Consider the following 55,755-nt stretch of genomic DNA (forward strand, 5'->3'; position numbering starts at 1 on the left):
GAACACGGTAGTTAAGCCCACCAGAGCCGATGGTACTGCACCGGAAGCGGTGTGGGAGAGTAGGTCGCTGCCGCATTTTTTTCTTGGCCCGCTGGCGCAATTCGCGCCGGCGGGCTTTTTTCTTTTGCGGGCTCCGTCGCCGAGGCCGGCGGGTCCGGAGCTCAGGCTCACGGCGCTGCTTTCGGCCGCTCGGCCGCGCGCGCGCAACGCCCGCGCGCGCCTGCAGCGCCGGATCGGCGCGAGGAGCGCCGCACGCCTCTCACGGCGCGGTCGGCCGTGAGGGCTGCGAGGTGCGCAGCACCTCCGCCACCCGGGCCAGGTCCTCGACGAACCGCCTCATCTCCTCCCGCCGCGTTTCGTCGTCCGGGGCCCTCAGGATCGACGAGGGGTGCACGGTGGCGACCACGATGGGCGCGAATCCCGTCGAGAGCAGCTCCCCGCGCCGCTGCGTCACCCGGAAGTCGCTGCCGAGGAGCGCCTGCGCCGCGGTCGCGCCCAGCAGGACGACGGCCCGGGGCTGGACGGCCCGGAGCTCGGCGTCGAGCCAGGGCCGGCACGCGCGGACCTCGCCGACGTTCGGCTTCTGGTGGATGCGACGCTTTCCTCGCGCCTCCCACTTGAAGTGCTTCACCGCGTTCGTCACGTAGACGGAGGCGCGGTCGAGCCCCGCGGCCTCGAGCGCCCGGTCGAGCAGGCGGCCGGCCGGGCCGACGAAGGGCCGGCCCGCGAGGTCCTCGTCGTTGCCCGGCTGCTCGCCGACGAGGAGCACCGCGGCTTGCCGCGGGCCCTCGCCGAAGACGGTCTGCGTCCCGCGCTCCCAGAGCGGACACGCGCGGCACGTCCGCGCCGCTTGCCGGAGCGCAGCGAGGTCGGTCGTCCTCGGCACGGGTGCCGGCCGGAGGTCGCCTGATCGCTTGGGCGGGTCGCGGAGCGAGGGTGCGCGAGCGGGTGGGCGGGCGCGGGCGGAGCGGGGCGGGCTGTCGGAGCGATGTGGCACTTCTTCATGGTTATCCACGGGAGACCCCCGGAGACCACGGGACACGGCCACCGCGGCGGGGGGCCGGCCGCGCGGCGGGCGGGCGGGGAGGCGAAACGAGGTGGTGGTGCCGAACGCTCGACCGAACGGTGCGGGGGCGAGGGGGGCGCGGACGGGTTCCGCCGACCTCCCGCTCCACGGCGGGCGCGTGCCCCCGTGGCTCTTCCACCGCATGGCGCGCCTCGGGCGCGTGCTCTCCGAGGCGATCGTCCTCGAGTACGGGCGCGCGGAGCTCCTGCGGCGGCTGTCCCATCCGTTCTGGTTCCAGTCGCTCGGCAGCCTGATGGGGATGGACTGGCACTCCTCCGGGATCACGACGAGCGTCCTCGGCGCGCTGCAGCGGGGGCTCGCGCCGCTGGAGCGCGAGCTCGGCCTGCGCGTGTGCGGCGGCCGCGGGCGCCACTCGCGCCGCACTCCGGACGAGCTGGTCGGCTTCGGCGAGCGAACGGGCCTCGACGGCGAGGCGCTGGCGCGGACGAGCCGGCTCGTGGCGAAGGTGGACGGCGCGGCCGTGCAGGACGGCCACGCGCTGTACCTCCACGCCTTCATCGTGGCCGAGGACGGCGCCTGGGTCGTCGTCCAGCAGGGGATGGACCCGGTGCGGCGGCGCGCGCGCCGCTATCACTGGCTGTCCGAGGGGCTCACGAGCTTCGTCGACGCACCGCACGCGGCGATCGACGGGGTGCCGGGCGGCGCCATCGTGAACCTGACCGATCGGCGCGCGGCGCCGTCGCGGGCCGCGCAGCTGGCGCTGGTTCGCGAGGGGCCCGAGCGGGCGGTCGCGAGCATCCGGAGCGCGCTCGGGCGAGTCCCCCACCTCGATCTCCCCGGCCACCACGCCGTCACCGCGTCGGACGTGGTGCTCCGCCGCCTGCACGGAACGATCGCCGCCGCGACCGAGCGCGGGCCGGTCGACTTCGCGGAGCTGCTCCTCACGCCGGGGCTCGGGGCGCGGACGGTGCTCGCGCTCGCGGCGGCCGCTGAGGTGATCCACGGCGCTCCCTGCCGCTTCAGCGATCCGGCGAGGTTCTCGCTCGCGCACGGCGGGAAGGACGGCCACCCCTTTCCCGTCCCGCTCCGCGTCTACGACGAGACGCTCGGCGTCCTGCGCCGCGCGGTGGAGCGCGCGAAGCTCGGGAACGACGACCGCATGGCGGCCATCCGGCGCCTGGAGGACGAGGCGCGACGGCTCGAGGCCGGGGCGGAGGGCCCGTCCCTCGAGGCGTTCGTCGAGGGGGAGCGCGCGGCGAGCCGCGCCTACGGCGGCCGAAGCGTGCTCGACGGAGCGGGCACGGGGAACGTCGCGCCTCGCCGGACGAGCTCAGCGACGCGGGCTCGGGGCGCTGCCGCAGGGCGAGAGGCCCGAGGAGCCGGGCAGGCGCGAGACGCGAGCTCCCCGGAGGCGCAGCGTGACGCCGCGGGCGCGGCCGACACGGCACGCCCATCCGCACCCGCCCAGCTCTCCCTGTTGCCGCGGTGACCCGTGCGCCGTCCGGTGCGGACGGTGCGGCGAGAGGCGAGAGGCGGGGCCCTTCGCCCTTAGGGCGGTTCGGGTCACACGTTGCTCGCTCGGGTCGAGCCCGTCGCGAGGCGCACGATGGCGTCGCCGCAGGCAGCCAGCGCGTGCCGCAGCAGGGATCGGCCCGGGCGGCAGCGCGAGTCAGTGGCCGGGCGCGGTGAGCGCGATGCGTGCGAGCTCGCGCACGTTCGCCGGACACTCGACGGCCCCGAGCTCGTGAGCGCCCACCCAGCGCGCGCCGTCCCACTCGTCGCAGGCGGCGAGGGTTCGCGACGCGACGTCCGCCACGAACGCGAAGTTCATGTGCAGGCCCTTCGAGCCGGCGGGATGCTCCTCGTAGCCGACGAGCCCCGGCGGCGTGCCGTCCACCCCGAGGCCGGAGGGGAACGTTCCCTCGAGGCCGGTCTCCTCACGGAGCTCCCGGCGGGCGGCCTCGAGCGGTGTCTCCCCGGGCTCGATCTCGCCGCCGACGGGGAGCCAGGTCCCGATCCGGCGGTGACGGACGAGGAGGATCGCGCCGCCGTGGCGGCAGAAGACGGAGACGGAGAAGGCGCGGCGGGTGGCGGAAGAGGTCATCGGCGTTCCTGGCTCTGGCGGGCCGCGCGCTCTCGTCGAGGGAGCTGCACGCGCCTCCATCGCGGAGGCGGGGAGGGGAGCATGGGACGGTGAAGGAGGCCAGCACATACGCCGCGGAGAGTCTCGCGGCCCCCCGGGCGCGAGCTCACCGCGCCGGCGGTCGAGAGACCTCGAAACGGTGCCGCGCGATGCCTCACCGCGAGCTCGCTGGACAGGACGGCCGGCGCTCCGTTCCGGCGCCTCGAGGCGACACCGGTCGGGCCGCGGGGAAGCGCGCCGCGCGTCCGCGACGCCTCCTGTGGCGCCGCGGAGCGCGACCACGGGCGCCTGCCGGGCCTCCTCCGGGAGGCGGCGCACCGCACGGGCCCGCGCCGGCTCGCTCGCGATGGGTGCGGCGCGATGCGTGCCCGCGGAGGCGCGACGTGCCTCGACGCGCAGGCCCAAGCGGGAATGCGCAGCCTGCTTGCCACCCCGTGCCGAGGAGCGTCTTCTCGATGACACGGGGGCTCGTCGTGCGGAACCCGGCGCGAAGCGGCGGTGAACGCGAGACGCTCGAGCGGCTGCGAGGGGACGAGGCGGCGCTGGAGAGCGAGCTCGCCTCCGTGCGTTCGGAGGCGGCCGTCGCCCTCGAGAGCGCGCGGCGCGAGGCGGAGCGGATCGTCGCCGCCGGACGGCGCGAGGTCGAGCGGGTGCGCGACGCGCTCCGCGCGGACGAGGCGGCGGCGCTCGACGCGGAGGCGCAGCGAGCGCGCGAGGCGGTCGTGGCGGAGGTGGCGGCCGTGGCGGCCCGCGCCGAGCGGAACCGCGCGCGCGCGCTGGAGGGGGTCCTCGCGGTGGTCCTCGGGAGGCGGCCGTGATCCTGCCGATGGCGCGCGTCCAGCTGATCGGCCCGCGGGATCGGCTCGAGGGCGCGCTCGCGTTCCTGCAGGCGCAGGGCGTCCTGGAGCTCCGCCGGCCGACGCCGGTGCGCCCCGGAGAGCGCGCGCTCGTCGAGCGGTGCGCGCCCGTCCCGTCGGTGGCGGCGCGCGCCGCGCGCGCACAGGAGGCGCTCGTCCGCCTCGAGTCGCTCCGTGCACGGCTCGCCGGCGGGCGCGGCGAGGGCGAGGGACCGCTGCCGGAGCCGGGCTCCGAGGCGCTGCTCGCGCGGCTCGCGGAGATCGACGCGGCGCTCACGGCGCTCGAGGCGCGGCGCGCCGCGCTGGCCGAGGAGGGGGACGCGATCGCACGGTTCTCCCGGCTCGTGGTGGCGCTGGCGCCGTTCTCCCACGGCCTCGAGCCGCGCCAGGAGCCGGAGCTCCACGGCCTCGAGCTGCGCACGGACCCCGAGGCCATCGCGCTCCTTCGCGGAGAGCTGCGCCGCATCACCGGCGGCGCCTTCGACCTCACCGCCCGGCCGATCGACGCGGAGCGAACCGGAGTCCTCATCGTCGTGCCGCGCGCCTGCGGGCGCGCCGTGGCGGCGCTCCTCTTCGAGCGCGGCGTGGACGAGGTGAAGCTCCCCTCCGCTTGCTCCGGGAAGGCGCTCATCGACGTGCTCCTGCACCTCACCGCGCGCGCCCGGACGATCCCCGCCGAGCAGGCGGAGGTCGAGGCGGCCTGGTCTCGCCTCGCGGACGGGCTCGCCGCCGCGCTCGCCGCGAGCGCCGCCGCGACGCGCGCCTTCCTCGAGCGGGTGCACGCCGAGGACGCCTGCGGCGCGACGCGCTTCGCGTTCGTCGTCTCGGGGTACATGCCCGCGGAGCGGGTGCCGGCCTTCCAGGCTTCGGCGGCAAGTGAGCTCGGCGAGCGGGTGACGGTGCTGGCGTGCACGCCGGAGCGGGACGCCTGGCCGGAGGTCCCGGTGGTGCTCCGGAACGGGCGGCACGTCCGGCCCTTCGAGCGGCTCCTCGCGCTCGTGCCGCTGCCGCGCTACGGCTCGACGGATCCCACCCCCTGGCTCGCCGTCTTCTTCCCGCTCTTCTTCGGGCTCGTGCTCGGCGACGTCGTCTGCGGCACGGCGGGGATCGTGGTGGCGCTCGTGCTGCGCGTGCGAGGGGTGGGGGGCGCGCTCGGGCGGGACCTGACCTGGATCGCGCTCGCGTGCGCGCTCTCCGCGGTCACCTTCGGGATCCTCTTCGGGGAGGCCCTGGGCGAGGTGGGGTCCCACCTCGGGATGCGCCCCGTGCTCCTCGACCGGCGGCGCGCGTTCATGGCGTTCCTCGGGGTCGCCATCGCCTTCGGCGCCGTCCACGTGGGCATCGGCATGGCGCTCGGGATCGCGGGCGCGCTGCGCGCGGGGCATCGCCGCGCCGCGCTGGCACGCGCCGCGAAGCTCGGGCTCCTCTGCGCCGCCGCGGTCGCCGGCGCGACTGCCGTGCACCTGCTGCCCGCAGCGGCGCTCCCGCCGGCGCTCTGGGCGGGCGGGGCGCTGCTCGCCGTGGCGGTGGGTGCGGAGGGGCCGATGGCGGCCCTCGAGCTCGTGCTCGGCCTCGGCAACGTCCTGTCCTACGCCCGCCTCATGGCGCTCGGGCTCGCCTCGGTGATGCTCGCCGAGGTCGCGAACCTCGTCGCGACGACCCTCCGGCCGGTGGCCGCGGGGCTCGCCATCGGCGTGCTGCTGCACGTCGTGAACTTCACGCTCGGGCTCATCAGCCCGACCGTGGCCGCGCTCCGGCTCCACTACGTCGAGTTCTTCGAGAAGTTCTACGACGAGGGCGGTGCGCCCTACCGCCCCTTCGCGCTGTCCCGCTAGGAGGATGACATGGACAAGGTGCTGCTCGCCGTCTCGGCCGCGATCGCGGTGGGGGTGTCCGCAATCGCGACCGCGTGGGTGCAGTCCCGGATCGGCGCCGCCGGCGCCGGGGCGCTCGCGGAGAAGCCGGAGGTCCGCGGCGCCATCATCGTGATGCTCGCCATCCCCGAGACGCTGGTGATCCTCGGGTTCGTCGTGGCGGTGCTGATCCTCACGGGGGGGTAGGCCGTGGGCTACCCGGAGCTCCTGCGCGTCCTCGGGGAGGAGGCGGCGCGAGAGGCGCGGGAGGTGCGCGCCGCGGCGGAGCGCGAGGGCGCGCGCATCGTGGAGGAGGCGCGCGCCGCGGCCGCCTCGGCGCGGGACTCGGTGCTCGCGCGCGAGCGGGTCGAGGGGGCGGCGCGGCGGCGCGCTGCCCACGAGGCGGTCGCGGTCGAGCGGGAGCGCGCGCTCCTCGTCGAGCGAAGGAGGCTGCTCGAGGGGCTGCACGACGAGGCCCGCGCGCGGCTCGTCGCGGAGGGAGGCGCCGCGCTCGACGCCGCGCTCCTCGCGGAGATCCTGCCGGAGGCCGGGGACGGGCCCCTCGAGCTCGTCGTGGATCCGGGCGCCGAGGAGGAGGCGCGCCGGGCACTCGCCGCGCTGGACGCGGGCGCGGCCGCGCGGGCGGTCGTCCGTGCGGCGCCGGAGGCTCGCGGGGGCGTGGAGCTCGTGGCGGGGCGGCGCGTCCTGGACGACACGCTGCCCTCACGGCTCGAGCGAGCGTGGCCCGCCCTCGAGGCCGAGCTCGCGGAGCTGCTCTTCGCGGAGGGCTGACGTGGCGCGCCTCGACTTCGCGAACTCCCGGATCGGCGCGCGGCGGGCGCGGCTCCTCGGCGATCGCGCGCTGCGCGAGCTGCTCGCGCGCGGCGGCCTCGAGGCGCGGCTCGAGCTGCTGCGGTCGAGCGCCGCGGGCGCCGGGATCCCTGCCGCGGTGACGGGCGCGCCCGACCCGCTCGCCGCGGTCGAGCTCGCGCTGCGCGAGGCGGTCCACCGCGAGGAGGCGCGCCTCCTGCGGGACACGGAGGGCGCGCGGCAGCGGGCGCTCCTCTCCGCCTTCCTCGCGCTCGAGGAGGCCGCCGCCGTGAAGGCGATCGCGCGCGGGGTGGCCGCGGGCGCGCCGGTGGATCGGACCCTCGCGGCGGCCCCTCCCGTCCCGGGTCTCGCGGACGCTGGACGCCGCGCCGCGGCCGTCGCGCCGGACGTCGCCGCGGCGCTGGAGGTGCTCGCCGGCGCGGGGAGCGAGGTGGCCGCGGCGGCCCGAGGCGCGGTGGGCGCGCCGGGGGAGCACGGTCTCCTCGCGCTCGAGATCGCCGCGGACCGCGCCGCCTTCGCGCGCGCGAGAGCGGCGTGCCGCCGCGGCGGAGAGGACGCGGCGATCCTCGCGCGGCACCTCGGCGATCGCGTCGACGCCCGCAACGCGGCCACGCTGCTCGCCCTCGCGGGCGCGCCGCCGGCGGCGGACGCCCTGCTGGACGGGGGGCGGCTCCTCTCGGGCGAGGCGCTCCGGCGCGTCGCGGCCCTGCGCGAGGGCGCGGCCGTGCGGGATGCGCTCGCGCAGCGCTCGGGGTCGCGGCGTCGGACCTCGCCACGCCCTGGGGCGCGGAGCGCGCGCTCGAGCGGCGGATGGTCGTCGCGCTGCGGCGCGAGGCGCGCAGCCGACCGCTCTCGCTCGCGGTGCCGCTCGCCTGGCTCGCCGCGCGGCGCGCCGAGGTCCGGCGCACGGCGCTGGTGCTCCGCGGCGCGGCGCTGGGCCTGCCCGCGGGCGAGATCCTCGATCTCGCGGAGGAGGGCCCGTGACCCACGCCGCCCGAGCGGGGCAGGCTGCCGGTGGGCCGCTGCGGCTCGTGGTCGTGGTCCGCCCGGGGGACGCGCTCGGGTTCCGCCTCGCCGGCGCCACCGTGGAGGAGGCCGGGCGCGGCGAGGAGGCCGCGACGCTCCGGCGGCTCGCGGGCGCAGCGGACGCAGGCGTGCTCGCCGTCGAGGAGGAGGTCCTCGCGGCGGCGGGACCCCGCCCGCTGCGGCGCGCGCGGGAGCGCGGCCTCCCCGTGGTGCTGCCCTTCGCGCTGCCGCGCCGCTGGGGCGAGGAGGGGCGCGGCCGCGCCTACGTCGCGGCGCTGATCCGCCGCGCCGTCGGGTACGGCGTCAAGCTCGGCGCGGCCGGGGAGGGACCATGACGGGCAGGCTCGTCCGGATCGCAGGGCCGACCGTCGTCGCGGACGGGCTCGCCGGGTCCGGGCTGAACGAGGTCGTGTGGGTCGGAGAGGAGCGCCTCCTCGGCGAGGTGATCCGGCTCGAGCGCGACCTCGCGACGATCCAGGTGTACGAGGAGACGGAGGGGCTCGCGCTGGGCGAGCCCGCGGAGCCGACGGGCGCGCCGCTCGCGGTGGAGCTCGGGCCCGGGCTCCTCGGCTCGGTCTTCGACGGCGTCCAGCGCCCCCTCGACGCCCTCGCCGCGCGCCAGGGCGACTTCCTCGGACGCGGCGCCCGCCTGCCGGCGCTCGATCGGGCGCGGCGCTGGGAGCTCGAGCCGAGCGTCCGCGCGGGCGACGAGCTCCTCCCCGGCGCCTGCCTCGGGATCGCGCGCTCCGGTCCCGACGCGCACCCGGTGCTCGCGCCGCCGGGCGCGGGCGGGAGGATCGCCGAGGTCCGCGGGGGCGCCGTGACCGTGGACGAGCCGGTCGTCCGGCTCGAGGGCGGCACGGAGCTCGCGCTCGCCCATCGCTGGCCGGTTCGCCGGCCGCGCCCCATCCGCCGCCGGCTCGCGCCCGACGTGCCGTTCCTCACCGGCCAGCGCGTGCTCGACTGCTTCTTCCCGGTCTCGTCGGGCGGCACGGCGATGGTGCCGGGCGGCTTCGGGACGGGCAAGACCGTGCTCGAGCAGAGCCTCGCCAAGCACGCCGCCGCGGACGTGGTCGTCTACGTGGGCTGCGGCGAGCGCGGCAACGAGATGGCCGAGGTGCTCGACGAGCTGCCCAAGCTCGACGACCCCCGCACCGGCGGGCCGCTCCTCGGTCGCACCGTCCTCGTCGTGAACACCTCGAACATGCCGGTCGCCGCGCGCGAGGCCTCGATCTACACGGGCTGCACGATCGCCGAGTACTTCCGCGACATGGGCCGCTCGGTCGCGCTCATGATCGACTCCACCTCCCGCTGGGCCGAGGCGCTGCGCGAGATCTCGGCGCGCCTCGAGGAGATGCCGGGCGAGGAGGGCTACCCGACCTACCTCGCGTCGCGGCTCGCGCGGTTCTACGAGCGCGCCGGGCGCGTCGAGACGCTGGGGTGCGGCGAGGGCTCGGTCACCGTGGTGGGCGCGGTGTCGCCGCCCGGCGGCGATCTCTCGGAGCCCGTCACGCAGTGCTCGCTGCGCGCGACGGGCGTGCTGTGGGCGCTGTCGGCCGACCTCGCGCACCGCCGCCACTACCCGGCGCTGGACTGGGGCGTTTCCTTCTCGCTCGAGGCGGAGCGGCTCCGGGGCTGGTTCGAGCGAGAGGCCGGGGAGGGGTTCGGGGCGCTGCGCGAGGAGGCGATGCACCTCCTGCAGCGGGAGCGCGAGCTCGTCGAGGTGGCGGAGCTCGTGGGCACCGAGTCGCTCCAGGACGCCGAGCGGCTGGTGCTGGAGTCGGCGCGGCTGCTGCGCGAGGGGTTCCTCCGGCAGAGCGCCTACGATCCCGCGGACGCGAGCTGCCCGCCCCGCAAGGCGCTCGAGATGCTGCGGCTCCACCTCGAGCTCCACGGCCGTGCGGCCAACGCCGTCGCGGCGGGCGTGCCGCTCCGCTCCATCCTCGAGGCCGGGCTTTCGGCCCGCCTCCTCCGCCTCGGCTCCGTTCCGGCGGAGGCCATCGCGAGCGGCGCCGGAGCGCTCCGCGCCGAGATCGCGGAGGCCATCGCGCGCCTCGAGGCGGAGTGAGCCATGGACCTCGTGACGCGGCGGGTGCGTGGAGCGGAGGGGATCGCGGGGCCGCTCCTGTTCCTCGAGGGAGTCCCGCGCGCGCGGCTCGGCGAGATCGTCCGCATCCGCGCCGGGGGTGAGGAGCGCCGGGGGCAGATCATCGAGCTCACCGGCGCCCGCGTCGCGATCCAGGTGCTCGAGGAGACGCGCGGCCTCTCGCCGGCGCGCGCGGAGGTGACGCTCACCGGCGAGGTCGCGGCCCTCGGCGTCTCGCGCGGCATGCTCGGCCGCGTGCTCGATGGGCTCGGCCGCCCCGTGGACGGGCTGCCGCCGCCCATCGCCGAGGCGCGCCTGCCCATCCACGGCGCGGCGCTGAACGTCACGCGGCGCGAGAAGCCCGCCGACTTCATCGAGACCGGCATCTCCGCGATCGACGGGATGAACACCCTCGTCCGCGGGCAGAAGCTCCCGGTGTTCTCCTGCGCCGGCCTGCCCGCGGGGCGGCTCGCCGCGCAGCTCGTGTGCCAGGCGCGCGTCCGCGGCGGCGAGCGCTTCGCGGTGGTGTTCGCCGCCATGGGCGCGCCGTTCCGCGAGTACGACGCCTACCTGGAGGCGTTCCGGCGCGCGGGCGTGCTCGATCGGACGGCGGTGTTCCTGAACCGCGCGGAGGACCCGCCCATCGAGCGGCTGATGACACCGCGCTGCGCGCTCACCTGCGCCGAGCACCTCGCCTTCGGACACGGCCTGCACGTCCTCGTCGTGCTCACCGACATGACGAGCTACTGCGAGGCGCTGCGCGAGGTCGCGCTGGCGCGCGAGGAGGTGCCCGGCAGGCGCGGCTACCCCGGCTACATGTACACGGACCTCGCGACCCTCTACGAGCGCGCCGGGCGGATCGCCGGCCGGCCCGGCTCGATCACGCAGGTCCCGGTGCTGACGATGCCGGACGACGACCTCACCCACCCCATCCCCGATCTCTCCGGGTACATCACGGAGGGACAGATCGTCCTCTCGCGCGAGCTCGACAGGCGGGGCATCTACCCGCCCATCGACGTGCTGCCCTCGCTCTCGCGGCTCATGGGGCTCGGGGTCGGCGCCGGCCGCACCCGCGCCGACCACCGGCCCGTCGCGGACCAGCTCTACGCGCTCTACGCGCGCGGGCGCGACGTGCGCCGCATGGCCGCGATCGTGGGCGCGGCGAACCTCGGCGAGGACGAGCGGCGGCTCCTCGACGTCGCGGATCGGTTCGAGCGCGAGCTCGTCGGCCAGGGGGACGCGTTCCGCTCGATCGAGGACACGCTCGAGCTCGGGTGGAAGCTCATGGCCCCGTTCCCGCCCGAGGCGCTCACCCGCCTCCCGGCGGCGGTGCTCGAGGCGCGCCGGAAGGAGGCCCCGTGAGCCGCACGCCCACGACGCGCATGGGCCTGCTGGAGGTGCGGGGGCGCGCCGAGATCGCGTCGAAGGGTGCGCGCCTGCTGCGCGCCAAGCGCGAGGTGCTCGCTGGGGAGCTCTGGAGGCTCATGCGCGAGGTCCTCGCCGGGCGCGCGCGCCTCGACGAGGTGCTGCGCGAGGCGGTGAAGGCGCTCGGGATCTCGCGCGCGCTCGACGGGGAGGAGGCGCTCAAGTCGCTCGCGCTGACCGCCGCGCGCGAGGTGCCGCTCCAGGTGAGCGTGCGGCGGGTGTGGGGCGTGCCGACGCCGTCGGTATCGGCGCCGCCGCTCGTGCGCGCGGCGGACGAGCGGGGCAGCGCGCCGACGAGCTGGGGGCTCGCGGGCGCCGAGGCGGCGCGGCGCCACGAGGAGGCGCTCGAGGTGCTGCTCCGGATCGCCTCGCGGGAGCTGCACCTCGCCCGGCTGGGCGAGGAGGTCCAGGCGACCTCCCGGCGCATCAACGCGCTCGAGCAGCTCGTGCTCCCCGCGCTCGCAGCCGAGGCGGGCCGCGTCGAGGCAGCGCTCGACGAGCGAGACCGCGAGGACGTCGTGCGGCTTAAGCGGTTCCGGGCTCGGGGCGCGCGCCATCGCGCCGGCGCCGCCGGCTCGTCAGCGCGCTGAGCGCTGAGCGCGCGCGCTCACGACGGGCGGCGCCACAGCGGCTCGAGCTCGAGCGGCAGCTCCTGCCCGACGAGCTCGGCGTCGGCCTCGGCCATCTGCGCGCGGAGCGCGGCGAACACGGCGCGGACCGCGGCCTCGACCTCCTGCGGATCGCGCTCGAGGTCCTCCGCCACGATGGCGTAGAAGTCGTCGGCCGAGCGGAGCGGGCGCGGCGGGCGCGCGGAGTGGCGCTCGCAGGCGGTGAGGCGGCTGCCGAAGGGCTCGGGCAGGTGCTCGCGGAGGTCGTCGAACTCCGGGCGCTGGATGCGCTGCGCGAGCGCGCACATGACCGCCTCGACCGCGCGCGCTGCCTCGGCGCGGCGAGGGAGCCCCTCGCGCGCGAGGGCGGTCACGAGGGCCTGGAAGTTCGCGTCCTGAAGCGGATCGTGATCGCCGGGGAGAGCCATGCCGCCAAGATCATCACGCGACCACGACACGGCAGCGCCCGCGCGGTCGGCGGTCCCCCTCACGGGGGCGGGTTCGCGCATCCCCAAACGGGCGAAGAACGGTGCCCCGGGGGCAGGCGTGGGGTGGTACGACCGCCACCCATCATGCGCCGATGGGATCCCAGCGGGGCGGCCAGGGGGCCGCGCGTGGCTCGGCTCGGTCCGCTGGCGTTCCTCGTCCTCGCGCTGGGGACGGTGGCCGTGGGCGCTGGCGCCTTCGGCATGCTGAGCCAGGCGGCCACACTCGACGCGGTCGTCTCCGCCGAGCTCGCGCCGATTCACGGCGAGCTGCGCTCGATCGCCCCGGCGCTCGCTCGCGCCCACGACGAGGCGCTCGAGGCCGCGCGAACGAAGCTCGCGGCCAGCATCCACAACGCCTCGCGCGCCCTGCTCGCCGCCGCCGCGGTGGCGCTCGCCCTCGCCGCTGGAGCCTTCGCCGTCGCCCGGCGCTCGGTCCGCGCGCTGGCCCGCAGCGAGGCGCGCTACCGCGCCGCCTTCGAGAACGCCGCGATCGGCATCGCCCACGTCGGGCTGGATGGGCGCTGGCTGCGGGTCAACCGCCGCTACGCCGAGATCCTCGGCTACACCGAGGACGAGCTGTGCGCGCTCCGCTTCCAGGACATGACGCACCCGGAGGACGTCGGGGAGAACGAGGCGCACGGCCGGCGGCTCGTCACGGGGGAGGACGAGACCTACACGGTGGAGAAGCGTTACCTCCGGCGAGACGGTCGGGCCACCTGGGTGAACCTCACAGTCGCGCTGGTGCGCGACGGCGCAGGCCGGCCGCGTTCCTTCATCTCCGTGGCCGAGCCGATCGACCGGCGAAAGGCCGTCGAGGACGAGCTCCGCGACGCGCTCCGAGCGCGGGACGAGTTCCTCGCGGTGGCCTCCCACGAGCTCAGGACGCCGCTCACGAGCCTGCGGCTGCAGCTCGAGGGGCTAAAGCTCGCCGCCGCGCGCGGCGCGGCCTCGCCCGAGCGGATCGCGGCGAGCTCCGGGGCGGCGCTGCGCCAGCAGGCGCGGCTCGCCCGGCTGGTGGACGAGCTGCTCGACGTGTCCCGCCTCGACCGGGGAGAGCTGCGGATCGCGCCGCGCGAGGCGGACCTCGCCGAGGTCGTGCGCGTCGCCGCCGAGCGGCTGGGCGACGCAGCCTCGCGCGCCGGGAGCACGGTGCGGCTCGAGCTGCCGGACGCGATGCCGGCGCGCATCGATCCGGACGAGGTCGAGCGCGCCGTGGGACACGTGCTCGCGAACGCCCTCAAGTACGGCGCGGGGAAGCCGGTGGACGTGGAGCTCGAGCGCCGCGGCGAGGCGGGGCTCCTCGTCGTCCGAGACCGCGGCATCGGCGTCGATCCCTCGGTGCGCGAGCGCATCTTCGACCGGTTCGAGCGCGCGGTCTCCCCGCGCAACTTCGGAGGCCTGGGGCTCGGCCTGTTCGTGGCGCGCCGGGTGATCGAGGCGCACGGAGGGCGCATCGCCGTGGAGGATTCGGCGGGGGAGGGCGCCACCTTCCGCATCGAGCTCCCGCTCGCAGGACCGGTGGCGCTCGAGGCCGACGCGCGGCGTAGCGCGTCGACCGGCTGAGCCTCAGGCGAGGTCGAACACCAGCACCTCGGCCGCCTCGACGCCCTCGAGCCGCACCTCGCGCTCGTCGCTCATGGCCGCGCCGTCGCCCGCCGCGAGCGTCTCGTCTCCGAGCCGCAGCGTCCCTCGCGCCACCTGGACCCAGGCATGCCGGCCGGCCTCGAGCGGGAGCACCGCCCGCTCTCCCGCCCCGAGGAGCGCCGCGTACACCCGCGCGTCCTGGTGGATCGTCACGCTGCCGTCGGCGCCGTCGCGGGAGGCGACGAGCCGCAGCCGCCCGCGCCGCTCCTCCTCCGGAAACTGCTTCTGCTCGTAGCCCGGGAGGAGGCCGCGGCGCTCGGGCAGGATCCAGATCTGCAGGAAGCGGACGGGCTCGGAGTCGGAGCCGTTGAACTCGCTGTGCAGGACCCCGGTCCCGGCCGTCATGCGCTGCACCTCGCCTGGCCCGATGGTCGAGCCGGTCCCCATCGAGTCGCGGTGGGCGAGGCGGCCCGACAGCACGTAGGACAGGATCTCCATGTCGCGGTGGCCATGGGTCCCGAACCCCTGGCCCGGCGCGACGCGGTCCTCGTTGATGACGCGGAGCGTGCGGAACCCCATGTGGCCGGGGTCGTGGTAGTCGGCGAACGAGAACGTGTGGCGGGTATCGAGCCAGCCGTGGTCGAAGTGACCGCGAGCCTCGGAGCGGCGGACGGTGATCATGTGCGGTACTTGGCGCCGGGGGGCATGCAGGTCAACGCCACCCCTGTGGCCCCGGGCTGCCGTCCGGCCGCTCGGGTGCGGCCGGCCTCGGAGCGACTTGGCTCCCTCTCGATCCCGTCACACCGAGAGACGACGTGGGAGGCTGGATGGTGAGTCGTCCCCCCGCGCCGGTCCGCGAGCCGCGCCGGCCCGACTCGCGACGGTCGCACAGCGACATCCCGCGGATCGCTCGCCACCGCCGCGTCCCGCCCGAAGTCACCGCGCCTCGTGACAGGCAGCGAACGCTGAAGGGAAATCAGACGTTCACTCGCGACGGGGTCCCTGCGAAGCAGGCCGGACGAAAGAAAAGGCAACGGCCCCGAGGATCGCTCCTGGGGCCGCTGCTTTCACTCGCGTCCTCTCGCGAAGTTCGCGAGGAGGAAGATGGCTCCCCAGGCATGACTCGAACATGCGACCCGGTGATTAACAGTCACCTGCTCTGCCAACTGAGCTACTGGGGAATGGCAGGGGCGCGAATCTAGAGAAGGACCGCGGGCGCGTCAAGAGGGTATGCGACCCGTTTCGGCAGGTCGCGTGCCGGCCAGGATCGCCGCTGCGGCTGCGCACGATCTTCGCGGCGAGGGCCCACGAACGGCCCGCCGCGCGAGTGAGTGGAGCGGGGTCGCGCCGCTGGCCCACCGGGCACGCGGGACGGCGGCTATACTCCGTTCAGTGACGACGCCTCTCGCCCCCTCAGGCCGGCTCGCCGGGGCGCCCGCCGGCCGGGCGATCGCCTCCGCCGCCGCGGTGGCGCCGTGACCGCCGGCGGCCTCGCGCGCGAGCGGTTCGCCGCGGTGATGGCGCGCGATCCCATCCCGCTCGATCTGGCGGCGCTCGCCATCGCGGCGGAGGAGTACCCACACCTCGACGAGGCGGCGTACCTCGCCCGGCTCGACGCGCTCGCGGCGCGGGTCGTCGCCCGCTCGCCGGCTCCCGCCCGCGCCGCATCGCTGCTCCGCGCGCTCCGCGAGGTGCTCGCGGGGGAAGAGGGGATGCACGGGGGGCCGGCGGATTACGACGACCCGCGCAGCTCGTTCCTGAACGAGGTGCTCGACCGCCGCGTCGGCCTGCCGATCACGCTGTCCGTCGTGTACATGGAGGTCGGGCGCCGCGCAGGGGTCTCGCTCGACGGCGTCGGGATGCCGGGCCACTTCCTCGTGCGCTACCTCTCGCCCTCGGGGGCCGAGATCTTCGTGGACGCCTTCCACGGCGGGGAGATGCTCTCCGCCGACGACTGCCTGTCCCGCTACCGCGAGCGCACCGGGCGCGACCTCGATCGGCGCCTGCTCGGTCCGTCCACGCCGGGCCAGATCGTGCTGCGCATGCTGGGGAACCTGCGCCGCCTCTACGCCGCCCGGAAGGACGACCTCCGCGCCTGGTGGGTGCTCGACCGGATCCTGCTCGCCGCGCCGAGCCAGCTCGCGGCGCTCCGGGATCGCGGCCTCGCCGCGGCCCGGCTCGGAGCGGGCCGCTCGGCGGCGCGCGACCTCGAGACGTACCTCGCGCGCGCCCCTGACGCCCAGGACTCCGACTCGGTCCGCGCGACGCTGGCTCAGCTCCACGACGGGCCGGAGCTCGCGAACTGAGCAGGCCGCCGGCTGCGGCTTCCGCTCAGCGCTCGCCGCCGCTCTTCGGATCACCCGGCGGTGCCGCGTCGGCGGCGCGCGCCGGAGGTCCGGCCTCGAGGCGCCGCAGCCGGAGCCGCTCGACCGGCTCGCCGCCCACGAGGTGGCGCTCGACGATCTCCGCGACGTCCGCGACCGAGACGTGGCCGTACCAGACGCCCTCCGGGTACACGACGATCGACGGGCCGAAGGCGCAGGCGTCGAGGCAGCCGGCGGCGTTCGCGCGGATCTGCTTGTCGAGCCCGCGGCGCTTGAGCTCCTCCTTCAGCGCCTGGCGGATCGCGGGCGAGCCCTTGCGCCCGCACGAGCCGCGCGGATCGTCCTCGGCCCGCACGTTCTCGCAAACGAAGACGTGGTGGCGGAAGCGCATGCGGTTTTCCTAGCGCCGCGGGCGCCCGCCCGCACGCGAGTCGCTACGGCTCGCGCGCGACGATCTGACCGCGCGGCACGACCAGCAGCGCGCCTCCCGAGACGCAGAGGTCGTCCCCCACGAGGTGCCCGGAGGCCTCGCTCGCGAGGTACAGGCACGCGTGCACGACGTCCGCGATCTCGCCGACGCGCCGGTTCGGGAGGGCGCCGGCGATCGCCGCGCCGACGTCCTTCAGCTCCGCCTCCGCCATGGGCGTACGCACCCAGCCCGGGGAGACCAGGTTCACCCGGGTGCGCGGCGCGAGCTCCACCGCGAGGCTCATCGCGAGCGACTGGAGCGCGCCCTTCGTCGCCGCGTAGTGGCCGTGGCGCGCCTCGCCACGCTGGCCGGCGGTGGAGCCGATGAACACGACGTTGCCGCGGCCGTTCCGCCCGAGGTACGGCGTCGCCTCGCGCACGAGGTAGAACGCGCTGAACACGTTGACGCGGAAGATCTCCTCGAGCTGCGGTCCGGCGATCCGGTCGATGGGGCCCTCGTTCCAGATCGCGGCCGAGTGCACGATCTGGTCGAGCCCGCCGAGCGCCTTCACCGTGGCGTCGACCAGGTGGACGCAGCCGGCCTCGGTGCCGAGCTCGGCCCCGATCGCCACCGCGCGCCCCGGGTAGCGGGCCGCGAGCGCCTCCGCGGCCGCGCGGTTCGAGCGGTAGTGGACGGCGACCTTCATGCCCTGCGCGAGGAACGCCTCGGCGACGCCGAGGCCGATGCCGGACGAGGCGCCCGTGACGAGCGCGCAGCGCCCTGCGAGATCCGAGTAGCTCACCTGCACGCTCAACGCCGCCTCCGCTTCGCGCCGCGCCGGGCCGCCGGCACGGTCGCCTCGGGCGCCGTCCAGCGCGCGCCGTCGAGGACGTCCAGGATCTGCACGAACGAGGCGATCGACAGCGGCCACCGCGGCGTGTCCACGTCGGCCACGTGGCGCCGCGTCACGGCCTTCGCCGAGATCACCGCGAGCCGCTCGCGGTACTCCTTCGAGATGTACGTGCCGTACTCGGCCCAGACCCCCACGGCGCCGCACGCCTGGGCGACCGGCATGTCCTTCTTCGGGTTGTCGCCGACGTAGAGCACCTCGGTCCCCTCGAGCCCGAAGTCGCCGAGGACCCGGCGCAGCCCCGCCGGGCTGGGCTTCTCCGCCGCGCGCGGCAGCTCCACGACCACGGTCTTCTTGGAGCGGTAGGCCCCGGCCGCGTCCTTGCGGCGGATCTCGGGGTCGACGTTCTCGGGCAGGTCATAGCCCTTGAGCGCGTAGACCGCGTCGAAGAGACCGTCCAGCTCGAGCATCTGGATGCGCAGCTCGAGCGCGTTCCGCGGCGCGTCGGAGAGGGCGATGACCTTGAGCCCCCGCGCGCGGATCTTCTCGAGCGTCTCGCGGACGTGAGGGTAGGGGTGCAGGTAGCGCCGGCGCGCCTCGGCGAACGCGCGCCGCGCGGGGCGGATGACGAGCGCGTCGAACGAGTCGAAGTCCGCCTCGTACGGCCGGAAGAGCGACGACTCCTGGATCGCGAACGGGTACTCGTTCGACTCGTGGCGGGTATAGACCGCCTTCAGGGACTGGACGATCTCGATGCGGGGGCGGCCCGTGGTCTGCTCGAGCGAGGCGACCATGGCCTCGAGGCTCGGGACGATGTAGTCGACCCATGGGTAGAGCGTGTTGTCGAGGTCGGTGACGACGGCCTTCATGCGCGGCACGCGCGCATCGTAGCCGGTGGGTCCGCCACCCGCCACGCCCGTGTGCCGACGTGGGCGTGGGTGCGCCGCGCGCTGCGGGCGGGCGCCGCGGGCGGGCAGGGTGTAGATTCGGCGGCGATGGCCCCGACCGATCGCTTCGAGATCATCGCGCCGCTGCCGTCCTCCTCCGGGTTCCGTCGCGCCCTCGCCGTGGACCGCTCAGGGCCGCCCCGCGCGGTCGTGCTCGCGTTTGCCCCGGCGCGCGTCGCCGACGATCCGGTCCGACTCGCGGCGCTCGCGCGCGACGCCGAGGCCGCGGCGCGCGTGCGGCACCCGAACGTCGTGCCGGTCGACGGCCTCGAGACGGTGGGGGGCGCCGTCGCGGTGGTCGAGCCGCACCGGCCCGGTCCTTCGCTCCGCGACCTCCTCGACGCCGCCGGGCGGCTCCCTCCGGACGTGGCCGCCCGCGTCGTCGCCGACGCCTGTGCCGGGCTCGCGCGCGTCCACGCGCTCGATCCCGGCGATGGTCGCCCCCTCGCGCACGGCGCGCTCTCCGCCGAGCGGCTCGTCGTCGCCGCGGACGGAGCGACGGTGCTCACCGGCCTCGGCGCCGGGCTCGGAGAGGAGACGGCCGCGGACGTGCGCGCGCTCGCCGCGATCCTGCACGAGTGCCTCGTCGGCGAGCCCCCGCAGGCGCCGCCGCGGCCGCTCGACGCTCCCGGCATCCCTCCCGCGCTGGCGGCAGTCGTCGATCTCGCGCTCGGCGCGACGGGGGGACAGCCGCTGCGCTCGGCGGGCGTGCTGGGCGAGGCGATCGCGGCCGCGCTGCCGCTCGCGCCCCGCGAGGCGGTGGCGGCCTACGCCGAGGCCATCCTCCCGGCGGACGAGGGCGAGCGCGCGGCGCTCGCGCGCCTCGTCGCGCGAGCCACGGGAGAGGACGCCGAGGCCGATCTCGCCGTCGAGCTGCTGGAGGACGGCGAGCCGGCCATGGTGGCGGCCACCCCGACCCCGACCCCGACCGCGACCGCGAACGCGAGCCCGAGCCCGAGCCCGACCGCGATGGCTACGGGCAACCCGGTCGGAACGGAGACCCCGGCCTCCTCGGTGAACCCGCTCCTGCCGGAGCAAACGGCTCCGCCGGTGCAGCCGGTCCCGACCTCGACCCCCGTCCCGGCAGGACCGCGCGAGGCGGCTCTTCCTGAATGGTTCGCTCCCGCCGCGGCCGAGGCGCGCGGTGGCTCGGTGCTCCCTGAGCCCGTCGTCATCCCCGCGCGCGTCGCGCCTCAGGCGCCCGCGCCCGCCGTCGCGCCGGCGCCGGTACAGGTCCCGCGTCCTGCGGATCCGTTCTCGCCGCAGCCGGTCGCCTCGGGCGGAGTGGCTGCTCCTTCGCCGGACACGGTGTCCACGTTCCCCGCGCCCGTCGCCGCAGCGCCGCGGCGCTCGCGGGCCCCGCTCGCGATCGCCGCGCTGTGCCTTCTCGTCGGCTTCGGCGGGGGCTTCGTCGCCACCCGCGGCAGGATCCTCCCCGACCTCGTCCGCGCGGACGTCGCCGGACGCGAGCCCGCCCAGGCAGCCGAGGCCCGCCCCGAAACGCCCGCAGCCGGCGGCGCGGCACCGGCGAGGCCCGCCTCCACGGCGCCCGCGGAGGACGCCGGAGCTCCGCCCAGGGCTGCCGCGGCGGAGCCTGCTGCGGCCGCGCCGGCGAAGCCGGCGAAGAAGGCGCCGCCCCGCCGCGTCGTCGCCGCTGCTCCGTCGGCAGGGAAGGGGTTCCTCGTCGTGACCGCGCCGGCGGAGGCCGAGGTCCTCGTCGACGGAAAGCGCGTCGGTATGGGCGACGTGCGGCGCGAGGTCGACGTCGGCGCCCACCGCGTCGAGGTCCGGCTCGGCGGCGCCAGCGTGGCCGAGCGGTTCTCGATCTCGCGGGGCGAGACCTGGACCTACGACGTGACGCCCACCGTCAAGTAGCCGCCGGCGCCCGGACGAGGCTCCGCCCCGCGACGGCGCCGGGGCCGTCGCGCGAGGGTGAGCGTGAGCGGCATCCGTCTCTAGTGGTCGTGCCCTTCCGGCCCGTGGGCGTGACCGTGCTCCCGCTCCTCTTCGGTCGCCTCGCGGACGTCACGGATCGTGATGTCGAAGTAGAGCGTCTTGCCGGCGAGCGGGTGGTTCAGGTCGATCAGGATCTTGTCGCCCCGGACCTCCCGGATCACGAACGGGACGGGCTCGCCGTCCTCGCCTTCCGCCGTGAGCTCCATCCCGGGCTGGGGCTGGAAATCCGGCGGGAAGGCGGTGCGGTCGACCTCCTGGACGCCGCGCGCGTCGTGCTCGCCGTAGCCGTCCTTGGGCGGCACGGTCACCTGCTTGCGATCGCCGGCGGACAGCCCCTCGAGCGCCGACTCGAGGCCGGGCACGATCTGCCCCTCGCCGTGGAGATAGGTGAGGGGCTCGGCAGGCTCGGAGGCGTCGATGATCTTCCCGTCGCCGAGGTGGAGCGAGTAGTCGATGCCGACGACGGTTCCGTTCGAGATCTTCATGGCTCGAAAGATAACGCGCCGGCCGTCCCCGCGAACGGGTACGGCCGGCGCGCAGTCCGGGATTCGCAGCCGTGCCTGCTGACCCGGGAGGCGACTGGTGCCGCATGTCGACCTTTGCAGTCGACGTGCCGGTGGCAACCCGCGTGTGCGGGAAACGGCGCAAGGCCTGGAAATCCGTGGGCTCGGCTGGGTGGCCTCGGCCGCGGACTCCCCCGGGGATCGCTCGGGGAGAGCGAAACGCCTGCGCTTCCGCGCTTCCGCCTCGAAAGCTTTGCGACCGCCCGCGCGGCTACCAGTAACCCCAGCGGCGCCGGAGGACCCACTCGACGGCGAGCACGCCCGCCAGGGCGGCGAGGTACCACCAGCGATCCCACACTGGCACCGACTTGCGCCGGCCGATCTCGACCACCTCGGGATCCGCGAGCTTCAGGTCGGGGAGGCGGCCGCCCGGGAGGGCCGAGAACGCGCCGCCCGTGGCCTCCGCGAGCGCCGAGAGCAGCTCCGGGCGCGGCGCCGCATCGGAGTCCTCCGGGCCGGAGCCGCGCACCGCCACCGCGCCGGTCGCGACCTCGCCGTCCCGGCCGTGCGCGACGATCTTGTAGGCGCCGGGGCCCGGCGCGACGAGCTCCACGCGCGCGACGCCGTCCTCCCCCGCCACCGCCTCGCCTCGCGCGACGCTCCGGCCGTCGTCGTCGACGAGCTCCGCCGCGACGCGGTCGCCGGCGGCGGGCCCGAAGTCCGGTCGCCGGGAGGTGACCGCGATCCCGACCGGCGCCCCGGGCTCGACGGCGGGTGCATCGGGCTCGACCTGCAGGGGCGCGAGGCCCGGATCGCGCACGAGCCAGCGCAGGGCCTGGTTCCAGAAGCGCAGGTACGCGCGGTTCCCCTGGCCCGACTCGGCGGCGAGGAACCCCCAGCGCCAGGTCGCGTCGGTCGCGACCGCGAGCGTGCGGCCCTCGCCGACCTCGCGCACCGCGACGAGCGGCGCGGGGCGGCCCTCGACGAGGACCGCGGGCGCCTCGAGCAGGACCGACGCGCCGGCGCCGGGCGCCAGCGCGTGCGTGAGGTTCACCGCGGTGACGGGCGGCAACCCGCGCCAGACCCCCTCGTTCGCGGCGTCGCCCGGGGCGAGGCTCGTCACGGGGTGGCGCTTCCCCTCCGAGGTGAGCCGGGGCGCGATCTCGCCCTCCGCCATCGACGAGCCGTCGATCGGCGCGACGGGGAGGATCTCGGCGAGCGCCGTCTCGCCGTAGCGCCCGTCGCCGAAGCTCTGCTCGCCGCCGACCATGGCGAGCGCGCCGCCCCCGCGCACGTACTCGCGGAGCGCGGGCAGGAAGCGCTCGATCTCGAGCCCGCGGTACGGGGCGTAGGCGAAGTTCACGAAGACCACCGCGTCGAACGTCCGGAGCTGCTCCCCGAAGATCTCCGCCACCGGAAACGGGATGAGCGACAGGTCCTGCTGCGGCCCCGCGTCGTCGGCGTTCGAGCGGAGGATGAAGAAGCTCACGAGATCGACGTTGGGATCCTGCTTGAGCAGGCCGCGCAGGAAGCGCACGTCCCAGCTCGGCCGCCCGGCGACGAGCAGCACGCGGACGCGGTCCCGGATGACGCGCAGCACGAAGGAGCGCGCGTTGTTCTCGACGACCGCCTCGCCCGGGAAGACCGGGGCCGCGACGGTGAAGACGAAGGTCCCCGTCGCGTCCGGCGCGAAGGAGAGCGGGACGGTGTAGCGGTCGCGGCCCCGCTCGAGGCGGACGGTGGCCGAGGCGACGACCGCCCCCTCGCGGCGCAGGACGAGCCGGACCTCCTCGTCGGAGAAGCCGCGCGCGCGGAGCGTCACGTCCACCGTGACGGTGTTCCGGACGAACGCGAACTCGTCGACCGCGACGCGCTCGATGGCGAGATCCTTGGGCGCCCCGCGCCCGACCGCGACGGCGTTCACCGGGATCCCGAGCGCGCGCGCCTTGGCGCGGGCCTCCGGGCCCACGCCCTCCGAGAGCGCGGCGTTGTCCGCTCCGTCCGACACCACGAGCAGGCCGGCGAGCCGCCGCGTCGAGCCGCTCGCGCCCGAGGCGACCGCGTCGAGCGCCCCGAGGAGGTCGGTCCGGCCCGCGCGCCCGGGGACGCCGCGCGCGGCCTCCGCCGGATCCACCGGCGCGACGTCCGCGCCGAACGTGTACCACTCGAGGTCCACGCGGTCCGAGAGCCGCTCGAGATCGGCGCGGTGCGCGGCGAGGAACGCCCCGGCCGCCGCCGCGCGGGGCTCGCCGTCCCGCTCCACCGGGAAGTTCATCGAGCGTGAAGCGTCGAGGAGGACGGCGAAGCGGTTGCGGACCCGCGCGGTCTGGAGGAGCTCGACGGCGGGCTCGAGCAGGAGGAACAGCGCGAGGACCGCCGCGAGGGCGCGGAGCGCGACGAGGGCTGCGCGCCGGGCGCGGCGCGCCTCGGAGCGCAGCCCCCGCAGCGCGAGGACCACGGCGCCGGCCGCGGCGAGCGCGGCCAGGGCGATCGCCCAGGTCGGCAGCGGCGTGAGCGCGGTGAGCCGCCAGGCGTTGTACCCGCCGTCCACGCTAGCTCCGCCTGCGGAGGATGAACGGGAGGTGCACGGCGTCGTCCTTGTAGTCCGTGCAGAGCGCGTACATCGCGAGGTTCACGCCGATGCGCAGCGCCGTCTCGCGCTGCGCCTCGCCGCCGGGCGTGCACGGATACTCCCAGTCGCCGAGCTCCGTGCGGGCCCATGCGCCGCCGAGATCGTTCTGCGAGTAGACCACCGCGAGGCGCCCGTCGAGCGTCTGCGCCTCGACCCAGGGCTTCACGAGCACGCGGCCGCCCTGGCGATCGAGGAGGTAGAACGTCTTGTTGAGGACGTGCTCGCGCGGCACGGGCGCGAGCGGGGAGGCGGGGAGCACCCGCGCGAGCTCACGGCGGACCGAGGCGTCGAACGGACCGGCCTCGGTGCCGTCGGCGGAGTCCACGACGAGGAATCCGCCGTACTGCAGGTGGCGGCGGAGGGCGGCGCGCTCGGCGTCGGTGAAGGGCGGGAGCGGCCCCGCCCCGGCGAGGTAGAGCCACGGCCAGCGGTGGAGCCCGGGATCGGAGAGCCGCACCGCGGCCGGTGCGCTCGCCGTCTCGATGGACGTCCGCCGCGCGAGCTCCCACCCGAGGCGGCGCAGCGCGGACGGTCGCGGGTTCCAGCTGCCGCCGTGCTGCACCTGGGCGAGGACGAGCTTCGAGGCGTCGGAGAACGCGCGAGCGCGCCGGGGGAGGGCGGCGAGGGTGGCGGCGGCCGCCGCCGCGGCGAGGAACGTGCGGCGTGGGATACGGGTCGGGCCGGGCATCGATCTCGCGCAGATCTTAGGCGGAAACCGGCGCGGGCGCCCGCGGAATCCCGGGCACGGGCGCCAGGTTGGCGCGCGCTCCACCCGCTGCTAGGGTGTGCGCCGTGTCGGTGCTCAAGAGCGTCCTCGACCTCGCAGCGCGCGCCGTCGCGGCCGCGGCCGACCTGGGCCGCCTCGCGGAGCTGCTGCGCGACCGAGGGTTCGCGGTCGCGCTCGCGGCGGGGCTCCTCGGTCTCGCGGCGCTCACGGTCGCGGCGCGGTTCCCGCGCGGGCTGGCCGCGGCGGGCGGGGCGGTCCTCGCCGCCCTCGCCGCGTACGCGCTCCGCGGCGCGATCGCGGCGCACCTCGGGATCTCGCTCGCCGTGGCCGCGCCCGTCCTCGCAGTCGTCGCGGGCGCCGCCTGCGCGCTGGTCCCGCTCGCGTTCCCCGCCGCCGTGGGCGCGCTGCCCGGGCTGCTGCTCGGCCTCCACGCGCCCATCGCCGGCCGCGCCGAGCTGGGCGCGGCGATCGGCGCGCTCGTCGCCGGGCTGGTCGGGCTGCTCTTCGCCCGGTTGGTGGCGGTCGGCTTCGCCTCCGCCGTGGGCGGCCTCCTGGTGGGCGCCGCCGCGGTCGCGCTCGGAGGAGCCCGCCCCCTCGCGCGAGAGCTCGTCACGCACCCGCTCGCGATCGTGGCCCTCGCCCTCGTGCTCGCCGTCGCGGGCGCCGCCTACCAGCTCGCCCACGGGGTCGCGCCGGCGCGCGCCCCGCGCCCGCCGCCAGCCGCCTGAGCGACGACGCTCGCGATCGCCTCCAAGGGCGGCGAGTCAGGCCCGGCCACGCGGGGCGTCCGGCTCAGGGCATCGCTCTCTCGGGCCGGGCGCCGGCCGCCGGCTCGAGGGGCGCGATCGCGGCCATCAGTCCTCGGGCGGGCCGAGCAGCTCGAAGTCCGGGATCTCCGCGCGCAGGTAGTCCCGCAGCCGGGCCGTGAGCTTCGCCTCGATCTGGCGCGCCCGCTCGCGGGTGAGCTTGAAGCGATCGCCGATCTCCTGGAGCGTCAGGGGCGGCTCTCCGTCGGGGGGCAGGAGGCGCCGGTCGAAGATGTAGCGCTCCTTCTCGTCCTTGATGGTCTGCGAGAACGACTGGAGCTTCTCGCGGAAGATCCGGCGGAGCTGCTCGTCGCCGATCTGCTCGTCGGGAGCGCTCGCGCCGTCGAGCGCCAGGCGATCGAGGCGGGTCTGGCGCGCGTCGTCCTCGTCGCTGCGGAGGGGGGCGTCGAGCGAGACGTCCTCGCTCGACATCCGCGCGGTCATCTCGAGGACGTCCTTCTCCTCGACGTCGAGGTTCTTCGCGAGGAGGCGGGGAGTGGGATCGATGCCGCGGGCGAGGAGCTTCTCGCGCTCCTTGGACAGGTTGAAGAAGAGCTTGCGCTGGGCCTGGGTGGTGCCGAGCTTCACCATCCGCCAGTTCTCCATGAGGAACCGGATGATGTACGCGCGGATCCACCACGCCGCGTAGGACGAGAGCTTCACGCCCTTCCACGGGTCGTACTTCTTGACGGCCTGCATGAGGCCCATGTTCCCCTCCTGGACGAGGTCCAGGACCTGGAACGCGGTGCGGCGGTACTCGTGCGCGATCTTCACGACCAGGCGGAGGTTCGACGCGACGAGGCGATAGGCGGCGTCGACGTCGCCCGTCTCGCGGTACCGCACCGCGAGCGCGTGCTCCTCCTCGCGCGAGAGCACCGGGTGGCGCGAGATCTCCGCCATATACGCGCGGAGCGGGTCGTAGCGGACGAGCCCGCCCGCCCCGGCCTCGCGCTCGGCGCGCGAGGGCAGGCGTGGGAGCGGCCGGGAGGTGGCCTCGTCGTCGCGCGTGGGCTTCGCCATCGGGGTTTCGGGCGCGGCCAGGCAGGAATGCCGGCGCGCGCCCGTCGTTGTGTTATATGAGGTGCGGCGCCGCGTGCAAGAACTGCGGCGCCGGCACCGGCGCGTGGCGGGTCTTCGCGGAACGGCGCGGGTTCCGGTCCTCCCTCAGGACCGAGGCCGACGCGGTCCCTAGCGAGATGCCGCCATGCGCCGCTCACGAGCCGCGCCCGACTCGGTCGAGGCGCGAGCAGGAGTCTACGCATGGAGAACCCCGCCGCCGGGGCGCCAGAGCTGGCGCCCTCTGACTACGTCTCACAGGCCTCCTTCGACGAGCTCGGGCTCTCGGAGGCGGTCCGCCGCGCGATCGCCGAGCGAGGCTACGAGCGGCCGACCCCGGTGCAGGCCGCGACCTACCGGCCCGTCCGCGACGGCAAGGACGTGATCGTCCGGTCGAAGACCGGCACCGGCAAGACCGCCGCCTTCGCGATCCCCATCCTCGAGCGCGTGCCGGAGGGCCGGCGCAAGCCCTCCGCGCTCGTGATGTGCCCGACGCGCGAGCTCGCCATCCAGGTGGCCGAGGAGTTCACCGCGCTCGCGAAGCACAGGGACCTGTCGGTCGTCGCGGTGTACGGCGGCGCGTCGATGGGCGACCAGCTCCAGAAGCTCGAGGCCGGCGCCGAGATCGTCGTCGGGACCCCGGGCCGCATCTACGATCACATCCGGCGCCGCACGCTCAAGCTCGACGACGCGATGGTCTGCTGCCTCGACGAGGCGGACGAGATGCTGAACATGGGGTTCTTCGAGGAGGTGACGCGCATCCTCGACAACCTCCCCCAGGACTGTCAGCAGCTGCTCTTCTCGGCGACGGTCCCGGCCGACATCGAGCAGATCATCCACGACTACCTCACCGAGCCGGAGACCATCCTCCTCTCGGGCGACGAGTACTCGGTCGAGAACATCCACAACGTGATGTACCCCGCGGTGGACGCGTACCCGAAGCCGCGCAACCTCCTCTACATGATCGAGACGGAGGAGCCCGAGACGGCGATCGTCTTCTGCAACACGCGCAACGACACCTCGCTCGTGGCGGCCGTCCTGAACCGGAACGGCTACGACGCGGAGCTCCTGAACGGCGATCTGCCTCAGAAGGAGCGCGAGCGGGTGATGGCGAAGGTGAAGCGGGGCGAGGTCCGCTTCATGGTCGCGACCGACATCGCGGCGCGCGGCATCGACATCTCGGACCTCTCGCACGTCATCAACTACTCGCTGCCCGAGGATCCCGCGGTGTTCCTCCACCGGGTGGGCCGCACCGGGCGCATCGGCAAGAAGGGCACGAGCCTCTCGATCGTGTCGGGCGCCGAGATCCACACGCTCACGGTGCTCCAGAAGAAGTACGGGATCACCTTCGAGGAGAAGAAGCTGCCCACGCCCGACGAGGCGCGGCGCCGCTGGACGGACCGCCACGTCGCGGAGCTGAAGGACAACATGAGCGCGTCGATCTTCGAGGCGTTCATCCCGCTCGCGCAGGAGCTCAAGAACCGCCCGGACGGCGAGTACCTCACGGCCTTCGCGCTCAAGTACTTCTTCACGCACCACCGCATGGAGCGGGCCCAGGATCGCGAGAAGGCGGAGCACAAGCGCGAGGAGCACGAGCGCCGCGAGAAGGCCGAGCCCCGCGAGAAGGCCGAGCCGCGCGAGGCCCGCGGGCGCGACCGCGGACATCGCGGCGAGCGGTCGGAGCGGTCCGGGCGCTCGGAGCGTTCGGACCGCTCGGAGCGGCCGCGTCGCGAGCGCCGCGAGGTGGTCGAGGCGGTCGCGTCGGCTGGCGAGGCGGACGGCAAGACGCGCGAGGTGGCCGCGACGACCGTGGACGCGGGCTCGCCCGCGCCCCGCGAGGGCAGCCGCCGCACCTCGCGCGGACGCGGTGACCGCCCGCGCGAGCCGTCCGTCGAGGGTGACGCCCCCGCGCCGGAGGGTGGCGCGGAGGGGAGCCTCGCCGGGGGGGCGGGGAGCGAGGACGCGGCGAGGCCGCCGCGCGCGAAGATCTTCCTCTCGCTCGGCGAGCAGGACGGCGCCGACGAGGGCCGCGTGCGCGAGGCCCTGTCCACCTTCGCGCCCGGCGTCGAGCCGCGGTCCGTCGAGGTCCGCCGCACGCACAGCTACGTCGAGGTCGCGCCCGAGGCGCTCGAAGGCGCGGTGGCGGCGCTGCACGGCAAGGAGTGGAGCGGGAAGACGCTCACGGCCGAGCGCGCCCGGCGCCGTCGCCGCTGAAGGCCGCCCCACGCCGCCGCGCGACGCGAGGACCTCCTCGCGTGCGGCGGCGTGCGCTCGCGGTGATTCTCCGGTCGACGGGGCCGGGGGGCCTCACGACGCGCCGCGTCTCGGCTTCGCCGGACGAGAGGCAGGCGATCGCACGCTGCGCGTCGTAGGATGCAGCCTCATTGCCACGCAGGGGAGGCGCGATGGCCCTGTCTACCACCCCCGAGCTCCTTCGCGAGCTCGCGGTCCTCTACAACCGCGTCGCGGAGCTCGAGCGGGCCGGCGGCCTGCGGCCCGGCGAGGGCGCTCCCGAGGGCCTGCAGCGGCAGGTCGGAGATCTCGACACGGGGCTCCACGCGGCGGTGGCGGCGTTCTCGGACGATCTGCTCGGCGTGCTCACGCCCGCAGGCGACATCCTCTACGTGAATGACGCCGTCGAGCGGATCGCGGGCTACCGGCCGGACGAGGTGATCGGGAAGAACGCCTGGTCGTTCGTGAGCGAGGAGGACCTCGCGAGCCTCGCGAGCGCACGCTCGACGCCGCTCGACGACGCCATCCCGATCGAGGTCAGGGTCCGCTGCGCCGACGGCCGGCTGCGCTGGCTCGAGTTCTCGGCGCGCCCCTGGCCGCGCGAGAACCCGGTCTACATCATCGCCTGCTGGCGCGACCGGGAAGGCCGGCGCGCGGCGGCCGAGGGCGGCGAGGACGCGCTGCGCCTCGACGCCGAGCTCCGCCGCGCCGCGGCGCTCGCCCGCGTGAGCCAGCTCGCGCTCGGGCTCCCGTCCGTGCAGGATCTCCTGGACGCGGCCGCGTCGCTCGCCCCGAGCGCCCTCCAGCTCTCGGCGGGCGCGTACCTCGAGCCGGAGGGAGGCGGCCTCGCCGTCCGCGCCTCCGCCGGCGTCTCGGTCCCGCGCGGCCACGCCGTCCCGGTCGTGATGACGCTCGCCGGCCTCGCGCGCGCGGGCGGCTCGCCGGTCCACAGCTCCGACGTGGTCCGCGACGGCCGCCTCGCGGACTCGCTCCTCGCCGCCGCCGGCGCCGGCGCCGCGCTCGCCGTCCCCGTGCGCGGGAAGGAGCGCGCCCACGGGGTCCTCCTCGTCGCCGGCCGCTCGCCGCGCCACTTCGCCTCGGACGAGATCCACTTCCTCGAGACGGTCGCGAACGTGGTGGCGACCTCCATCGACGCGCGCGCCGCGCAGGAGGCGCTCCGCGTGCGCGAGCGGCTCGCCCGCGCCGTCTTCGACCACGCGCGCGACGGGCTCGCCATCGTCGACCGCGAGGGGCGCTTCGTCGACGCGAACGCGGCGGTGGAGCGGATCCTCGGCGCGACATTCGAGGCGCTGCGGGGGCACCGGCCCTCGGAGGTCGCCCGCACCGAGCTCGACCTCGCGGCGCGCACGCCGCGCCAGGGCGAGGCCACCGTCACGACGCCGAGCGACACCCGGCTCGTCGAGTGGGACGTGGTGCCCGACATCCAGCCCGGGGTGGCGCTCGCGGTGCTCCGCGACGTCACCTCGCGACGCGAGGTCCAGACCCGCCTCGCCCTCGCGGACCGGCTCATCTCGGTCGGCGCGCTCGCGGCGGGCGTGGCGCACGAGCTCAACACGCCGCTCGCGTACGTCGCCGCGAACCTCGAGTACCTCGCGGGCGCGGTCCCCCCGCTCGTCGCGGACCGCCCGAGCGCGGAGATCCGCGAGGCGCTCCAGGAGTCGGTGGAGGGGGTGGAGCGGCTGGGCCTCATCCTGCAGGACCTCCGCACGTTCATGCGCGCCGCGAGCGGCGCCGACGACGGCCCGGCGGACCTCGAGGCCGTGCTCCGCTCCTCGGTGGCCATGACCTGGAACGAGATCCGGCACCGGGCGCGGCTCGAGAAGGACGTCCGCCGCGTGCCCGCGGTGCAGGGCAGCCCGGCGCGCCTCGCGCAGGTGTTCGTGAACCTGCTCGCCAACGCGGCCCAGGCCATCCCGGAGGGAGACGCGCAGTCTCACGTCATCCGCATCTCCGCCCGGGAGCTGCCCGGCCGGAACGTCGCCGTCGAGGTGGCCGACACCGGCGCCGGGATCCCGCCCGCGGTCCTCCCGCGGATCTTCGAGCCGTTCTTCACGACGAAGCCGGCGGGGCAGGGCACCGGCCTCGGCCTCAGCATCTGCCGCAGCATCGTGCAGGGCCTGGGCGGGCAGCTCGAGGTGAAGAGCACCCCGGGCAGCGGCGCCACCTTCCGGGTGGTCCTGCCGGCGGCCGAGACGGCGCCGTCGGCGTCCGTCACGGCGGGCCGCGCCGCGGCGCCGCCCCCGGTCGCGCGGAGCCGCGTGCTGGTGGTGGACGACGAGCGGCTGGTGGCGGCGTCGCTCCGGCGCGTGCTCGCGGCCGATCACGACGTGACGGTCGTGGCGTCGGCCCGCACGGCGCTCCGGCTCGTCGAGCGGGGGGAGCGGTTCGACGCGGTGCTCACGGACCTCGTCATGCCGGACATGACCGGCCTCGAGCTGCACCGCCAGCTCCTCGCGATCGCGCCCGAGCTGGACGGCCGCGTGCTGTTCATGACCGCGGGCGCGTTCACCGACGAGGCCAGGCGGGCGACGGAGATCGAGCCGGAGGCGTGCCTCGAGAAGCCGGTGCGCCTCGACGTGCTCCGCGGCGCGCTGGCGCGCGTGCTCGCGCGGCGCGAGTGAGGGGCCCCCCGCCAGTCATCTCAGCGGGAGGGGCCCCGCGCAACGCGCGGGGAGGGGCGAAGCCGCTCCCGGCGGGGAACGGTCGCGAACCCGCGAAGCGGGCGCGACCGTTCACGGGCCCCGCCGAGCAGGGGTGGGGTCCCCAGCGGCTTCGCCGCTGGGGAGGGGACGCAGTCCCCGTGAGATCGACTCAATTCAGCGCGACCGGCCCCGCGAGCTGGGCCCGCAGCGGCGCGATCTTCTCGCGGTAGTCCGGCAGCCACGCCGCCTGGACGGGCGCTTCGCGCGGGACCTGGATCTGCATCGGGTTCATGTACCTCCCGCCGCGCTTGACCGCGTAGTGGAGGTGCGGCCCGGTCGAGAGGCCGGTCGACCCGACGTAGCCGATGATCTGCTTCTGCGAGACCTGCCTCCCCGCCGACACCGCGACCTGCGACATGTGGCAGTAGATGGTCTCGAGCCCGTTGCGGTGGTGCAGGATCACGCTCTTGCCGCAGCCGCCGTTCCAGCCCGCCTGCCGGACAGAGCCGTCGCCCACCGCCCAGATGGGCGTGCCGACCGGCGCGCCGTAGTCGACGCCCTCGTGGGCCCGCGTGTAGCCGAGGACCGGGTGGCGGCGCATCCCGAACGTCGAGGTGACGTGCGCGTACTTGAGCGGTGACTTGAGGAAGCCGCGCCGCGCGCTGTTGCCCTCGTCGTCGAAGTAGCTCGTCTGGCCCGTCGGGTCGGTGTAGCGGAAGAGGCGCTTGCGGCCCGTCGCGGCGCCGTCGTACTCGGCCGCGAGGACGTCCCCGTACCGCAGGAGCTTCCCGTCGGCGTACACCTTCTCGACGAGGATCCGCATCCGGTCGCCGTTCCGGACGTCCTGGTAGAAGTCGACGTCCCAGGCGAGCACGTCCGCGGCGAGCACCGCGAGCCCGGGGTCCTCCTCGGCGCGCGCGAGCGACTCGTAGAGCGACGACTCGATGGTGACCGCCACGCGGGCGACCTCGGTCGTGAGCTCGACCGGGCGCTTCGCGCCCTCGAGCGTGCCGTCCGGGGCCCGCTCGACGATCCACTCATCCGCCGCGCCCTGCCGGTAGCTGAAGCGGTGCAGGTCGCCGTCCGCGGTGCGCTCGATGCGGAGCTGGTCGCCGGGCCGCGCCTTCCGGAAGGGGAAGTGGCCGCGGAGCGCGTCCACCACCTGGTTCACCTCCGCCGCCGCGAGGCGGAGCGAGAACAGCGCCTGGTTCAGGGTCTGGTTCTTCTGCAGCCGCACCGCGACCGTCGTGAAGCGCACCGGCTCGACCGCCGGCGTGGCCTGGGCCGACGGCCCCGGCGCCGGTTCCGCCTGGATGATCGCGGGGTTCGCTTCGGGCGGGACCGCGCGGAGCCGGCCGGCGGCGCCCACCAGGGCGACGGCGAGAATGGTGAGGAAGCCGAGCCCGGCGAGGACGGCGGGGAGACGGCGGCGGCGGGGCAGGTCGTCGGCGCGGTTCTGCATCGGCCGGCAATGTAGCAGCAGGTCCGGCGGATCAGAAATCCCGGTGTTGGGCGTGTGGGAGTGGGTACGTCGGGTGCCGGGCCGCTACCGGGCGGGGAGCGCTGCCGCGCCGCGTCGGAGCGGCCGCCGGCCGGGGTCAGAGCTCCACGCGCCGGTCGCCGTGCTCCTTGCCGTCGAAGCGGAAGAGCGTGCCGCGGCCCTCGATCTTGGAGACGAGGTTCACGGGCCGGCGCCAGAGCGACTGGAGGTGCTTCAGGGTGTCGCGCGCGTAGTCGAGCTTCAGGTCCACCCCGTCGTGCTTGTGCACGAGGAGGAGCTCGCCGCGGTTGTCGAAGTTGCCGTCCTCCACCGCGATCATCGGCTGGCCGAAGTTGGTCAGCATGTGGAGGAGCTTCTCCTTCACCTTCTTGAACTCGCGCTCCATGACCTCCCAGCGCTGGTGCTTGTCGTTGTAGCCGTAGGTGAACAGGCGCTGATCGAGCACGAACTCGAGGGTGAGGAACTCGTCGATGAAGGTGACGTCGTTGTAGTGCTTGCGGACCTCGAAGATCTTCTCGCGGCCGAGGCCGAGCCGCTTGTCCCAGTGCTTGCGCTCCACGAAGGAGTCGCAGTCGTCGTACTCCTTGCCGAAGCGCCCCTTGTTCCAGCGGTCCTCGATGTCGCGCCAGAGCTCCACGCCGAGCTTGTAGGGGTTGAGCTGGCCCGGGTGCGTGGCCAGGGTGCCGGAGTGGTGGTCGGCGTAGTCGATGATCTCCGACGCGTCGAGGGCCTTCTCCGTCATGATCTTGGAGTGCCAGTAGGTGGCCCAGCCCTCGTTCATGATCTTGGTCTGGCCCTGCGGCGCGAAGTAGTACGCCTCCTCGCGGACGATGGAGAGGACGTCGTGCTCCCACCGCTCGAGGGGCGCGTTCTCCAGGAGGAAGAGCAGCACGTCGCGCTCCGGGCGCTCGGGGAACTTGCGCTTGCGGGCGGCCTCCTCGTCGAGCAGCTTCTGCTGCGCCTTCAGGAACTCCGGCGGGTTGATGAACTCCCGCATGTACTCGCGCTCGGACTTGAAGCCCTTCGCGACCTTCCGCTCGCCCTCCTCCTCCGGGTGGTCCGGACGGCGCTTCACGTAGGGTGACTGGTAGTCGATGAGGTTCTCGATCGAGAGGCAGCGATCGATGAAGTCCTCGACCAGCTCCACCCCGAGCTTGTCCTGGTAGCGGCGGACGCGCGTCGCGTGGTTCGCCATCTGGTCCATCATCTTCCGGTTGGTGTGCCGGAACATGAAGTTGTTCTTGAAGAAGTCGACGTGGCCGTAGACGTGGGCCATCACGAGCTTCTGGTCCACGTCCATGTTGGACTCGAGCAGGTACGCGTACGAGGGGTCGTTGTTGATGACCATCTCGTAGATCTTGGAGAGGCCGTACTCGTAGCCCTTCGCGAGCCGCTCGTAGTCCATCCCGAACCGCCAGTGCGGGTAGCGGTTCGGGAAGCCGCCGTAGGCGGCGACCATGTTGATCTCGTCGAAGTTCAGGACCTCGAAGATCGTGTCGAAGAAGTCGAGCCCGTACTCGCGGGCGTAGCCCTCGATGCGCTTGCGGATGTCGTGCAGGTGCGCCGGGAGCTGCGTCTTGCGATCCATGCCGTCCCCTAGTTCCCGGTCCCGAGGAACGTCTTGATGGAGCCGTAGATCCCGTCCTTGTCGGCGATCTCCGAGAGCGCCACGTTGTCGTGCGCGCCGATGGCGTCCTTCAGGTCCTTGATGAACTGGCCGGAGCCGTACGGGCTCTCGACCTGCCCGTACGCGAACAGGTTCACGGCGGGCAGGATGCGGTTCTGGAGCAGGTCCACGCAGAGCCGGGTGTCGTCCGCGCTCCAGTTGTCTCCGTCGGAGAAGTGGAAGGGGTAGACGTTCCAGCTCCCCGGCGAGTACTCGCTCTCGATCATCTCCAGCGCGAGCTTGTACGCGGACGAGATCATCGTCCCGCCCGACTCGCGCGTGTGGAAGAACGTGTCGCGGTCGACCTCGCGCGCGACGGCGTCGTGGATGATGTAGCGGGTCTCGAGGCCCTTGTAGTGCTTGCGCAGCCAGGTGTCGATCCAGAAGGACTCGATGCGGACGATCTCCTTCTGCTCGTCGCCCATCGATCCCGACACGTCCATCATGTAGATGACGACGGCGTTCGTCTCCGGGAGCGGCACCTGCTTCCAGCTCCGGTAGCGCCGGTCCTCGCGCACCGGGACGATGAGCGGCTTCCGCCAGTTGTACGAGCCGCTCGCGATCTGCCGCCGCAGCGCCTGCTTGTAGGTGCGCTTGAAGTGGCGCAGCGACTCGGGCCCGGCCGGCGCGACGCCCGTGTACTTGAGCTTCGTCGCGACGATCCGGTCCTTGCCCTTCGGCTGGATGCGGGGGAGGGAGAGCTCCTCGCCGAGGATGTCGGCGAGCTCCTCGAGCGAGACGTCCACCTCGAGGATGTGCTGCCCCTCGCCCTGGCCGGCCTGCCCGGAGCCGGGCTGCCCGTCCCCGGGCGAGAGCGGATCGCCCGGCTCGCCCTCGCCCTGGCCCACCCCGCCCTGCGACCGCTCGCCGAACACGAAGTGGGGGATGTCGATGGTCGGGACGGGGATGGTGATGAACTCCTTCCCCTTCTTGCCGATCATCTCTCCCTTCTGGACGTACTTCTTCAGGTTCCGCTTGATGCGGCCGCGGATGATGTCGCGGAAGCGGGCGTGGTCCTGCTTGATCTTGAGTGTCATGCGCCGACCACGCTCCTCGCCCGCGCTCCGGGCCCCGCTGCTGGCTAGTCCTTCGCGTCGCCGCGCGCGAAGATCGAGGCGACGTAGTTGAGGACGTCGGTGGAGCAGACCTCGCAGTAGCCGTAGTTCTTGATGAGGCGCTGCTTCACGACGTCGATCTTCTCCTGCGTGTCGCGGTCCACCACCGAGGCGACCAGGTTCTTCAGCTTGATCGAGTCCTTCTGGTCCTCGAAGAGCTTCAGCTCGAGCGCCTTGTGGAGCCGCTCGTTCGTGCGGTAGTTGAAGGTCTTCCCCTCGATCGCGAGCGCGCCGATGTAGTTCATGATCTCGCGGCGGAAGTCGTCCTTCCGGCTGTCCGCGATGTCGATCTTCTCCTCGATCGAGCGCATCAGCCGCTCGTCGGGCTCCTCGTACTGGCCCGTGTACTTGTTGCGGACCTTCTCGCGCTGCGTGTACGCCTTGATGTTGTCGATGTAGTTCGCGCACAGCTTCGTGATCGCGTCCTCGTCGGCGCTGATCGCGCGCTGGACCTCGTTCTTCACGACGTCCTCGTACTCGCGCTTCACGTCGGTGAGGAGGTCCCGGAAGCGCTTGCGCTGCTCCTCGGAGGAGATGAGCGAGTGCTGCCGCAGGCCGGACTCGAGCTCGTTCAGCACCATGAACGGGTTCACGCAGCCGTCGCCCTTGTCGGAGACGAGCGCGTTCGAGATCTTGTCCTGCACGTAGCGCGGGCTGATGCCCTCCATGCCCTCGCGCTGCGCCTCCTTGCGGAGCTCCTTGATGTTGTCCTCGGTGAAGTTCGGCAGCGACTTGCCGTTGTAGAGCTTCAGCTTCTGGACGAGGGTGAGGTTGTGCTTCTTCGGCTCTTCCAGCCGGGTGAGCACGCCCCACATCGCGGCCATCTCGAGCGTGTGCGGGGCGATGTGCTTGCCCCGGATCTTGTGGCTGTTGTAGTCGCGCTCGTAGATCTTCACCTCCTCGTCGAGGCGCGAGATGTACGGGATGTCGATCTTGACGGTGCGATCCCGCAGCGCCTCCATGAACTCGTTCGACTGGAGCTTCTTGTACTCGGGCTCGTTCGTGTGGCCGACGATGACCTCGTCGATGTCGGTCTGGGGGAACTTCTTCGGCTTGATCTTGTGCTCCTGCGTGGCGCCGAGGAGGTCGTAGAGGAACGCCACGTCGAGCTTCAGGATCTCGACGAACTCGATGATGCCGCGGTTCGCGATGTTGAACTCACCGTCGAAGTTGAACGCGCGCGGGTCCGAGTCGGAGCCGTACTCGGCGATCTTCCGGTAGTTGATGTCGCCGGTGAGCTCGGTCGAGTCCTGGTTCTTCTCGTCCTTCGGCTGGAACGTGCCGACGCCGACGCGATCCTTCTCGGAGAGGATGAGCCGCCGCACGCGCACGTGCGTCATCACCTTCTCCCAGTCGCCCTTGTACTCCGTCATCAGCTCCTTGAAGACGAAGCGGCAGGCCGGGCAGAGGTCGCCCGTGTCCGGGATGGTGAAGCCGGCCTCCGGCGGGGAGAGCTCCGCGTAGACCTTCGCGCGCCACTCGTGGGGCACGAGGTGCAGCGGCTCCTCGTGCATCGGGCAGGGCATGAGCTCGCGGCGCTTCACCCCGTCGAGGTTGGTGCGCTCGACGTCCCACGCGTAGGTGTAGACCGCGCCCTCCGGGCTCCTGGAGTACGCCTCGAGCCCCTTCTTGAGCAGGCGCGCGATGGTCGACTTGGACGAGCCGACCGGGCCGTGCAGGAGGATGACGCGCTTCTCCGTCCCGTACATCTGCGCCGCGCTCTTGAAGACGTTCACGAGCTTCATGAGCGGGATGTCGAGCCCGTAGATCGCGTCCTTCCCGCCGAACATGGGGTCGGTGAAGAAGTCGTAGCGGATGAGCTTCTTCTTGTTGTCGATGTACTCGGTCTTCCCGTGCGACAGGATCATGTCGTAGACGCGCTGGAACGCGGTCCGCGTGACCTTCGGGTTCTGCCGCACGATGGCGAGGTACTCCTCGAAGGAGCCCTCCCAGTGCTGCTCCGAGTACCCCTCGCGATCCTGGAGCGCGGCGATCCGCGACACCCAGCCCGTCTGCGTCACTTCTCGGACGTCTCGCATGCGTGCCCTCGAGCTTGCGCCGCCCGAGTTGCGGCGGCTCAAGGGAGCATAAGGTCCGGCGAGGCGCGCTGCAGAGACGCAGGGCCCCGCGCGCGCCGAGGACTCCCGGGTGGGGAGCGGCCGCGCGCGCTCAGCGCGCGCCGCGCTTGAAGAACTCCACCTGCCAGCGCTGCACGGCCGCGTTGTGGCAGGCGAGGTCGGGGCAGAAGACGTGCGAGCCGTCGTTGCGCGAGACGAAGTAGAGATCCTTGCACTGCGCGGGCGCGAGGACCGCGCGGAGCGCTGCGGCTCCCGCGCTGGCGATCGGCCCGGGGGGCAGGCCCGCGGTCGTGTACGTGTTGTACGGATGGGGCGTGAGGAGGTCCGCGCGGGTGATGTTCTTCGACCATCGCCCCGTCCGGAGCATCGTCGCGTACATCACGGTGGGGTCCGTCTGGAGCGGCATCCCGATGCGCAGCCGGTTCAGGAACACGCACGCGATCCGCGGCCGCTCGTCCACGCGTCCGGTCTCCTTCTCGACGATGGAGGCGAGCGTCGCGACGCGCCCCTCGTCGAGCGCGATCCCGGGGGCCCGGAGCGCGTCCGCCTTCCGGTACTCGTCGTCGAAGCGAGCGACCATCGCCTCGGCGATGGCGCGCGCCGAGGACCCCCTCGCGAAGCTGTACGTATCGGGGAAGAGGAACCCTTCCAGGCTGGCGTACGGCACGCCCAGCGCCCGCGCGACCGCCGGGTCGCGTGCCACGGCGAGGAACTCGGCCTCGCTCGCCAGCCCGCTGCGGGCCACGATCGCCGCGATCTCCTCGGCGCGGAGCCCCTCGGGCACGGTGAACCGGTACAGCTTCACCTCGCCTCGGAAGACGCGCTCGATGACCTCGTCGGGCCGGAGCGGCCCCGCGAACGCGTACTCGCCGGCGCGGAAGGTGCGCCGGTCCCGCTTCACGAACCGAAAATAGCGCCACGCCACCCGCTCGTCGGAGAGCACGCCCGCCTGCGCCAGCGCGCGGATCACGGCGCGCGCGCTCGAGCCGGGGGGCACCACGACGACCTTCTCGTCGGGGCCGCCGTACGGCGTCTCGCGGAAGACGGTCACGTCGCGCCAGGCGAGGGCCGCCATCGCGGCGGCGGCGACGAGCGCGACGAGGACGACGGCGAGGACGAACCGCTTCAAGCCTGCCTCCGATCGAGCCAGCCCTGCAGGATGATCGCCGCCGCCTCGGCGTCGACGCGCGCGCGGACGTCCCGCGACGAGAACCCCTGGTCGCGCAGCCTCGACTCGGCCTCGAACGAGGAGAGCCGCTCGTCGAAGAGCTCGACCGGCACGCCGGCCGCGCGCCCGAGCTCCGCGGCGAACGCCCGCGCGTGGCGGGCCTCCGGTCCTTCGGTCCCGTCCATGTTGAGCGGGAGCCCGACGACCGCGGCCTCGACCTCCCACTCCCGCATGGCGGCGAGGATGGCGGAGAGGTCGGCCTCGCGCGATCGGTGCTGGACGACGGAGAGCGGCCGCGCAGTGCGGAGCACGTCGTCGGCGAGGGCGAGGCCGATCCGGGCGCGGCCCAGGTCCAGGCCGAGGTAGCGCATCGCGCGGAATCTAGGCGCCGACCGGGCGTGCCGTAAAGGCCGGAGCGCGGCCGAGGGGAACGCGGCGCGGACCCGCGAGGTGCGTGGAAGTGCGCGGAACCACGGCGCAGCGGGGTGGCACGCGCCGCGCTGTGGGGGGCGACGCCGGCGCGCTCCTGACCTCGCCGGCCCCAGGAAAGGATCTCACACATGATCTCCGCCGCCAGCTCCGGCTCCGCCCCGTCCGCCGCGCCCGTCTTGACCCCACCGCTGGAGGAGGCGCGGTCCTCCTCGCTGCACGCCGCGGCCGGCGCCGCCGTGCGCGGCCTCGCCGAGCTCGCGATCGAGACCCTGGTCCCCCAGGCCGCCCGGACCACGAAGGCGAAGCGCACGAGGAGCTCCGCCGCGCGGCGCTCCACCGCCTCGCGCTCCTCGAGCGCGGGCTACGCGAAGAAGACGTCCAGCTCCACCGCGTCGTCGAGGTCGTCGTCCTCGAAGACGACGGCCGGCGACCCGTTCGCCTTCCTCGACGACCCCAGGCTCTCGCTCGAGGAGAAGCTGATGCGCCTCCTCGCGCAGCTCAACGCCCGGTACGAGGAGGAGATGAAGCAGCACATGGACGTCCTCGCGGGCAGGTCGTCCTCCGCGAGCAAGTCCGGGTCCACGGGCGGGACCTCCGGGACGAAGAAGAAGAAGGGCGGGATCTTCGGCGCGCTCGCGTCGGTGGTGAAGAAGATCGTCCCCGGCGCGGGCCAGCTCGTCGACATCCTGAAGGACAAGACCTTCCAGGCCGCGCTGAAGAAGCTCGGCGGGCCGGTGCTCGCGGCGGGCGCCACCGCCCTCGGGTTCCCCGCGCTCGCGCCGGTGCTCATGAAGATCGGGCCCGACCTCGCGAGCGGCGCCGTCGACCTCGCGAAGGCCCTCGACGCCGAGATGAAGTCGTCGAGCGGAGGCTCAACCGCGTCGGGGTCGTCGAGCACGGCGGACGGCGAGAGCGCGCTCTCCCAGAGCGAGCAGCAGCTCGAGCTCATGAAGCTCCAGCAGCTCCAGGAGAAGCAGAAGGAGATGTTCAACCTCGTGTCCTCGATCTTCCGCATGCAGCACGAGACCCGGTCTTCCATCATCGGGAACCTCCGCTAGGAGCCGCGCCATGAACGTCATCGAGGGAACGGAGCAGGGGACGCTCGCGGAGCTGCAGGGGATCCCGCCGGACGTCGGCGACGCCATCGCCTGCCTCGCGGAGGCGGAGCTCGAGGCGGGACGGGTGGAGACCGCGCGCGCGATCCTCGAAGGGCTCGTCGTCACGAACCACGAGGACGCCGGCGCGTGGGCGCTCCTCTCCCAGGCGCACAGGCGCCTCGGCCAGCCGCTCGCCGCGCGGTTCTGCGCCGAGGTGGCGACGAAGCTCGCCCCGGCCGATCCGTTCGTCCGGCTGACGCGCGCCGAGAGCCTGCTCGCGACGCCGGGTGCCGACAGGGCGGAGGCGTGCGCGGAGCTGCGCGCGGTCGCCAGCGACGTCGAGGTGGGGGAGCGGGCCACGGCGCTGCTGGGCGCGCTCTCGCAGTGAAGGGCGGCCCCTCCGCCCCGGGACCTCCAGAGTCCACTTCCTGGCGGCGGATCCGGAGCGCGTTCGCTTGACGATTCGCGGGTGTTTCGGGGATATTTCGCGCCCAGGCTGGGGGGTCCGCGCCACCCTGCCGCCCGGACCGACGGTCGGTCCGGTGACAGGACGAAGGAAGAGAAGCGATGGCGATCGGCACCGTGAAGTGGTTCAACGACGCGAAGGGCTACGGGTTCATCTCGCAGGAGGGCGGGGAGGACGTCTTCGTCCACCACAGCGCCATCGAGATGGACGGGTTTCGCACCCTGAAGGAGGGTGAGCGCGTCGAGTTCGACGTGACCCAGGGCCCCAAGGGGCTTCAGGCAGCCAACGTCCGGAGGCAGTAAGACCGGGCCTCCTGCGACGATCGAGCGGCCTCGGGTCACCGGGGCCGCTCGCGCTTCTGGCGCGGGCCGCGGCAACGAACGAGAAGGGACTGAATGAGCGAGAAGGAAGCCGGCATCGAGGTGCAGGGGACGGTCGAGGAGGCCCTCGCCGGCGGCATGTATCGCGTCAAGGTGGACCAGGGCCCGACCGTGCTCGCGTACGCCTCGGGGAAGATGAAGAAGTTCCACATCCGCATCATCCCGGGCGACCGGGTCAAGCTCGAGCTGTCGCCGTACGACCTCACGCGCGGACGCATCACCTACCGCGACAAGTGACCGGCGCGGCGGCGCCGCGCCGCGCGGTGCCCGATGACGCCCTCCCGACGCAAGCTCTGGCTCGACTGGCAGCGCGGCCTCGCCGTGCTGTTCATGGTCGAGGTGCACGTGCTCGACGCCTGGCTCGCGCCCGACGCGCGCAGCGGCGCCGCGTACCACGCGCTCCGCATGCTCGGCGGCTTCGCCGCCCCCGGCTTCCTGTACATGGCGGGTCTCTCGCAGGCCCTGGCGGACGCCGCCGCCGTGCGGAAGGGGATCGCCCCCGCCGCCCGCCGCGCCTCCGCGGTCCGGCGTGCGCTCTGGCTGCTCGGGGTCGCGTACGGGTTCCGCGCCGTCGAGCTGGTCGTCGGCGGAGCCTGGCGGCGCGAGGGGGGCTGGACGGATCTCCTGCGCGTGGACGTCCTGAACGTCATCGCGGTCGGGCTCCTCCTCTCGGCCCTCCTCTCCGTCGGCAGATCGGCCCGGGTGGGCGCGCTCCTGGCCGGCGCAGCGGCGCTCGCGATCGCGCTGGCCACGCCCGTCGTCGCCGAGGTGCTGCGCCACTACGATCTCCCCTCGGCTGCGGCCGCGGCGGACCCGGCCGCGCGGCAGGCGCCGAGCCGGCTCGTGGACGTCCTCTTCGCGTACCTCTACGGAAGCTGGCCGCGCGCGAACTTTCACCTGTTCAACTGGGCGGGCTTCCTCCTCGCGGGCGCCGCCGCCGCGCCGCTCGCGCGCGGTGACAAGCGGCCGGTGCTCTGGCTCGGGCTCGGCGCGGCGCTCTTCGCGCTCGGGTGGTGGGCGGACCGCTGGGCCCCCGTCTACGCGTACCAGCAGTTCTGGCGGACCTCGCCCTCGTGGTTCGCCATGCGGCTCGCGGTGTGCCTCGCCCTCACCGGCGCGCTCCAGCTCCTGCCGGACGCGGCGGAGCGCGGGCTGGGCTGGCTGACCCTGCTCGGGCGGCAGTCGCTCGTCGGGTACATCGTCTCGGTCGAGCTCACGTACGGCGCGCTCGCGTGGCGGGTGAAGCGCGCGCTCTCCTTCCCCGCGACCGTCTTCGGCATCGTCGCGATGGTCGCGGTCACGTGGGCCATCTCGCTCGCGTGGGAGCGCTACCGGGCCCGGAGACGAACGGGCGGGCAGCGCGGCGCGGGGACGCTCCGCGGCGTGGGCGCCTGATCGGGCCGCGCGCCGCAGGGCGCGAGCCCGTCGCGCGGTGGCGCGCGCCGGGCGGGCGGCGCGTCAGCCCTCGCGGAAGACGATCGGCTCGGACAGCGCTCGGAGCAGGTCCTCGTCCGAGAGCGCGCCCTGCTCGGTCATCTTGTGCAGGATGTCCTCGACCCGCTGCTCCCACGCGTCGCTCGGGCTGCCCCGGGCGCGCATGCCGTGGTAGCGGATCGGGTTCGGGATGATGGAGGCGAGGAACGCGGCCTCCTTCGCGGTGAGCGCGCGGGCGTCCTTGCCGAACCAGTGCTGCGCGGCCGCCCCGATGCCGTACACGCCCGGCCCCCACTCGACGAGGTTCAGGTAGATCTCGAGGAGGCGCGCCTTCGGGACGGTCGCCTCGAGCGCGACCGTGATGGCCGCCTCGCGGATCTTGCGCGCGAGCGTCTTCTCCCGCGAGAGGTAGAGGTTCTTCGCGAGCTGCTGCGTGATGGTCGAGCCGCCCCGGACGACGCGTCCCTCCTCGGCGCCGCGCGCGAACGCGTCGGCCAGCTCGGCGAAGTCGAAGCCGGGGTGGCCGAAGAAGCCCCCGTCCTCGCTCGTGGTGACCGCCCGGATGACGTGCTCGGGGAGGTCCGCGATCGGGACGAAGGTCGGGGTGCGCGGGCCGATCTCGAACGCGCGGGCGCGCTCTCCCTCGCCGTTCACCGGCTGGTAGGGGAAGGGGCGGCGCAGCGCGACGGGCTCTCCCTTGCGCGAGGCCTCGCGCATCCGCGTGAGGTCGAGCCCGGCCCCGACGGTCCAGGCGGCGGGAGCGAGGAGCGGGCCGGAGACGTCGAGGTGCGCGTCGAACGTGCCGCGCGCGCGCGGCGCCTCGGGAGGCGGGGCGAGACCCGGTGGCAGCGCCTCGACGAAGGCGGTCCAGTCGGCGCGATCCGCGTGCAGCGAGGCCGTGAACGGCACCCCCGAGCCGAGCCGGGCCTCGGCCGTCACGCCGACGCGCAGGTCGGCGCCGAGCGAGAGGACGCCGTCCCGGAACGCGACCCGACGCTCCGCTGCGTCCCAGGTGACGGTCCCCTCTGCGCCGAGCCGGAACGGGCCGAGCGGCTCGTCCCCGACCCGCTCGCCGGACGCGAACAGCCGCTCACCCGAGGCGCGCAGCCGTGCCTCGACGTGCGAGAAGCCCTCGTCCGACTCGGCGTCGAGCTCGAGCGCCACGGCGCCGTCGCTCAAGGTCGCGGGGCCGGCGCGCAGCGCGGGCGGGAGGAGCGCCGGCGAGAGGTGTCCGAGCCGGACGTGGGCGCGCCAGCGGTCGTCGGCGGTGGTCTGCGCGGTGACCTGGCCGGTGCCGCCGCCGGGCAGGCGCAGCGCGAGCGTGAACGACGCGCCGGCGGCGTCGCGCGCGCCGCCGAGCTCGGCGTCCACCGGGCCCAGCTCCACCTGACCGCGCTCGAGGGGGAGCACCACGACGAGCCCGCGCACGTGGACGGACGGGAGCGCCGACCGCGCCGAGGGGCGCGGGCGCGGCGCGGCGGGCGGGGCTGGCTCGGCCGTTCCCGGACGCTGCCGCCGCTCGAGGAGCGCGCGGAGCGCGCGCCCGCGCGGACCGACGGAGACCCGGACGCCGGAGAGCGCGATGGAGGCGGGCTCCAGCCGGCCTCGCAGCAGCCCGAGGAGGCTCGGACGCGCGGCGATGCGCTCGATCCGGACGAGCGGCTCGCGCGGGCTCGCGCCGGGGAGGGTGACGGGGCCGAAGGTCGCCCGGAAGAGCGGGTCGATCGCCACGCCGGGCGCGACGGTGACCTCCGTCCCGAGACGCGCGCGCAGCTCCGCGCCGATGCGCTCGCGCAGCCAGCGGTCCACCGCTGGCAGCCGGACGACCCCCTGCACGGTCGCATAGAGGGCGAGCAGCGCGGCGAGCGCCGCGAGGAGCGCGCGCCGTACCCAGACGGGAGGCCGGGCCGGCGACGGCCGCATGTCTCGCTCGGCGCGCATCGGCGCGCGCTGTTTACCGGCCCGCGGCCGGGAGGTCAACCACGGAGCCGGCGGCACGGACGCACGCGAGCGGGAGGAAAAGGAGAGGTGCTCTGTTACATTCTCCCGGGAACTCATGGCCCCGTCCCGCACACGCCTCCGGCGACGCATCCGCCGCGACCGTCTCGGGGTCCGGACGCTCCTCGCCATCGCGCTCTCGCTGGGCGCGAACGCGGGGCTCCTCTGGGCGCTCCTCTCCGCCGGCGCGTTCGCGTTCCGCGCGCCGGGGCCGGCGCGACCCGTGGCGCTCACGCACCTCTCCCAGTCGCAGTGGGACGCGAACCGCGCCATCGGCAACCGCCCTCCGCCGCCTCCCAGCGCGGCCCCCGCGCCGCAAGCGCCTCCCGTGCCGCCCCCGGAGGAGCAGCGCGCGGCGGGCAAGGTGGTCGAGCTCGCCCCGGACGCACCGGGCGAGGACGCGGCGCCCAAGGACAGCCGCTTCCTGTCCGAGCGGAACCGGCGGGTCGAGAAGGAGACGGTCTCGCGCTACGCGGGCAATTCGCAGAACCTGCGGTCGCAGCCGTCCCCTGCGTCGCCGGGGCGCCAGGCGTCGGGCGAGGGCGGCAAGGCGGAGCGAAAGACCGAGGCGAAGGAGGGCGCGCCCGGCCAGCGAGGCACGGGCGCGGATCGCCTGCGCATGCCGCAGCAGGAGCAGAAGCCCGAGCAGGCGCAGGAGAAGCTCGCCCTCGCGCCGAGCGCGGGAGGCGAGACCCCGCTCCATGAGCAGCAGCGGAGGGAGCGCGTCGAGCAGGGGGCGCCCTCGCCTGCGCTGCCGGGCGCGCCGGGGGACGGCTCCGATCGGCTGCAGGGGCCGAAGCGTCCCGACCTGTCGCTCGGGCAGGACACGCTCGCGCGGCTCGCGGGCGGGCCCAACATGGACGGGTTCCGCGAGGCGGAGGAAGGCGACGTCACCGCCCTCAACACCCGCGAGTTCAAGTACGCCACGTTCTTCAACCAGGTGCGCCGCGAGATCGGCGCGGACTGGTACCCGCGCGTGCGCGCCGCCGTTCGCGAGCGCGACCCGGAGTTCAAGCACTTCTTCTACAAGGAGCGGACGGTGGTGGTGAGCGTCACGCTCGATCGCTCCGGCCACGTGACCGATCTGTCCGTGCTCCAGTCGTCCAACGTCGACTTCTTCGACCGCGTCGCGATGGCCTCCGTGCGGCAGGCCCAGCCGTTCCCGAACCCGCCCGGCGGGTTGTTCGGCTCCGAGCCGACCACCCGCGTCCCGTTCACCTTCACGCTCTACCCGTCCGATCGGCGGCCGTTCGTGATGTGGGAGCGCCCGGAGCAGTGACCGGGCGTCCGCCTGGCCGCGCACGCGCGCGGGCGAGGAGCGGTCGCACGCGCCGGCGGGGTCGGGCAGGAATGGCGACGCCGCCGTGTTCCCACGGCGCGTGGACACCTCAGCGAACCGCAGCGCTGCGCGCGTTGCGCACGAGCGTCCGGTGCGGCGCGCCCTCGTCGCGCTCGTCGCGTCGGTGGCCCTGAACGCGGCGGTCTTCGCCGCCATCCACTCCGCGGGCGCGTTCGCGCTCTCCCGCCGCGCGGAGGCCGTCGCCCGGGTCGGGCTGGCCGCGGTGTCCGCAGCGCGCTGGCGCGCGAACCGGCTCGTGTCCGCGGAGCGCGCTCAGCCCACGCCCCTCGAGCCCGCTCGCCGCCCGCCGCCGGCGGTGGACGAGCGCCCCGACCCCCGCGGCGAGGTCGTCGCGGCGCCCCCGTCCGCGGATCGGCGCGCGCCAGAGCGCTGGCGGTTCCTCTCCGACCACGACGGCAGCGCGCCGCGCGACGTGCAGTCTCGCGAGGCGGGGAAGCGGCGCTGGGACACCCCGCTCGCGCGGCCCACCCCGGGCCCGGAGGGCGCCCAGGGGATCCCACGGAACGGAGAGGGCGGCAGCGCCGAGACGCCCGTGCCCGGCCGCGAGGGCTCCGCGGACGCGGGCGAGGCGGTCGCGCGCGCGCGGGCGGCGCTCGCGCCTGCGCCCGCCGGAGAAGCTCCCTCGGGTTCCGCCGCCTCTGCAGCCCGCGAGGCCGCCCCCGCGGCGGCGGCCGGGGAGGGTGGCGCGCGCAGCACAGGACCCTACGACCCGCGCCTGCTGCCGACCGCGTCCACGTTCGAGCGGCTCGCCGGCGGACCGGGCGAACGGCTCCACGACGTGGAGGAGGGCGACGCGACGGGGCTCAACACCCGCCGGTTCCGCTTCGCGGAGTTCTTCCTGCGCGTGAAACGTGCGATCGCGCGCGAGTGGGACCCGAACCGGACCTGGGACGCGCGCGACCCCGCCTCGCAGCGGTACGGCCGGCGGACCCGCGGCACGACGGTGGACATCGTGCTCGAGCCGGCGGGCGGCGTCCGCGACGTGCGCCTCGTGGCGAGCTCTGGCCTCGACTTCTACGATCGCGAGGTCGTGCGCGCGATCCGCGCCGCCTCGCCCTTCCCGAACCCGCCGCGAGCGCTCGTCGGCGCCGACGGGCGGATCCTGCTCGCCCGGTGGCGCTTCGAGCTCGCCTGGGACGACGCGCGGCCGAGGTTCGCCCTGCCGGACGCACCTCGGCCCTGAGGGCGGCCGCTCGCCCGGGCGCCCGTCATGTCACCGACGCGCCATGTTCCTGAGCGGCGGATGCGGTATATCCCCCCGATGGATCAGCCGCAGCGCGTCAAGATGGAAGGCGTCAAGAACGTCGTGCTCATCGCGCACGACAGCCGGAAGGACGATCTCCTCGAGTGGGTGAAGTACAACCGCGAGGTGCTGAAGGAGCACCGGCTGTTCGCGACCGGCACGACGGGCGGCCTGGTGCAGGCCGCGACGGATCTCCGGATCACGCGCTTCAAGAGCGGGCCGCTCGGGGGCGACCAGCAGGTCGGCGCCAAGATCGCCGACGGCGAGCTCGACGTGCTCATCTTCTTCTGGGATCCGCTCGAGCCGCAGCCCCACGATCCGGACGTGAAGGCGCTCCTGCGCATCGCCGTGCTCTACAACATCCCCACCGCCTGCAACCGGTCGACGGCCGACTTCATCGTCGCCTCCGAGCTGTTCCACGGTGAGTACGACCGGATCGTCGAGGATCACGCCGCGGTCCGCGAGGCGTACCTGCGCTCGCGCGCGGCCCGCGGTTACTGAGCGCGGGCGGGGCACCCCGGGCCGAGGCCGCGGGGTGCCGGCCCGCCGTCACTCCACCTTCATCCCGGGGCGCCACCGCAGGATCGGCTTGCGGGCGGCGCGCGTCTCGTCGAGCCGGGCGCGGAAGGGCCGGGTCGGCGCCGCCTTCACCGCCTCGGGATCCGCCTGCGCCTCCTCGGCGATCGCCTTCATCGCGGTGCAGAAGCGCTCGAGCGTCTCCTTCGACTCGGTCTCCGTCGGCTCGATCATGAGCGCGCCGGAGACGACGAGCGGGAAGTAGACCGTGGGCGGATGGAAGCCGTGGTCGATGAGCCGCTTCGCGACGTCCATCGTCGTGACGCCGTGAACCTTCTGCAGCTTGTCGTCGAAGACCACCTCGTGGAGCGAGTCCGTCTCGTAGGGGAGGTTGTAGGTGCCCTGCAGGAGCTTGCGGACGTAGTTGGCGTTCAGCACCGCGAGCTTCCCGGTCTCGGCGACGCCCTCCGGGCCGTACTCGCGGATGAGGGCCCAGGCGCGGACGAACATCCCGAAGTTGCCCCAGAACTCGCGGAGCTTCCCGATCGTCTGCGGCCGCTCCTTCGGCTCGACGAGGAGGCGGTACCGCTCGCCCTCCTTCACGACGACGGGCAGGGGAAGGAAGGGCGCGAGCTTCGCCTTGACCGCGACGGGCCCGGAGCCCGGGCCGCCCCCGCCGTGCGGCGTCGCGAACGTCTTGTGCAGGTTGTACTGCATGACGTCGAAGCCCATGTCGCCCGGGCGCGCGACGCCGAGCAGCGCGTTCATGTTCGCGCCGTCGCCGTACACCAGGCCGCCCTTGGCGTGCACGATCTCGGCGATCTCCGCGATGTTGCTCTCGAAGATCCCGAGCGTGTTGGGGTTCGTGATCATGATCGCGGCGACGTCCTCGTCCATCGCCGCCGCGACCGTCTCCGGGTGGAGCCGGCCGTCCGCGCCCGACGCGAGCTGCACGACGTCGTAGCCGTTCAGCGCCGAGGAGGCCGGGTTCGTCCCGTGCGCGGTGTCGGGGATGAGCACCTTCTTGCGCGGGTTGCCGTGCGCCTGGTGGTAGGCGCGGATGAGCATGAGCCCGCACAGCTCGCCCTGGGCCCCGGCCGCGGGGACGAGCGTCGTCTGGTCGAAGCCGGCGATCTCCGAGAGCGCCCGCTCGAGCCGGTACATGAGCTCGAGCGCCCCCTGCGCGAGCTCCGCGGGCGCGAGCGGATGCACGTTGGCGAAGCCCGGCAGGCGCGCGAGCGCCTCGCTCGACCTCGGGTTGTACTTCATGGTGCAGGAGCCGAGCGGGTAGAAGCCGGTGTCGATCCCGTGGTTCCAGGAGGACATCCGCGTGAAGTGGCGGACCACCTCGAGCTCGGAGACCTCCGGCATGCCCTCGACGCCGTCGCGCAGCAGCGCGGCCGGGAGCTCGCGGGCCGGGTCGAAGTCGCCGCCCGCAGCGGGCAGCGACACGCCGCTCCGGCCGGTCGAGCCGCGCTCGAACAGGAGCTGCTCCTCGTGCACGAGCCCGCGCGTCGCGCCGCCCGCGCCGACCTCCGCGTGCGCCGTCGCCGTCACCTTCGCGTCCTTCTCCATGCTGGGCTTCCAGCCGGTGGGGTTTCCCATGGCTATCCCTTCACCGCCTGCGCGAAGAGCTCGATGAGCTCGGGGGTGTGCAGCTCGGTCGCGACGCAGAGGAGCGCGCCCTTGGCCCCGCGGAGCTCCGGGTACCAGCGCGCGAGCGGCGCGCCGGCGGCGATGCCGCGCTTCGCGAGGCGCGCCACCACCGCCTCGGCGTCCCCGACGTCGAAGGCCAGCTCGTTGAACGACGGCGCGGAGAACACCGGGGAGATCCCGGCGCGCCCGAGCGCGTCCTTCAGCAGCCGCGCGCGCGTGAAGTTGAGCCGCGCGAGCTCGGTGAGGCCCTTCTTGCCGAGGAGCGACAGGTGGATCGTCGCGGCGAGGGCGCTGAGGCCGGAGTTCGTGCAGATGTTGGAGGTCGCCTTCTCCCGCCGGATGTGCTGCTCGCGCGTGGAGAGGGTGAGGACGAAGCCGCGGCGGCCGTGCTTGTCCACCGTCGCGCCGCAGACGCGGCCCGGCATCTGCCGGACGAACTGCTCGCGCAGCGCGAAGAAGCCCGGCGCAGGGCCGCCGAAGGCGAGCGGGTTGCCGAAGCTCTGGAAGGTCCCCACCGCGACGTCGGCGCCGAGCGCGCCCGGCGCCTGGAGGAGGCCCAGCGCGACCGCCTCGGCGGTCACGGAGATGGTGAGCGCGCCGGCCCGCTTCGCGATGGCGGCGGCCTCCGGGAGCGCGTCCACGACGCCGAGGAAGCTCGGGTAGCCCACGATGACGGCGGCGGTCCCGCCGTCCACCGCCTTCTCGAGCGCGGCGAGGTCGGTCCGTCCGTCCGGGCCGAACGGCACGGTCGCGATCTCGTCGCCCGTGGACCGCAGGTAGGTCGCGAGGACCTTGCGGTACTCGGGGTGGACCGCGGCCGAGACCACGATCTTGCTGCGCCCCGTCACCCGCGTGGCCATGAGGGCCGCCTCGGCCATCGCGGTCGCGCCGTCGTACATGGAGGCGTTCGAGACGTCCATGCCGGTGAGGAGGCACACGAACGTCTGCCACTCGAAGAGCGCCTGCAGCGTGCCCTGCGAGACCTCCGGCTGGTACGGCGTGTAGGCGGTGAAGAACTCGCCGCGGAGCAGGAGCTGGTCGACGACCGGCGGGACGTGGTGCGGGTAGCAGCCGGCGCCGACGAACGGCGTGTGCGCGGTGTCGTTGCGCGCGGCGAGCGCGCGGAGCTCGGAGAAGAGCGTGACCTCGTCCGCCGCGGGCGGCAGGTCGAGCGGGCGGGAGAGGCGCAGCCGCTCCGGGATCGAGCGGAACAGGGCGTCGAGGCTCTCCGCCCCGATGGCGTCGAGCATCGCCCGGACGTCCTCGGGCGTGTGCGGGTGGTAGCGCAAGGCGCGGACTCCTGTGGCGCGCGCGAACCCGTCCCGGGACGGCCGCCCGCGAATGTCTCGGTGACGACGCCCGCCGGGCGGCGGACGCCTACTCCTGCTCCTCGACGAACGCGCGGTACGCCTTCGCGTCCATGAGCGCCTCGAGCTCCTTCGGATCGGAGGGCTCGACGACGATCATCCAGCCCTCCTCGTACGGATCGTCGTTGATCGTCTCGGGCGCGTCGGCCAGCGGGTCGTTGACCTCGACGACCTTGCCGGAGAGCGGGGCGAAGAGCTCGGAGACGGCCTTGGTCGACTCGACGACCCCGAACGACTCCCCCTTCTTCACCGTGTCCCCGACGTCGGGCAGCTCCACGAACACGACGTCGCCGAGCTGATCCTGGGCGAAGTCGGTGATCCCGATGACGACCTGCGTGCCCTTCGTCCGGGCCCACTCGTGCTCGCGCGTGTACTTCAGGGTGTCGGGGATTTCCATGGCGTCCCTCTCCTCGGTCACTTCCGCGTGTAGAACGGCGTCTTCACGACCTTCGCCGCGGCGGCGCGGCCGCGGATCTCGACGCCGAAGGTCGAGCCCTCCGCGGCGAGCGCCGGCGGGACGTAGGCGAGGCCGATCGAGGTCTTGAGCGACGGGCTCTTCGTCCCGCTCGTCACCTCGCCGACCTTCCGCCCGTCCTGCACCACCGGATACCCGTGGCGCGCGATCCCCGCGTCGGTCAGCACGAAGCCGACGAGCTTCCGCGCGAGGCCCTGCTCCTTCTGGCGGACGAGCGCGTCGCGCCCGATGAACTCGCCCTTGTCGAGCTTCACCACCCAGCCCAGGCCGGCCTCGAGCGGCGTCGTGCCGTCGTCCATGTCCGAGCCGTAGAGCCGGTAGGCCATCTCGAGCCGGAGCGAGTCGCGCGCGCCGAGGCCGCACGGCTGGATGCCCTCGGCCTGGCCTGCGTCGAGGAGCGCGTCCCACAGGCGCGGCGCGGCGGCGGGGGGGCAGAAGAGCTCGAAGCCGTCCTCGCCGGTGTAGCCCGTGCGCGCGACGAGGCAGGGCACGCCCGCGACCTCGCCCTGGGCGAAGCGGTAGGAGCGGATGGGCATGAGATCGAGCGGCGTGAGCCGCTGGAGGAGCTGCGCGGCGCGCGGCCCCTGCAGCGCGAGCTGGGCCCAGTCGTCGGACTCGTTCTTCACGTCCGCTCCGCCCGGGTGGCCGGACAGCCAGTCGAAGTCCTTCTGCCGGTTGCCCGCGTTCACGCACACGAGCAGGTCGTCGGCCGCGCGGCGGTACACGACCACGTCGTCGACGATCCCGCCGGACTCGCGGCAGAGGCAGCCGTACTGCGCCTGGCCGTCCGCGACCTTCGAGAGGTCGTTCGTGAAGAGCCGGTTCAGCGCCTCGAGGGCGCGCGGGCCGCGGAACACGACCTCGCCCATGTGCGACACGTCGAACAGGCCGACGCGCGTGCGGACCGCCTCGTGCTCCTCCAGGATGCCGGCGTACTGGACGGGCATCTCCCAGCCGGCGAAGTCCACCATCCGCGCGCCGGAACGGACATGCGTTTCGAAGAGGGGCGTTCGCTGGGCCATGGGGCGCCTCGGGGACCGGAAGGGCGGGCGGATTCTATCGGGGTCGACTGTCGGGTCAAGCGCGCCGGGACCGGCGGAAGATCTCGCGGGGACGCGCCCTTGGACTACCGCTCCCGCGAAGGGTCCGCAAGGCAGGAATGGCGGAGGCGCCCCGCGCCCCCCGGAACGGGCGCGCTCGCGGCGCTCGCACTCGAGGCGTATCAGGGGCAGGCGACGGGCTCGCAGCGTCCCGCGCCCACGGCCGCGCAGCAGTAGAGCGGTGCGCCGCCGTCGTCCTCGAAGCGGTAGCGCCAGCCCGCCCGCGCGACCTCGAGCACGCCGAACCCCCACCGCACCGACGCGAAGATCACCTCGGTGCCCGGGACCGACGCGGTGTCGAACCGCTCCGACGGGCGGCCCCGCGCTCCGTTCCCCGAGACGAGCACGTCGAGGCCGCTCGGCGCGCGGAGGTGCTGGAGATCGTGATCGTGCCCGGCGAGGAAGGCGCGGACGCGTCCCCCGCCCGCGGCGAGGAGCCGGTCCATCCGCGCGAGGTAGTCGGGCGTCGCGTCGGTGCGGTGCCCGCCGGCGGCGACCGGCGGGTGGTGGCCGACGAGGAAGCACCAGGGCTTGTCGCAGCCGCCGGGCTCCGCGTCGCAGGCGTCGGCCCGGCAGCCGGGCGCCTCCTCGCGCACGAAGGCGACCTCGTCGTCGAGCGCGAACCCGCCGTACGCGCCCTTCACGAGGTTCGTGTCGACCACGAGGAAGCGGGCCGCGCCGCGATCGAGCGCGTAGTGCCGCGCCGGCATCTGCCAGAGCGGCGACCGGTGCGCGACCTCGAGGCAGGCCTTGAGCCGACCCTCGGCGACGGGGTCCCCGCCCTGGCTGCAGCTCCCGCCGGACGCCACGTCGTGGTTGCCGAGCGCGAGGTAGACCTCCGCCGCCGGCGTGCCGGCGAGGGTCGAGAGCGGCCCCTCGTGGCGAGCGAACCCGGGGTCCGCGGGCGCCGCGAAGCCGGGGGCGAGGGTGTTGCCGTCGGCGCCGAAGGCGCAGGCGGACGCCCCGGGCACGGTCGTGCTCGGGCCGCACGGGTAGACGTCGTCGCCCGGGAAGAGGGCGAGCGCGAAGGGCGACCTCCGGTGGGCCGAGGACACGGCGCGGGCGACCTCGCGCTGCTGGTCGGTCCCGTCCCCGAAGTCGGCGAGGTGGAGGACGCGCAGGAACGGTCCGGCGAGCTCGGGGGCGGGCCCCGGCCGGCGCGCGCGCTCGGAGCGGACGGTGAACGTCGGGCTCGATCCGCAGCCGCCGGCCGCGAGCGTGAGCGCGACGAGCGCCGCGGCGAGCCGGGCCCGGATCACCGCGCGCGCGCCCTCGCGAGGTCGATCGTGTTGACGAGCAGCATGGCGCGGGTCATCGGCCCGACGCCGCCCGGCACGGGCGTGATCGCGGAGGCGCGCCGCGCGGCCCCCGCGTACTCCACGTCGCCCACGAGCCGCCCGTCCTCGAGCCGGTTCATGCCGACGTCGATCACGACCGCGCCCTCGCGGACCCAGTCACCCCGGACGAGCTCGGCCTTGCCGATGGCCGCGACGAGGATGTCGGCGCGGGCGACCTCGCCGGCGAGATCCTGCGTGCGCGAGTGGGCGATCGTCACCGTGGCGTGCTTCTCGAGCAGCATCGCGGCCATGGGCTTGCCGACGATGTTGGAGCGGCCGACGACGAGGGCGCGCTTGCCCTTCGGGTCCACCTTGGCCTCCTCGAGGAGCCGCATCACGCCGGCGGGGGTGCACGGGCGCGGCGTGCCGGGGATGCCGATCGAGAGCGCGCCGACGTTGAACGGGTGGAAGCCGTCCGCGTCCTTGCGGGGATCGATCGCGTCGAGGACGGTGCGCTCGTCGAGGTGCTTGGGGAGGGGGAGCTGGACCAGGATGCCGTGGATGGTCGGGTCGGCGTTGAGCCGGCCGACGAGCGCGAGCAGGTCGGCCTGCGACGTCGTGGCGGGGAGGTGGTGCTCCACGGAGCGGATCCCGACCTCCTCGCAGTCCTTGCGCTTTCCGCGCACGTAGATGGCGGAGGCGGGGTCTTCGCCGACCCGCACCACCGCGAGGCCGGGGGCGATCCCGACCGCCACGAGCGCGCGAACCGCCTCCGCGACCTCACTCCGCACCTTCGCCGCGATGAGCTTACCGTCGATGATCATAGGGCTCGGCAGTATAGCGAAGGCCGCCGGGAGCGGCGCCCCCATCCTGGCCGCTTGGCGCGGAGCCCGGCCCGCCCCACCGTCAGGGTCATCCCTCGGTCCGCTCGCACGCCGCCCCGGAGGCCGACCATGGCCCTGTATCGCTTCCTCTTCGCTCCGGCGCTCCTCGCCCTCGCCGTGCTGGCCGGCCCCGGCCGCGAGCAGGGGCCCGTGACCCAGGCCGAGCCGCCGCGCGTCGTCGCGCCCGAGCGCGCCGCGGCGGCGCCCGCGCCGCAGGCCCAGGGATCGCTCTCGCGCGCCGTCGCGAAGCACGCGCCGCGAAACCCCGCGCGGCCGGCGCGGCGCTGATCGCGCACGGGGCGAACGCGACCGGGTCCGGCTAATATCCCGTCGCGCGCCGACGCGCTCCGGGAGAACCGCCGATGGCAGAGCTGTGCGAGAAGTGCACGACGCCCCTCGACGACGCGGGCCACTGCGTCACGTGCGAGGCCGACGCCGAAGGGCTCGCGCTGGTCACGCGCTCCGGCTACGCCTCGGTGCGCGAGATGATGTCGCTCCTCGAGGTCGAGGGGCTCGGGCCGGAGATGGAGAAGGTCCCGCCGGCGCGCCCCGAGGAGCGCGCCCATCCGCTCTGGAACCTGTACGTGCCGCGGGACGAGGCCCCGCGCGCGGTGGAGTTCCTGCGGAGGGACTGGGCGGAGCTGCTCGAGGATCCCGAGGCCGCGGCGGCCGCGGCCCGGGGCCAGGCGGGCGTGGATCTGGACCAGGACGGGGACCTCACCTGCCCGGCCTGCGGGCACGTGTTCGCGGTGCGCGGCGGGGAGGAGGCCGAGTGCCCGGAGTGCGGTCTCGGGCTCGGCGCGCCGTCGAACGCCGCGCCGGACGAGTCGCAGTCCTAGGATTAGAGCCCCATGCCCAGGGAGCTCGCGGACCTCCACATCCACGTCGGCGGGGCGGTCGCGCCCCACGTCCTCTGGTCGATCGCCCACGAGCAGGGGTTCAAGCTGCCCGTCTCCGACTACTGGGAGTTCAAGGAGCTCGTCTCCGCCCGGCCGGGGAAGGTGAAGTCGCTCGACGAGTACCTCGCCGTCCTGCACACCTGGACGGAGAAGATCCAGTCGTCGCCGCAGGCGATGGAGCGCAGCGTCTACGAGGTCATCGGCAAGGAGTACCGCTCCTCGCGCGTCTCGCTCATCGAACTGCGCTTCAACCCCATGAAGCGCAACGTCGGCGGCGAGCGCGATCTCGATCACATCATCCACGCGGCGCTCCGGGGCATGGACCGCGCCCTCCTCGAGTACGGCGTCCGCGCCGGGCTCATCTTCTGCCTCGCCCGCGAGTTCGACGCGCACCTCAACGAGATCCTCGTCGAGAAGGCCATCAAGTACCGGCGCCGGGGCGTCGTCGGGATCGACCTCGCGGGGACGGAGCGGAACGCCCTCGAGCTCGACGGCCGCGAGGTGAAGCGCTACCGCGAGCTCTTCGCGCGCGCCCGCGCGGCGGGGCTCAAGACCACCGTGCACACCGGGGAGACCGCCGGGACGGGCGCCGAGGGGGTGCGCGCCGTCG

Annotated in this window: 51 protein-coding genes, 1 tRNA gene and 1 pseudogene (1 of these 53 only partly in view); 28 read left to right on the forward strand and 25 right to left on the reverse strand. The window is 74.3% G+C overall.

Annotation, left to right across the window (positions count from 1 at the left end):
- Positions 1-259: 259 nt before the first annotated feature.
- Positions 260-886, reverse strand: a complete 627-nt coding sequence (locus tag MNZ29_RS07485; protein WP_242341362.1) for a UdgX family uracil-DNA binding protein — start codon at positions 884-886, stop codon at positions 260-262.
- A gap of 298 nt (positions 887-1,184) precedes the next feature.
- On the opposite strand from MNZ29_RS07485, the gene MNZ29_RS07490 reads away from it, so the two are divergent.
- A complete protein-coding gene (locus MNZ29_RS07490) occupies positions 1,185-2,516 on the forward strand; it encodes a DUF763 domain-containing protein (RefSeq protein ID WP_242354464.1) in 1,332 nt (443 codons plus the stop codon).
- A 180-nt stretch (positions 2,517-2,696) separates the two neighbouring features.
- On the opposite strand, the gene MNZ29_RS07495 is transcribed toward MNZ29_RS07490, so the two are convergent.
- Positions 2,697-3,131, reverse strand: coding sequence for an NUDIX domain-containing protein (locus MNZ29_RS07495; protein WP_242341364.1), 435 nt, complete (start codon positions 3,129-3,131; stop codon positions 2,697-2,699).
- Between the two features lie 494 nt (positions 3,132-3,625).
- On the opposite strand from MNZ29_RS07495, the gene MNZ29_RS07500 reads away from it, so the two are divergent.
- From MNZ29_RS07500 to MNZ29_RS07545, 10 genes and pseudogenes are all read left to right on the forward strand, one after another.
- Positions 3,626-3,988, forward strand: a complete 363-nt coding sequence (locus MNZ29_RS07500) for a hypothetical protein (RefSeq protein ID WP_242354466.1) — start codon at positions 3,626-3,628, stop codon at positions 3,986-3,988.
- Positions 3,985-5,862 carry an ATPase gene (locus MNZ29_RS07505; protein ID WP_242354483.1) on the forward strand — a complete coding sequence of 626 codons (1,878 nt, stop codon included), beginning with the start codon at positions 3,985-3,987 and terminating at the stop codon, positions 5,860-5,862. Before MNZ29_RS07500 ends, MNZ29_RS07505 begins: the two co-directional genes overlap by 4 nt.
- A gap of 9 nt (positions 5,863-5,871) precedes the next feature.
- The gene (locus MNZ29_RS07510) at positions 5,872-6,087 is read left to right on the forward strand and encodes an ATPase (RefSeq protein ID WP_242341367.1); all 216 of its coding nucleotides are present in this window, start codon (positions 5,872-5,874) and stop codon (positions 6,085-6,087) included.
- 3 nt (positions 6,088-6,090) lie between these two features.
- On the forward strand, positions 6,091-6,672 hold the full coding sequence (locus MNZ29_RS07515) for a hypothetical protein (RefSeq protein WP_242354485.1): 582 nt from the start codon (positions 6,091-6,093) through the stop codon (positions 6,670-6,672).
- Between the two features lies 1 nt (position 6,673).
- A pseudogene (locus MNZ29_RS07520) lies at positions 6,674-7,399 on the forward strand (V-type ATPase subunit); the annotation flags it as partial.
- Positions 7,400-7,521: 122 nt separating this feature from the next.
- Positions 7,522-7,695, forward strand: a complete 174-nt coding sequence (locus MNZ29_RS07525) for a V-type ATPase subunit (protein WP_242354689.1) — start codon at positions 7,522-7,524, stop codon at positions 7,693-7,695.
- Entirely contained in the window at positions 7,692-8,072 is a 381-nt protein-coding gene (locus tag MNZ29_RS07530; protein ID WP_242354683.1) for a V-type ATP synthase subunit F, read from the forward strand. The genes MNZ29_RS07525 and MNZ29_RS07530 overlap by 4 nt, the downstream gene beginning before the upstream one ends.
- On the forward strand, positions 8,069-9,805 hold the full coding sequence (locus tag MNZ29_RS07535) for a V-type ATP synthase subunit A (protein ID WP_242354685.1): 1,737 nt from the start codon (positions 8,069-8,071) through the stop codon (positions 9,803-9,805). Before MNZ29_RS07530 ends, MNZ29_RS07535 begins: the two co-directional genes overlap by 4 nt.
- A gap of 3 nt (positions 9,806-9,808) precedes the next feature.
- The gene (locus MNZ29_RS07540) at positions 9,809-11,185 is read left to right on the forward strand and encodes a V-type ATP synthase subunit B (RefSeq protein ID WP_242336616.1); all 1,377 of its coding nucleotides are present in this window, start codon (positions 9,809-9,811) and stop codon (positions 11,183-11,185) included.
- Positions 11,182-11,838 carry a V-type ATP synthase subunit D gene (locus tag MNZ29_RS07545; RefSeq protein WP_242354499.1) on the forward strand — a complete coding sequence of 219 codons (657 nt, stop codon included), beginning with the start codon at positions 11,182-11,184 and terminating at the stop codon, positions 11,836-11,838. The genes MNZ29_RS07540 and MNZ29_RS07545 overlap by 4 nt, the downstream gene beginning before the upstream one ends.
- Before the next feature lie 17 nt (positions 11,839-11,855).
- Here MNZ29_RS07545 and MNZ29_RS07550 read toward each other — a convergent pair whose 3' ends face one another.
- Entirely contained in the window at positions 11,856-12,284 is a 429-nt protein-coding gene (locus tag MNZ29_RS07550; RefSeq protein ID WP_242336610.1) for a DUF2267 domain-containing protein, read from the reverse strand.
- Positions 12,285-12,470: 186 nt separating this feature from the next.
- Between MNZ29_RS07550 and MNZ29_RS07555 the strand changes: the two genes are divergently transcribed.
- On the forward strand, positions 12,471-13,907 hold the full coding sequence (locus MNZ29_RS07555) for a sensor histidine kinase KdpD (RefSeq protein ID WP_242354509.1): 1,437 nt from the start codon (positions 12,471-12,473) through the stop codon (positions 13,905-13,907).
- 3 nt (positions 13,908-13,910) lie between these two features.
- On the opposite strand, the gene MNZ29_RS07560 is transcribed toward MNZ29_RS07555, so the two are convergent.
- Both MNZ29_RS07560 and MNZ29_RS07565 read right to left on the reverse strand, forming a co-directional pair.
- Positions 13,911-14,609, reverse strand: a complete 699-nt coding sequence (locus MNZ29_RS07560) for a pirin family protein (protein WP_242354520.1) — start codon at positions 14,607-14,609, stop codon at positions 13,911-13,913.
- 424 nt (positions 14,610-15,033) lie between these two features.
- Positions 15,034-15,109: transfer RNA gene (locus MNZ29_RS07565), tRNA-Asn, on the reverse strand.
- A 294-nt stretch (positions 15,110-15,403) separates the two neighbouring features.
- Between MNZ29_RS07565 and MNZ29_RS07570 the strand changes: the two genes are divergently transcribed.
- Entirely contained in the window at positions 15,404-16,234 is an 831-nt protein-coding gene (locus MNZ29_RS07570) for a SirB1 family protein (RefSeq protein ID WP_242354539.1), read from the forward strand.
- 25 nt (positions 16,235-16,259) lie between these two features.
- Here the strand turns inward: MNZ29_RS07570 and MNZ29_RS07575 are convergent, their stop codons facing one another.
- Genes MNZ29_RS07575 through MNZ29_RS07585 form a run of 3 tightly spaced genes read right to left on the reverse strand, consistent with a single transcriptional unit; the run spans position 16,260 to position 18,380 of the window.
- Positions 16,260-16,643, reverse strand: coding sequence for a ferredoxin (locus tag MNZ29_RS07575; RefSeq protein WP_242336595.1), 384 nt, complete (start codon positions 16,641-16,643; stop codon positions 16,260-16,262).
- 43 nt (positions 16,644-16,686) lie between these two features.
- A complete protein-coding gene (locus MNZ29_RS07580) occupies positions 16,687-17,469 on the reverse strand; it encodes an SDR family NAD(P)-dependent oxidoreductase (RefSeq protein ID WP_242354687.1) in 783 nt (260 codons plus the stop codon).
- Positions 17,470-17,471: 2 nt separating this feature from the next.
- Positions 17,472-18,380 carry an HAD family hydrolase gene (locus MNZ29_RS07585; protein WP_242336627.1) on the reverse strand — a complete coding sequence of 303 codons (909 nt, stop codon included), beginning with the start codon at positions 18,378-18,380 and terminating at the stop codon, positions 17,472-17,474.
- Between the two features lie 126 nt (positions 18,381-18,506).
- Between MNZ29_RS07585 and MNZ29_RS07590 the strand changes: the two genes are divergently transcribed.
- The gene (locus MNZ29_RS07590; RefSeq protein WP_242354541.1) at positions 18,507-20,333 is read left to right on the forward strand and encodes a PEGA domain-containing protein; all 1,827 of its coding nucleotides are present in this window, start codon (positions 18,507-18,509) and stop codon (positions 20,331-20,333) included.
- An 80-nt stretch (positions 20,334-20,413) separates the two neighbouring features.
- Here the strand turns inward: MNZ29_RS07590 and MNZ29_RS07595 are convergent, their stop codons facing one another.
- From MNZ29_RS07595 to MNZ29_RS07605, 3 genes are all read right to left on the reverse strand, one after another.
- On the reverse strand, positions 20,414-20,899 hold the full coding sequence (locus MNZ29_RS07595; RefSeq protein ID WP_242336589.1) for a peptidylprolyl isomerase: 486 nt from the start codon (positions 20,897-20,899) through the stop codon (positions 20,414-20,416).
- 289 nt (positions 20,900-21,188) lie between these two features.
- Positions 21,189-23,468, reverse strand: coding sequence for a glutamine amidotransferase (locus MNZ29_RS07600; RefSeq protein WP_242354553.1), 2,280 nt, complete (start codon positions 23,466-23,468; stop codon positions 21,189-21,191).
- A gap of 1 nt (position 23,469) precedes the next feature.
- Complete coding sequence (locus MNZ29_RS07605; RefSeq protein ID WP_242336583.1) at positions 23,470-24,237, reverse strand: DUF4159 domain-containing protein; 768 nt, start codon at positions 24,235-24,237, stop codon at positions 23,470-23,472.
- Between the two features lie 104 nt (positions 24,238-24,341).
- Between MNZ29_RS07605 and MNZ29_RS07610 the strand changes: the two genes are divergently transcribed.
- Positions 24,342-25,004 (forward strand): hypothetical protein, encoded by a 663-nt coding sequence (locus tag MNZ29_RS07610; protein WP_242354555.1) that lies wholly within the window; start codon positions 24,342-24,344, stop codon positions 25,002-25,004.
- Between the two features lie 126 nt (positions 25,005-25,130).
- On the opposite strand, the gene MNZ29_RS07615 is transcribed toward MNZ29_RS07610, so the two are convergent.
- Complete coding sequence (locus MNZ29_RS07615; RefSeq protein WP_242336576.1) at positions 25,131-26,102, reverse strand: RNA polymerase sigma factor RpoD/SigA; 972 nt, start codon at positions 26,100-26,102, stop codon at positions 25,131-25,133.
- Positions 26,103-26,342: 240 nt separating this feature from the next.
- Between MNZ29_RS07615 and MNZ29_RS07620 the strand changes: the two genes are divergently transcribed.
- Together MNZ29_RS07620 and MNZ29_RS07625 are read left to right on the forward strand one after the other, a co-directional pair.
- Positions 26,343-28,352: a DEAD/DEAH box helicase gene (locus tag MNZ29_RS07620; protein ID WP_242354565.1), complete on the forward strand. Its 2,010-nt coding sequence runs from the start codon at positions 26,343-26,345 to the stop codon at positions 28,350-28,352.
- Between the two features lie 191 nt (positions 28,353-28,543).
- Positions 28,544-31,012 carry a PAS domain S-box protein gene (locus MNZ29_RS07625; RefSeq protein WP_242336570.1) on the forward strand — a complete coding sequence of 823 codons (2,469 nt, stop codon included), beginning with the start codon at positions 28,544-28,546 and terminating at the stop codon, positions 31,010-31,012.
- 190 nt (positions 31,013-31,202) lie between these two features.
- Here MNZ29_RS07625 and MNZ29_RS07630 read toward each other — a convergent pair whose 3' ends face one another.
- From MNZ29_RS07630 to ruvX, 6 genes are all read right to left on the reverse strand, one after another.
- Positions 31,203-32,495 (reverse strand): M23 family metallopeptidase, encoded by a 1,293-nt coding sequence (locus MNZ29_RS07630; protein WP_242336567.1) that lies wholly within the window; start codon positions 32,493-32,495, stop codon positions 31,203-31,205.
- Positions 32,496-32,631: 136 nt separating this feature from the next.
- Positions 32,632-34,122, reverse strand: a complete 1,491-nt coding sequence (locus MNZ29_RS07635) for a SpoVR family protein (protein ID WP_242336564.1) — start codon at positions 34,120-34,122, stop codon at positions 32,632-32,634.
- A gap of 8 nt (positions 34,123-34,130) precedes the next feature.
- A complete protein-coding gene (locus MNZ29_RS07640) occupies positions 34,131-35,237 on the reverse strand; it encodes a DUF444 family protein (protein WP_242336561.1) in 1,107 nt (368 codons plus the stop codon).
- Between the two features lie 44 nt (positions 35,238-35,281).
- A complete protein-coding gene (locus MNZ29_RS07645) occupies positions 35,282-37,354 on the reverse strand; it encodes a PrkA family serine protein kinase (protein WP_242336558.1) in 2,073 nt (690 codons plus the stop codon).
- A gap of 130 nt (positions 37,355-37,484) precedes the next feature.
- Positions 37,485-38,522: an endolytic transglycosylase MltG gene (mltG, locus tag MNZ29_RS07650; protein WP_242336555.1), complete on the reverse strand. Its 1,038-nt coding sequence runs from the start codon at positions 38,520-38,522 to the stop codon at positions 37,485-37,487.
- Positions 38,519-38,932 (reverse strand): Holliday junction resolvase RuvX, encoded by a 414-nt coding sequence (ruvX, locus tag MNZ29_RS07655; RefSeq protein WP_242336552.1) that lies wholly within the window; start codon positions 38,930-38,932, stop codon positions 38,519-38,521. Before ruvX ends, mltG begins: the two co-directional genes overlap by 4 nt.
- Positions 38,933-39,121: 189 nt before the next feature.
- On the opposite strand from ruvX, the gene MNZ29_RS07660 reads away from it, so the two are divergent.
- From MNZ29_RS07660 to MNZ29_RS07680, 5 genes are all read left to right on the forward strand, one after another.
- Positions 39,122-40,051 (forward strand): hypothetical protein, encoded by a 930-nt coding sequence (locus MNZ29_RS07660; protein ID WP_242336549.1) that lies wholly within the window; start codon positions 39,122-39,124, stop codon positions 40,049-40,051.
- Positions 40,052-40,061: 10 nt separating this feature from the next.
- Positions 40,062-40,478, forward strand: coding sequence for a hypothetical protein (locus MNZ29_RS07665; protein WP_242336546.1), 417 nt, complete (start codon positions 40,062-40,064; stop codon positions 40,476-40,478).
- 179 nt (positions 40,479-40,657) lie between these two features.
- On the forward strand, positions 40,658-40,858 hold the full coding sequence (locus MNZ29_RS07670) for a cold-shock protein (RefSeq protein ID WP_242336545.1): 201 nt from the start codon (positions 40,658-40,660) through the stop codon (positions 40,856-40,858).
- A gap of 93 nt (positions 40,859-40,951) precedes the next feature.
- The gene (gene infA, locus MNZ29_RS07675) at positions 40,952-41,173 is read left to right on the forward strand and encodes a translation initiation factor IF-1 (RefSeq protein ID WP_012097326.1); all 222 of its coding nucleotides are present in this window, start codon (positions 40,952-40,954) and stop codon (positions 41,171-41,173) included.
- Positions 41,174-41,206: 33 nt separating this feature from the next.
- Complete coding sequence (locus MNZ29_RS07680) at positions 41,207-42,331, forward strand: heparan-alpha-glucosaminide N-acetyltransferase domain-containing protein (RefSeq protein ID WP_242336542.1); 1,125 nt, start codon at positions 41,207-41,209, stop codon at positions 42,329-42,331.
- Between the two features lie 63 nt (positions 42,332-42,394).
- Here the strand turns inward: MNZ29_RS07680 and MNZ29_RS07685 are convergent, their stop codons facing one another.
- Positions 42,395-44,293 (reverse strand): transglycosylase domain-containing protein, encoded by a 1,899-nt coding sequence (locus MNZ29_RS07685; protein ID WP_242336540.1) that lies wholly within the window; start codon positions 44,291-44,293, stop codon positions 42,395-42,397.
- 133 nt (positions 44,294-44,426) lie between these two features.
- Between MNZ29_RS07685 and MNZ29_RS07690 the strand changes: the two genes are divergently transcribed.
- From MNZ29_RS07690 to MNZ29_RS07700, 3 genes are all read left to right on the forward strand, one after another.
- Positions 44,427-45,647 (forward strand): energy transducer TonB, encoded by a 1,221-nt coding sequence (locus MNZ29_RS07690; RefSeq protein WP_242336537.1) that lies wholly within the window; start codon positions 44,427-44,429, stop codon positions 45,645-45,647.
- 151 nt (positions 45,648-45,798) lie between these two features.
- Positions 45,799-46,911, forward strand: coding sequence for a TonB family protein (locus tag MNZ29_RS24895; protein WP_242354584.1), 1,113 nt, complete (start codon positions 45,799-45,801; stop codon positions 46,909-46,911).
- Between the two features lie 78 nt (positions 46,912-46,989).
- Complete coding sequence (locus tag MNZ29_RS07700) at positions 46,990-47,472, forward strand: methylglyoxal synthase (RefSeq protein ID WP_242336531.1); 483 nt, start codon at positions 46,990-46,992, stop codon at positions 47,470-47,472.
- 48 nt (positions 47,473-47,520) lie between these two features.
- Here the strand turns inward: MNZ29_RS07700 and gcvPB are convergent, their stop codons facing one another.
- The 6 genes from gcvPB to folD all read right to left on the reverse strand — a co-directional run bounded on the left by gcvPB (position 47,521) and on the right by folD (position 54,186).
- Positions 47,521-49,092, reverse strand: coding sequence for an aminomethyl-transferring glycine dehydrogenase subunit GcvPB (gene gcvPB, locus MNZ29_RS07705; protein WP_242336528.1), 1,572 nt, complete (start codon positions 49,090-49,092; stop codon positions 47,521-47,523).
- 2 nt (positions 49,093-49,094) lie between these two features.
- Positions 49,095-50,432 (reverse strand): aminomethyl-transferring glycine dehydrogenase subunit GcvPA, encoded by a 1,338-nt coding sequence (gene gcvPA, locus MNZ29_RS07710; protein ID WP_242354600.1) that lies wholly within the window; start codon positions 50,430-50,432, stop codon positions 49,095-49,097.
- Between the two features lie 88 nt (positions 50,433-50,520).
- On the reverse strand, positions 50,521-50,907 hold the full coding sequence (gene gcvH, locus MNZ29_RS07715; RefSeq protein ID WP_242336522.1) for a glycine cleavage system protein GcvH: 387 nt from the start codon (positions 50,905-50,907) through the stop codon (positions 50,521-50,523).
- A gap of 17 nt (positions 50,908-50,924) precedes the next feature.
- A complete protein-coding gene (gene gcvT / locus MNZ29_RS07720) occupies positions 50,925-52,007 on the reverse strand; it encodes a glycine cleavage system aminomethyltransferase GcvT (protein ID WP_242336519.1) in 1,083 nt (360 codons plus the stop codon).
- A 200-nt stretch (positions 52,008-52,207) separates the two neighbouring features.
- Positions 52,208-53,344 (reverse strand): metallophosphoesterase, encoded by a 1,137-nt coding sequence (locus tag MNZ29_RS07725; protein WP_242336516.1) that lies wholly within the window; start codon positions 53,342-53,344, stop codon positions 52,208-52,210.
- On the reverse strand, positions 53,341-54,186 hold the full coding sequence (gene folD / locus MNZ29_RS07730; RefSeq protein ID WP_242336513.1) for a bifunctional methylenetetrahydrofolate dehydrogenase/methenyltetrahydrofolate cyclohydrolase FolD: 846 nt from the start codon (positions 54,184-54,186) through the stop codon (positions 53,341-53,343). The genes MNZ29_RS07725 and folD overlap by 4 nt, the downstream gene beginning before the upstream one ends.
- Positions 54,187-54,315: 129 nt before the next feature.
- On the opposite strand from folD, the gene MNZ29_RS07735 reads away from it, so the two are divergent.
- The 3 genes from MNZ29_RS07735 to add form a co-directional block, all read left to right on the forward strand.
- A complete protein-coding gene (locus tag MNZ29_RS07735) occupies positions 54,316-54,534 on the forward strand; it encodes a hypothetical protein (protein WP_242336510.1) in 219 nt (72 codons plus the stop codon).
- A gap of 74 nt (positions 54,535-54,608) precedes the next feature.
- Positions 54,609-55,085, forward strand: a complete 477-nt coding sequence (locus tag MNZ29_RS07740; protein WP_242336507.1) for a hypothetical protein — start codon at positions 54,609-54,611, stop codon at positions 55,083-55,085.
- 12 nt (positions 55,086-55,097) lie between these two features.
- Positions 55,098-55,755, forward strand: the 5' portion of a protein-coding gene (add, locus tag MNZ29_RS07745) for an adenosine deaminase (protein WP_242336505.1). It continues 338 nt past the right edge of the window; only the first 658 of its 996 coding nucleotides appear in the window; the start codon lies at positions 55,098-55,100; its stop codon lies beyond the right edge, outside the window.

The organism is Anaeromyxobacter sp. SG64, assembly GCF_022690745.1.
GTDB classification, from domain to species: domain Bacteria; phylum Myxococcota; class Myxococcia; order Myxococcales; family Anaeromyxobacteraceae; genus Anaeromyxobacter; species Anaeromyxobacter soli.

Coding starts and splice junctions, on each gene's coding strand:
- MNZ29_RS07670 (WP_242336545.1), top strand. CDS start 40,658: ATGGCGATCGGCACCGTGAAGTGGTTCAACGACGCGAAGGGCTACGGG.
- MNZ29_RS07575 (WP_242336595.1), bottom strand. CDS start 16,643: ATGCGCTTCCGCCACCACGTCTTCGTTTGCGAGAACGTGCGGGCCGAG.
- MNZ29_RS07740 (WP_242336507.1), top strand. CDS start 54,609: ATGGCAGAGCTGTGCGAGAAGTGCACGACGCCCCTCGACGACGCGGGC.
- gcvPB (WP_242336528.1), bottom strand. CDS start 49,092: ATGGGAAACCCCACCGGCTGGAAGCCCAGCATGGAGAAGGACGCGAAG.
- infA (WP_012097326.1), top strand. CDS start 40,952: ATGAGCGAGAAGGAAGCCGGCATCGAGGTGCAGGGGACGGTCGAGGAG.
- MNZ29_RS07685 (WP_242336540.1), bottom strand. CDS start 44,293: ATGCGGCCGTCGCCGGCCCGGCCTCCCGTCTGGGTACGGCGCGCGCTC.
- MNZ29_RS07645 (WP_242336558.1), bottom strand. CDS start 37,354: ATGCGAGACGTCCGAGAAGTGACGCAGACGGGCTGGGTGTCGCGGATC.
- MNZ29_RS07700 (WP_242336531.1), top strand. CDS start 46,990: ATGGATCAGCCGCAGCGCGTCAAGATGGAAGGCGTCAAGAACGTCGTG.
- MNZ29_RS07510 (WP_242341367.1), top strand. CDS start 5,872: ATGGACAAGGTGCTGCTCGCCGTCTCGGCCGCGATCGCGGTGGGGGTG.
- MNZ29_RS07660 (WP_242336549.1), top strand. CDS start 39,122: ATGATCTCCGCCGCCAGCTCCGGCTCCGCCCCGTCCGCCGCGCCCGTC.
- MNZ29_RS07640 (WP_242336561.1), bottom strand. CDS start 35,237: ATGACACTCAAGATCAAGCAGGACCACGCCCGCTTCCGCGACATCATC.
- MNZ29_RS07665 (WP_242336546.1), top strand. CDS start 40,062: ATGAACGTCATCGAGGGAACGGAGCAGGGGACGCTCGCGGAGCTGCAG.
- MNZ29_RS07540 (WP_242336616.1), top strand. CDS start 9,809: ATGGACCTCGTGACGCGGCGGGTGCGTGGAGCGGAGGGGATCGCGGGG.
- MNZ29_RS07615 (WP_242336576.1), bottom strand. CDS start 26,102: ATGGCGAAGCCCACGCGCGACGACGAGGCCACCTCCCGGCCGCTCCCA.
- MNZ29_RS07680 (WP_242336542.1), top strand. CDS start 41,207: ATGACGCCCTCCCGACGCAAGCTCTGGCTCGACTGGCAGCGCGGCCTC.
- MNZ29_RS07495 (WP_242341364.1), bottom strand. CDS start 3,131: ATGACCTCTTCCGCCACCCGCCGCGCCTTCTCCGTCTCCGTCTTCTGC.
- MNZ29_RS07535 (WP_242354685.1), top strand. CDS start 8,069: ATGACGGGCAGGCTCGTCCGGATCGCAGGGCCGACCGTCGTCGCGGAC.
- MNZ29_RS07550 (WP_242336610.1), bottom strand. CDS start 12,284: ATGGCTCTCCCCGGCGATCACGATCCGCTTCAGGACGCGAACTTCCAG.
- MNZ29_RS07690 (WP_242336537.1), top strand. CDS start 44,427: ATGGCCCCGTCCCGCACACGCCTCCGGCGACGCATCCGCCGCGACCGT.
- MNZ29_RS07625 (WP_242336570.1), top strand. CDS start 28,544: ATGGCCCTGTCTACCACCCCCGAGCTCCTTCGCGAGCTCGCGGTCCTC.
- ruvX (WP_242336552.1), bottom strand. CDS start 38,932: ATGCGCTACCTCGGCCTGGACCTGGGCCGCGCCCGGATCGGCCTCGCC.
- MNZ29_RS07595 (WP_242336589.1), bottom strand. CDS start 20,899: ATGAAGATCTCGAACGGAACCGTCGTCGGCATCGACTACTCGCTCCAC.
- MNZ29_RS07525 (WP_242354689.1), top strand. CDS start 7,522: ATGGTCGTCGCGCTGCGGCGCGAGGCGCGCAGCCGACCGCTCTCGCTC.
- MNZ29_RS07605 (WP_242336583.1), bottom strand. CDS start 24,237: ATGCCCGGCCCGACCCGTATCCCACGCCGCACGTTCCTCGCCGCGGCG.
- MNZ29_RS07560 (WP_242354520.1), bottom strand. CDS start 14,609: ATGATCACCGTCCGCCGCTCCGAGGCTCGCGGTCACTTCGACCACGGC.
- gcvT (WP_242336519.1), bottom strand. CDS start 52,007: ATGGCCCAGCGAACGCCCCTCTTCGAAACGCATGTCCGTTCCGGCGCG.
- MNZ29_RS07635 (WP_242336564.1), bottom strand. CDS start 34,122: ATGGATCGCAAGACGCAGCTCCCGGCGCACCTGCACGACATCCGCAAG.
- MNZ29_RS07620 (WP_242354565.1), top strand. CDS start 26,343: ATGGAGAACCCCGCCGCCGGGGCGCCAGAGCTGGCGCCCTCTGACTAC.
- MNZ29_RS07735 (WP_242336510.1), top strand. CDS start 54,316: ATGGCCCTGTATCGCTTCCTCTTCGCTCCGGCGCTCCTCGCCCTCGCC.
- MNZ29_RS07630 (WP_242336567.1), bottom strand. CDS start 32,495: ATGCAGAACCGCGCCGACGACCTGCCCCGCCGCCGCCGTCTCCCCGCC.
- MNZ29_RS07590 (WP_242354541.1), top strand. CDS start 18,507: ATGGCCCCGACCGATCGCTTCGAGATCATCGCGCCGCTGCCGTCCTCC.
- gcvH (WP_242336522.1), bottom strand. CDS start 50,907: ATGGAAATCCCCGACACCCTGAAGTACACGCGCGAGCACGAGTGGGCC.
- MNZ29_RS07500 (WP_242354466.1), top strand. CDS start 3,626: ATGACACGGGGGCTCGTCGTGCGGAACCCGGCGCGAAGCGGCGGTGAA.
- MNZ29_RS07585 (WP_242336627.1), bottom strand. CDS start 18,380: ATGAAGGCCGTCGTCACCGACCTCGACAACACGCTCTACCCATGGGTC.
- folD (WP_242336513.1), bottom strand. CDS start 54,186: ATGATCATCGACGGTAAGCTCATCGCGGCGAAGGTGCGGAGTGAGGTC.